This is a genomic window from Streptomyces sp. 142MFCol3.1 (assembly GCF_000424945.1).
GTDB classification, from domain to species: Bacteria; Actinomycetota; Actinomycetes; order Streptomycetales; family Streptomycetaceae; genus Streptomyces; species Streptomyces siamensis.
Genome location: NZ_AUKV01000009.1, coordinates 1 through 56,838, shown reverse-complemented (window position 1 = coordinate 56,838; position 56,838 = coordinate 1). Strand labels below are relative to the sequence as shown.

General features: G+C 70.4%; 48 protein-coding genes and 5 pseudogenes. 27 read left to right on the top strand and 26 right to left on the bottom strand.

Features of this window, described 5'->3' with window-relative positions; genetic code table 11:
• The first annotated feature begins 51 nt into the window (after positions 1–51).
• Positions 52–549: a lamin tail domain-containing protein gene (locus tag H305_RS0114585; RefSeq protein WP_028801036.1), complete on the top strand. Its 498-nt coding sequence runs from the start codon at positions 52–54 to the stop codon at positions 547–549.
• 231 nt (positions 550–780) lie between these two features.
• Here H305_RS0114585 and H305_RS0114580 read toward each other — a convergent pair whose 3' ends face one another.
• The 4 genes from H305_RS0114580 to H305_RS0114565 all read right to left on the bottom strand — a co-directional run bounded on the left by H305_RS0114580 (position 781) and on the right by H305_RS0114565 (position 3,186).
• Positions 781–1,392: a sigma-70 family RNA polymerase sigma factor gene (locus H305_RS0114580; protein ID WP_028801035.1), complete on the bottom strand. Its 612-nt coding sequence runs from the start codon at positions 1,390–1,392 to the stop codon at positions 781–783.
• Between the two features lie 152 nt (positions 1,393–1,544).
• Complete coding sequence (locus H305_RS0114575; protein ID WP_028801034.1) at positions 1,545–2,183, bottom strand: hypothetical protein; 639 nt, start codon at positions 2,181–2,183, stop codon at positions 1,545–1,547.
• A 280-nt stretch (positions 2,184–2,463) separates the two neighbouring features.
• The gene (locus H305_RS45880) at positions 2,464–2,730 is read right to left on the bottom strand and encodes a copper chaperone PCu(A)C (RefSeq protein WP_078629049.1); all 267 of its coding nucleotides are present in this window, start codon (positions 2,728–2,730) and stop codon (positions 2,464–2,466) included.
• Between the two features lie 24 nt (positions 2,731–2,754).
• Positions 2,755–3,186: a MarR family winged helix-turn-helix transcriptional regulator gene (locus tag H305_RS0114565; protein WP_078629066.1), complete on the bottom strand. Its 432-nt coding sequence runs from the start codon at positions 3,184–3,186 to the stop codon at positions 2,755–2,757.
• A 298-nt stretch (positions 3,187–3,484) separates the two neighbouring features.
• Between H305_RS0114565 and H305_RS0114560 the strand changes: the two genes are divergently transcribed.
• Complete coding sequence (locus H305_RS0114560) at positions 3,485–4,558, top strand: alkene reductase (RefSeq protein ID WP_028801032.1); 1,074 nt, start codon at positions 3,485–3,487, stop codon at positions 4,556–4,558.
• A 123-nt stretch (positions 4,559–4,681) separates the two neighbouring features.
• Here H305_RS0114560 and H305_RS54760 read toward each other — a convergent pair.
• Positions 4,682–4,901 (bottom strand): annotated as a pseudogene (locus H305_RS54760) (glutathione-dependent formaldehyde dehydrogenase); the annotation flags it as partial.
• 396 nt (positions 4,902–5,297) lie between these two features.
• Here H305_RS54760 and H305_RS0114555 point away from each other — a divergent pair.
• A complete protein-coding gene (locus H305_RS0114555) occupies positions 5,298–5,855 on the top strand; it encodes a type 1 glutamine amidotransferase domain-containing protein (protein WP_028801031.1) in 558 nt (185 codons plus the stop codon).
• 34 nt (positions 5,856–5,889) lie between these two features.
• Positions 5,890–6,900, top strand: a complete 1,011-nt coding sequence (locus H305_RS0114550) for an SDR family NAD(P)-dependent oxidoreductase (RefSeq protein ID WP_234020798.1) — start codon at positions 5,890–5,892, stop codon at positions 6,898–6,900.
• Positions 6,901–6,970: 70 nt separating this feature from the next.
• Here H305_RS0114550 and H305_RS0114545 read toward each other — a convergent pair whose 3' ends face one another.
• On the bottom strand, positions 6,971–8,509 hold the full coding sequence (locus tag H305_RS0114545) for a CYTH and CHAD domain-containing protein (RefSeq protein WP_028801029.1): 1,539 nt from the start codon (positions 8,507–8,509) through the stop codon (positions 6,971–6,973).
• 137 nt (positions 8,510–8,646) lie between these two features.
• Here H305_RS0114545 and H305_RS0114540 point away from each other — a divergent pair, with 137 nt between their 5' ends.
• Complete coding sequence (locus H305_RS0114540) at positions 8,647–9,249, top strand: TetR/AcrR family transcriptional regulator (RefSeq protein WP_028801028.1); 603 nt, start codon at positions 8,647–8,649, stop codon at positions 9,247–9,249.
• A gap of 294 nt (positions 9,250–9,543) precedes the next feature.
• On the opposite strand, the gene H305_RS45875 is transcribed toward H305_RS0114540, so the two are convergent.
• From H305_RS45875 to H305_RS53985, 5 genes are read right to left on the bottom strand one after another with little or no spacing between them, the layout of a single operon-like run.
• Positions 9,544–11,010, bottom strand: coding sequence for an ABC transporter permease (locus H305_RS45875; protein WP_158690527.1), 1,467 nt, complete (start codon positions 11,008–11,010; stop codon positions 9,544–9,546).
• Positions 10,941–12,101, bottom strand: coding sequence for a lysylphosphatidylglycerol synthase transmembrane domain-containing protein (locus tag H305_RS45870; protein WP_158690526.1), 1,161 nt, complete (start codon positions 12,099–12,101; stop codon positions 10,941–10,943). The genes H305_RS45875 and H305_RS45870 overlap by 70 nt, the downstream gene beginning before the upstream one ends.
• Positions 12,098–12,706 (bottom strand): hypothetical protein, encoded by a 609-nt coding sequence (locus H305_RS53395; protein ID WP_028801027.1) that lies wholly within the window; start codon positions 12,704–12,706, stop codon positions 12,098–12,100. Before H305_RS53395 ends, H305_RS45870 begins: the two co-directional genes overlap by 4 nt.
• Complete coding sequence (locus H305_RS45860; RefSeq protein WP_078629047.1) at positions 12,703–13,596, bottom strand: phosphatase PAP2 family protein; 894 nt, start codon at positions 13,594–13,596, stop codon at positions 12,703–12,705. The genes H305_RS53395 and H305_RS45860 overlap by 4 nt, the downstream gene beginning before the upstream one ends.
• Positions 13,597–13,605: 9 nt before the next feature.
• A complete protein-coding gene (locus H305_RS53985) occupies positions 13,606–14,004 on the bottom strand; it encodes a patatin-like phospholipase family protein (RefSeq protein ID WP_234020796.1) in 399 nt (132 codons plus the stop codon).
• 276 nt (positions 14,005–14,280) lie between these two features.
• Between H305_RS53985 and H305_RS0114510 the strand changes: the two genes are divergently transcribed.
• From H305_RS0114510 to H305_RS53980, 5 genes are all read left to right on the top strand, one after another.
• Entirely contained in the window at positions 14,281–15,009 is a 729-nt protein-coding gene (locus H305_RS0114510) for an SDR family oxidoreductase (protein WP_028801025.1), read from the top strand.
• A 547-nt stretch (positions 15,010–15,556) separates the two neighbouring features.
• Positions 15,557–16,828, top strand: coding sequence for an MFS transporter (locus H305_RS0114500; RefSeq protein ID WP_028801024.1), 1,272 nt, complete (start codon positions 15,557–15,559; stop codon positions 16,826–16,828).
• Between the two features lie 159 nt (positions 16,829–16,987).
• Positions 16,988–18,409 carry an MFS transporter gene (locus H305_RS0114495; RefSeq protein WP_420708067.1) on the top strand — a complete coding sequence of 474 codons (1,422 nt, stop codon included), beginning with the start codon at positions 16,988–16,990 and terminating at the stop codon, positions 18,407–18,409.
• 588 nt (positions 18,410–18,997) lie between these two features.
• Complete coding sequence (locus tag H305_RS0114490) at positions 18,998–19,354, top strand: PRC-barrel domain-containing protein (RefSeq protein WP_028801022.1); 357 nt, start codon at positions 18,998–19,000, stop codon at positions 19,352–19,354.
• A 26-nt stretch (positions 19,355–19,380) separates the two neighbouring features.
• Complete coding sequence (locus H305_RS53980; protein WP_199791400.1) at positions 19,381–19,554, top strand: hypothetical protein; 174 nt, start codon at positions 19,381–19,383, stop codon at positions 19,552–19,554.
• 457 nt (positions 19,555–20,011) lie between these two features.
• Here H305_RS53980 and H305_RS0114480 read toward each other — a convergent pair whose 3' ends face one another.
• Both H305_RS0114480 and H305_RS0114475 read right to left on the bottom strand, forming a co-directional pair.
• Entirely contained in the window at positions 20,012–23,245 is a 3,234-nt protein-coding gene (locus tag H305_RS0114480) for a serine protease (RefSeq protein ID WP_028801021.1), read from the bottom strand.
• Positions 23,242–23,574: a trypco2 family protein gene (locus H305_RS0114475; protein WP_028801020.1), complete on the bottom strand. Its 333-nt coding sequence runs from the start codon at positions 23,572–23,574 to the stop codon at positions 23,242–23,244. Before H305_RS0114475 ends, H305_RS0114480 begins: the two co-directional genes overlap by 4 nt.
• A 261-nt stretch (positions 23,575–23,835) precedes the next feature.
• Between H305_RS0114475 and H305_RS0114470 the strand changes: the two genes are divergently transcribed.
• From H305_RS0114470 to H305_RS45850, 4 genes are all read left to right on the top strand, one after another.
• Positions 23,836–24,159 (top strand): putative quinol monooxygenase, encoded by a 324-nt coding sequence (locus H305_RS0114470; RefSeq protein WP_028801019.1) that lies wholly within the window; start codon positions 23,836–23,838, stop codon positions 24,157–24,159.
• Between the two features lie 194 nt (positions 24,160–24,353).
• On the top strand, positions 24,354–24,845 hold the full coding sequence (locus tag H305_RS0114465; RefSeq protein ID WP_028801018.1) for a peptidylprolyl isomerase: 492 nt from the start codon (positions 24,354–24,356) through the stop codon (positions 24,843–24,845).
• A gap of 572 nt (positions 24,846–25,417) precedes the next feature.
• On the top strand, positions 25,418–26,065 hold the full coding sequence (locus tag H305_RS0114460; RefSeq protein WP_234020842.1) for a hypothetical protein: 648 nt from the start codon (positions 25,418–25,420) through the stop codon (positions 26,063–26,065).
• Between the two features lie 227 nt (positions 26,066–26,292).
• Positions 26,293–27,255, top strand: coding sequence for an XdhC family protein (locus H305_RS45850; protein WP_037763920.1), 963 nt, complete (start codon positions 26,293–26,295; stop codon positions 27,253–27,255).
• A 128-nt stretch (positions 27,256–27,383) separates the two neighbouring features.
• On the opposite strand, the gene H305_RS0114450 is transcribed toward H305_RS45850, so the two are convergent.
• From H305_RS0114450 to H305_RS45840, 3 genes are all read right to left on the bottom strand, one after another.
• Positions 27,384–28,007, bottom strand: coding sequence for a histidine phosphatase family protein (locus tag H305_RS0114450; protein WP_028801016.1), 624 nt, complete (start codon positions 28,005–28,007; stop codon positions 27,384–27,386).
• Between the two features lie 149 nt (positions 28,008–28,156).
• The gene (locus H305_RS45845; RefSeq protein ID WP_037763917.1) at positions 28,157–30,670 is read right to left on the bottom strand and encodes a non-ribosomal peptide synthetase; all 2,514 of its coding nucleotides are present in this window, start codon (positions 30,668–30,670) and stop codon (positions 28,157–28,159) included.
• 37 nt (positions 30,671–30,707) lie between these two features.
• Entirely contained in the window at positions 30,708–33,410 is a 2,703-nt protein-coding gene (locus tag H305_RS45840; protein WP_420708065.1) for a Pls/PosA family non-ribosomal peptide synthetase, read from the bottom strand.
• Positions 33,411–33,945: 535 nt separating this feature from the next.
• On the opposite strand from H305_RS45840, the gene sbnA reads away from it, so the two are divergent.
• Positions 33,946–34,932 carry a 2,3-diaminopropionate biosynthesis protein SbnA gene (sbnA, locus tag H305_RS0114435; protein ID WP_028801015.1) on the top strand — a complete coding sequence of 329 codons (987 nt, stop codon included), beginning with the start codon at positions 33,946–33,948 and terminating at the stop codon, positions 34,930–34,932.
• A gap of 155 nt (positions 34,933–35,087) precedes the next feature.
• Here sbnA and H305_RS54755 read toward each other — a convergent pair.
• Positions 35,088–35,351: pseudogene (locus H305_RS54755) on the bottom strand (IS5/IS1182 family transposase); the annotation flags it as partial.
• 218 nt (positions 35,352–35,569) lie between these two features.
• Here H305_RS54755 and H305_RS0114430 point away from each other — a divergent pair.
• The 6 genes and pseudogenes from H305_RS0114430 (at position 35,570) to H305_RS53975 (ending at position 39,703) form a co-directional block, all read left to right on the top strand.
• A complete protein-coding gene (locus tag H305_RS0114430; protein WP_028801014.1) occupies positions 35,570–36,460 on the top strand; it encodes a glycoside hydrolase family 19 protein in 891 nt (296 codons plus the stop codon).
• Positions 36,461–36,675: 215 nt separating this feature from the next.
• Positions 36,676–36,819: a hypothetical protein gene (locus H305_RS50590; RefSeq protein WP_234020790.1), complete on the top strand. Its 144-nt coding sequence runs from the start codon at positions 36,676–36,678 to the stop codon at positions 36,817–36,819.
• Positions 36,820–36,940: 121 nt separating this feature from the next.
• Positions 36,941–37,348 carry a YrdB family protein gene (locus tag H305_RS52375; RefSeq protein ID WP_051370582.1) on the top strand — a complete coding sequence of 136 codons (408 nt, stop codon included), beginning with the start codon at positions 36,941–36,943 and terminating at the stop codon, positions 37,346–37,348.
• Between the two features lie 149 nt (positions 37,349–37,497).
• Positions 37,498–38,007: an EamA family transporter gene (locus H305_RS50585; RefSeq protein ID WP_107440033.1), complete on the top strand. Its 510-nt coding sequence runs from the start codon at positions 37,498–37,500 to the stop codon at positions 38,005–38,007.
• A pseudogene (locus H305_RS0114410) lies at positions 37,976–38,176 on the top strand (hypothetical protein); the annotation flags it as partial. The gene H305_RS50585 and the pseudogene H305_RS0114410, both read left to right, overlap by 32 nt.
• Positions 38,177–38,374: 198 nt before the next feature.
• Positions 38,375–39,703 (top strand): lipocalin-like domain-containing protein, encoded by a 1,329-nt coding sequence (locus H305_RS53975; protein WP_051370581.1) that lies wholly within the window; start codon positions 38,375–38,377, stop codon positions 39,701–39,703.
• Positions 39,704–39,978: 275 nt separating this feature from the next.
• On the opposite strand, the gene H305_RS45820 is transcribed toward H305_RS53975, so the two are convergent.
• Complete coding sequence (locus tag H305_RS45820) at positions 39,979–40,785, bottom strand: hypothetical protein (protein WP_199791399.1); 807 nt, start codon at positions 40,783–40,785, stop codon at positions 39,979–39,981.
• 444 nt (positions 40,786–41,229) lie between these two features.
• Between H305_RS45820 and H305_RS49375 the strand changes: the two genes are divergently transcribed.
• Positions 41,230–41,889: a hypothetical protein gene (locus H305_RS49375; protein WP_028801012.1), complete on the top strand. Its 660-nt coding sequence runs from the start codon at positions 41,230–41,232 to the stop codon at positions 41,887–41,889.
• Between the two features lie 220 nt (positions 41,890–42,109).
• On the opposite strand, the pseudogene H305_RS56370 reads toward H305_RS49375, so the two are convergent.
• The 5 genes and pseudogenes from H305_RS56370 to H305_RS50580 form a co-directional block, all read right to left on the bottom strand.
• A pseudogene (locus tag H305_RS56370) lies at positions 42,110–42,295 on the bottom strand (cellulose binding domain-containing protein); the annotation flags it as partial.
• A gap of 247 nt (positions 42,296–42,542) precedes the next feature.
• Complete coding sequence (locus H305_RS0114385) at positions 42,543–43,841, bottom strand: MFS transporter (RefSeq protein ID WP_028801010.1); 1,299 nt, start codon at positions 43,839–43,841, stop codon at positions 42,543–42,545.
• Positions 43,842–43,949: 108 nt separating this feature from the next.
• On the bottom strand, positions 43,950–44,885 hold the full coding sequence (locus H305_RS0114380; protein ID WP_028801009.1) for a TauD/TfdA dioxygenase family protein: 936 nt from the start codon (positions 44,883–44,885) through the stop codon (positions 43,950–43,952).
• Positions 44,886–45,108: 223 nt separating this feature from the next.
• Entirely contained in the window at positions 45,109–45,711 is a 603-nt protein-coding gene (locus H305_RS0114375) for a TetR/AcrR family transcriptional regulator (protein ID WP_028801008.1), read from the bottom strand.
• A 151-nt stretch (positions 45,712–45,862) separates the two neighbouring features.
• Positions 45,863–46,483: pseudogene (locus H305_RS50580) on the bottom strand (AMP-binding enzyme); the annotation flags it as partial.
• Between the two features lie 100 nt (positions 46,484–46,583).
• Between H305_RS50580 and H305_RS0114370 the strand changes: the two are divergent.
• On the top strand, positions 46,584–47,192 hold the full coding sequence (locus H305_RS0114370; protein ID WP_028801007.1) for a TetR/AcrR family transcriptional regulator: 609 nt from the start codon (positions 46,584–46,586) through the stop codon (positions 47,190–47,192).
• Positions 47,193–47,216: 24 nt separating this feature from the next.
• Positions 47,217–48,872, top strand: a complete 1,656-nt coding sequence (locus H305_RS0114365) for an acyl-CoA dehydrogenase family protein (RefSeq protein WP_028801006.1) — start codon at positions 47,217–47,219, stop codon at positions 48,870–48,872.
• Here the strand turns inward: H305_RS0114365 and H305_RS56035 are convergent.
• From H305_RS56035 to H305_RS0114355, 3 genes are all read right to left on the bottom strand, one after another.
• Positions 48,841–49,008, bottom strand: coding sequence for a hypothetical protein (locus H305_RS56035; protein ID WP_324608098.1), 168 nt, complete (start codon positions 49,006–49,008; stop codon positions 48,841–48,843). The two genes, H305_RS0114365 and H305_RS56035, sit on opposite strands and share 32 nt — an antisense overlap.
• A gap of 250 nt (positions 49,009–49,258) precedes the next feature.
• Positions 49,259–49,696: a GNAT family N-acetyltransferase gene (locus H305_RS0114360; protein ID WP_028801005.1), complete on the bottom strand. Its 438-nt coding sequence runs from the start codon at positions 49,694–49,696 to the stop codon at positions 49,259–49,261.
• Positions 49,697–49,706: 10 nt separating this feature from the next.
• Positions 49,707–51,311 (bottom strand): hypothetical protein, encoded by a 1,605-nt coding sequence (locus tag H305_RS0114355; protein WP_028801004.1) that lies wholly within the window; start codon positions 51,309–51,311, stop codon positions 49,707–49,709.
• 81 nt (positions 51,312–51,392) lie between these two features.
• Between H305_RS0114355 and H305_RS0114350 the strand changes: the two genes are divergently transcribed.
• The 3 genes from H305_RS0114350 to rpsA all read left to right on the top strand — a co-directional run.
• Positions 51,393–52,856, top strand: a complete 1,464-nt coding sequence (locus H305_RS0114350) for a hypothetical protein (protein WP_028801003.1) — start codon at positions 51,393–51,395, stop codon at positions 52,854–52,856.
• Between the two features lie 218 nt (positions 52,857–53,074).
• Positions 53,075–54,094, top strand: a complete 1,020-nt coding sequence (locus H305_RS0114345; protein ID WP_028801002.1) for a hypothetical protein — start codon at positions 53,075–53,077, stop codon at positions 54,092–54,094.
• Positions 54,095–55,470: 1,376 nt separating this feature from the next.
• Positions 55,471–56,838, top strand: a 1,368-nt coding sequence (rpsA, locus tag H305_RS56365) for a 30S ribosomal protein S1 (RefSeq protein WP_028801001.1), incomplete at its 3' end; no start/stop codon positions are given.

The window sequence follows — 56,838 nt, the reverse complement described above, 5'->3', positions numbered from 1 at the left end:
AGTCGGATATGCTCCTGACGCTCCATTCGCACCACCGAGGGGGGAATCCTCATGTACATACGTCACGCTCTGGCTGCCGCCGCCGCTGCGGGCACGCTCACCGTCGCCGCTGCCGCCGTTCCGGCCCAGGCCACCGAGTACTCGTCCGCGCTGAAGATCAAGGGCGTCCAGTACGACGCGCCGGGCAGCGACTCCAACAGCTGCTCCACCGGCAACACCAAGGACGAGTACCTGACCATCAAGAACTACTCGTCCAGCACGACCGTCAACCTCAAGGGTTACGTCGTCAAGGACGCCGTCGGGAACCACTTCACCTTCCCGGCCAATCACTACCTCCAGCCGGGCGACTACGTGAAGCTGCGCGGCGGCCACGGCACCGACTCGGACACCAAGAACGTCGTCTACCGCCAGAACTGCAACTTCATCTGGAACAACGACAAGGACACCATCAACCTGGTCAAGTCCTCCGGCAGCAAGGCGGACGTCCACTCGTACACCAAGTCGGGCTCCGACCCCGACCGCAACGGCTACGTCACCTTCCACGGCTGACCCACCGCCGCCACACGCGCACGCGCGCCCCTGGGGGCCGGTCCAGAACAAACCGGGCCCCGAGGGCGGAGTGAACATGCCGTGTTTCCAAGCGAGTCGGCCATTTGGCGCGTACGACGCGGCAGCACGGTTCCCGGCACTCACAAGTCGCGCCTCGGCGAGATGCGCAGCACCGGGAGGGGGCGTCGGCGCCGATCCCTTGCGTACGGCACCGACACCCTCCGGCCGGCCTCAGGCCGCCTGCGGGACGGATTCCTCCGCGTCGTTCAGCAGATCCATCAGCGTGGCCCGGGCCCGCGCCACGCGGGAGCGGACCGTGCCGACGGGGCAGTCGCTGACCTGTGCCGTCTCCGCGTAGGGCAGGCCGACCAGTTGGGTGAGGACGAACGCCTCACGGCGTTCCCGCGGCAGCGCCGCGAGCAGGTCGAGCAGGGCGATGCCGTCGTCGAAGCCGGGCAGGTCCTGAGGCTGCGCGTTCTCGACGGCCCGTTGCCAGTCCGGTACGTCGGACAGGCGTGGGCGCGCGGCGGTGTACCGGTAGCTGTCGACCACCGCGCGGCGGGCGATGGACAGCAGCCAGGCACGGGCCGAGGTCCGGCCCTCGAAGCGGTGCAGGCTGCCGAGCGCGCGCAGGAACGTGTCCTGCGCGAGGTCGTCGACCGCCTGGGGGTCGCCGCAGAGGTGGGCCACAAAGCGCTGGACGTCGCGGTGCAGGGCGCGCACGAAACGGTCGACGGCGGCCCGGTCACCGCTTCGCGCGGCGAGCGCCCACGCGGTCGTCGACTCGTCCAGCGACATCGCCGTGTCGTGTTTCTCGCACGCGGGCAGGGCGGAAGCAATCACCTGGTGTCCTTCTCGGTCATCCGTGATCCGGACCAGGGCACGCGCGAGCGCGAGCGGTCCGGTGAAGGGGGGAGACGGCCGTACGGCACCTGCGTGGGCGTACGGCCGAGGCCCGAGGCGCTTCATGAGCGGCCTCGGGCTACCTGCTGTCGTCAGGCGACAGCGGCCCCCACGGGCGGACCCCGGGAAGTGATCGCGTGGGCGAGCAGGAGACGCCGCGCCCGGTCCGAGGAGCGGCGGCGTGCCCGGATGCGCCGACGCTCCGGGGTGAGGGGCAGGGCGAGCAGCAGCCGCAGCGGCGCCGCCAGCCATCCGGCCACAGCGCGCAGGATGCGGAACGCGGCGCGCTCGCCGTACGCCAGCCAGAGGCCGCACAGCAACGCGGCCAGCAGGTGGGCGGCGACCATGCCCAGCGACGCCGAGCCGGTCATGGAGGACTCCATGTGCCCCATGTCCATGCTGTCCATGGCTCGCATCTGCATCGACCCCGTCTGCATGGAGCCCATGTCGTGCCCCGGGGAACTCGCACCCCCGGTCGCCGACTGGGCGAACGAGAAGGCGGAGTGCAGCCCGGTCTGCGCGGCCACGACGGCGGCCACTGTCGACGGCAGCCCACGTTCACGGCCCGTCAGGCACCAGCTTGCGCCGCCGGTCACGAGCGCGCCGGCGGCCAGCACCCACGCCGGCACGTCGCTACCGGACATCATCACGTGGCCAAGGGCAGCGAGCAGCACACAGACGGCCGCGAACATCGCGGCCCGTACTGTGCGAGAACACCACCCTGCGGTCATGGCGCCTCATCCTCGCATCCGCGCTCCGGTCGTCATGCGGAGGTACGGAAACCGCCCCGGTGTCGTACTCAACACCCACGGCATGATCCAGTCCACAGCAACAGCCCGGAACCGAGCGGCCCTTCGGCCCGACTCCTGTCGGGGAAGAGAGCTTCGGCCATGGGCGCCGCGAGTCCACGCGTCGACCGCGGCCACCACCCGTACGATCTGCGCATGTGACACCACCGGCGCTCCCAGAGGCGGTTGGTCGCCGAAGGGCCGTGACGGGAAAGGCAATCGGTCACGATGTCGGGCGGATCACCACCGCGCTGGTACTGACCGCCCCGCCGTGCTCGAAGTGCAGGGTGAACGGCACGAGGTCGCCCTCGCTCCAGTCCCCCTCGGCGGCAAGCGTGACGGCCGGACCGCTCGGCGACATGGACAGCCCGCGGCCCGTGGGGACAGCGGCCGAGGCCACCTGCGCCCTGGTGGCGGACCCGCCGTCGGTCATGCGGTGGCTGCTGAGAGTGATCTGTTTGTTCGTGGCGGAGGAGGCCACCTCGACCAGCCGGTCGTCCTACCTGGACAGGATCTAGGCGAGGGGGCTGTGCTGTTCGGCGGCCCGGCTGAGGCTGTCCTCGATGCGGGCCAGCACACGGAGCATGGCGTCCTGTTCGTCCGCCCTCAGGTCGCCGGCGACGCTGTCCTCGAGCTCCGCCCAGACCTGTTCGACCTCCTTGCGCAGCGCGAGGCTGGCCGCCGTGGGTTCGATGATGGTGGCGCGCTTGTCCGTCTCGCAGGGCCGGCGGCGGACGAAGCCGGCGTGCTCCAGCCGCTTGACCGTGCGGGTCATGGTGGCGGCGTCGGAGCCGAGCAGGCGCACGAGGTCGGTCTGGCGCTGGGGGCCGAGGTCCCACAGCTGCATCATGACGAGTTCCTGCCCGGTGTGCAGGCCGACGCGGCGCAGGAGTTGCCCGGCGAGCATGCGGTGCAGACGGGCCACACGGAAGATCGCGTGCGTCATGGCTCCCGCCTGCACGGACGGTGGCAGCTGAGGCCGCACCACGTCAGCGGAGGGAGACCCGGTCGGCCCGGTGTCCGCTTCCTTCGGCACGTCGCTCCTGCCCTTCACGAGAATCTTGATCGAGCAAGAACAGCCTAGCGCGCCCGACCTCCGCACCTCGCGTGGCGCCTACCGACCTATCCAACGCACTTAGTGACGCAGGTCACATAACTTTCGGAATGGAGGAAGGCATTTACTTGTTCGGACAGGCATTGGCATCGCTGAGATGCCGAGCCACCGATCCGAACGGGAACTCTTCATGACCACAGCCTTCGCTCCCTACGATCTCGGGCGCACCCGCCTGCCGAACCGCATCGTGATGGCACCGATGACCCGCAGCCGCGCCTACGGTCCCGCGCAGAGCCCGACCGACCTGATGGCGACCTACTACGCACAGCGCGCGAGCGCCGGCCTGATCGTCACCGAGGGCACGCAGCCGTCGGTGGTCGGGCAGGGCTATCCGGACACCCCCGGCATCCACTCCGCCGAGCAGATCGCGGCCTGGCGCAAGGTCACCGACGCGGTGCACGCCAAGGGCGGCGTGATCTTCCTCCAGCTCATGCACACCGGCCGGGTCTGCCACCCGAGCCTGATGGGCCTCACCCCCGTCGGCCCCTCCGCGGTCACCGCGAAGGGGCAGGTCTACACGCACGACGGACCGCAGGACTTCGTCACCCCGCGCGAGCTGACCGATTCGGAAACCCAAGAGACCATTGCCGACTTCGCCTCCGCGGCACGGAACGCGATCGACGCGGGCTTCGACGGCGTGGAACTGCACGGCGCCAACGGCTACCTGATCCACCAGTTCCTCGCCCCGAACACGAACCGGCGCACCGACGCGTGGGGCGGCAGCCCCGAACGACGGATCCACTTCGCCGTCGAGACCGCGAAGGCGGTCGCCGGGGCCATCGGCGCGGACCGTGTCGGCTTCCGCATCTCCCCCGGCAACCCGCACAACGACATCGACGAGAGCGACCGCACGGACCTCGACGCCACGTACACCGCCCTCGTCGACGCCCTCGCACCCCTCGGCCTCGCCTACCTCCACCAGCTGGAGATCGCCGGCACACGCGACCTGCTCGTACGGCTGCGCAAGGCATGGCCCGGCACCTACATGCTCAACCCCTTCACCGGCACGGAGCCCACTGGCGCCGACGCCCTGAACTTCATCGAGGACGGCACGGCCGACCTGATCGCGTACGGCGCCCTGTTCCTGGCCAACCCCGACCTGCCCGCCCGCCTCGCCGCCGGCGGCCCCTTCAACACCCCCGACCGCGCCACGTCCTTCGGCGGCGACCACCGCGGCTACACGGACTACCCGACGCTTGCCTGACACAGAAGGGGGGTGCGGGAACCGCCTGCTCCCGCACCCCCACCAGCAAGAGTCCCTCCATGGGCTCGGTCCGCACCACGCCCTCCGAGCATTTTTGCCTGTTCGAGCAACTACAGGGAACTTGGCCTGCCCCATACGCAACTGGATCTGCTTGTCGAACATGGTCAGCGGCGGCGTGGGATCGACCGCGCCGCCGTACGCACCGGACATGGAGACTGTTCCGCCCCGGGCCGATCCCGGCGTGGGCGGCGCCCAGCCGGTCGCCGCGCGCCTTCTCCGTCAGCGGCTGGGCCACCCCGTCCGGGAGGTGCCCGACGAACCATTGCGCCGGCCTTGGCGAACCGGCACACCGGAGTTGTGCGCGCATCGTTCGGCCCTTCGGCTTGCGGTTCCAGCCCGATTCGCGCCGATGGGGCGAGGGCTGTGTGAGCCGGGTTCGTTCCGTGGGACTTGCCACGTGTGGGGCCGTTCATTGTGGTCACTCGTGCACCAGTGGGACCGGAGGCACATCATGCCCGGGCAGGCGTGATGTCGAAATGCCGTCTGCCCGACCCGGCTTTCCGCGGGCGGCGGGAGGCGATGGCACGACCGGAATGTGCCGCCTGCGCGCCCGCGTGCGAAAGCGCCGCGCCGGCGGACCGCTCGGCCGGTCATCGCGCGGCCCCCGACCCCATCGCGTACTGGGGAAACCTCTGCACACCGCCCTGCGCATCAGGCGAATCGGAAGGAGCGCAGCACCATGACCAACGAGCTCAGCGGCCGAAGGGTCGCCATCCTGGCCACCGACGGTGTGGAGCGCATGGAACTGGAGCAGCCGCGCGGTGCGCTGCACGGCGCTGGAGCCGAGACGGAGGTTCTTTCGCTGCACACCGGGGACATCAGCGCTCGGCAGTCGGACATCGACCCCGCCGGCAGCATCCCGGTGGACAAGAAGGTCGCGGAGGCGTCCGTGGCGGACTACGACGCTCTCGTACTCCCGGGCGGCACCATGAATCCCGACCAACTGCGCACGGACGACGAAGCCGTCGCGTTCGTCAGGGAGTTCATCCACAGCGGGAAGCCCGTGGCGACCATCTGTCACGGGCCGTGGACGCTCGTCGAGGCGGATGTGCTGCGCGGGCGCCGTCTGACCTCCTGGCCCAGTATCCGAACGGATCTGCGCAACGCGGGAGCCGAGGTCGTCGACGAGGAGGTCGTCGTCGATCGCGGTCTGATCTCCAGCCGAGGTCCGGACGATCTGCCCGCGTTCTGTGCGGCGATCGTCGAGGAGTTCGCTCGGATCCCGCAGGCCTCATGAACGACCCGACACCGCAGACATCGAGGTGATGAAGGTGGCTCGAACCTCACATGCGTCCGGACTCCTGGGGCTGTCCGCACTGGTCACGGGCGGCTCACGCGGGCTCGGGCTCCTGCTGTCCGCACGGCTGGCTCTGCGCGGCTGCCGCGTCACCCTGGTGGCCCGGGACGCGGACGAACTGCGGCGAGGCGCCGAGTGGATCGAGGAGCACACGGGCACACCCGTTTCCACCACCGTGTGCGACGTACGCGATCGGCCGTCCGTCGAGGCCACCGTCCGTCGGACTGCGGACCGGTGCGGCGGCCTGGACATCGTCGTCGCCAACGCCGGGGTGATCCAGGTGTCACCTACGGCGGCGATCGACGGTGAGGCTTTCGACGACGCCATGGCGACCATTTTCAAAGGCGCCCTCAACATCGCCCTGGCCTCGCTGCCTTCGCTGCGCAGCAGTGCCGCCGGCGGCCGACTCGGGCTCATCGGATCGGTCGGCGGCCTCTTCGCCGTACCCCACCTCCTCCCCTATTCGTGTGCGAAGGCCGCGGTGGGAGCCTTGGGTGAAGGGCTGCGCGCCGAGACCGCGGGCCAAGGGGTGAGCGTGACCACGATCCATCCCGGGCTGATGCGCACCGGATCACATCTGCAGGCAGAATTCGGCGGGGACTCCTCCAAGGAGTTCGCCTGGTTCTCGGCGCTCGCCGGCGCCCCTGTCATCTCCATGGACGCCGAGCGCGCGGCCGAACGGATCGTGCGTGCCCTCGAGCGACGGCGACCCCGACTGGTGCTCACCCCGGCGGCTCGCGCCGCCTCGTTCGCCCATGGCGTGGCCCCGGCGTCGTTCACCCGTCTCAACTCCCTGTTGGCCCGCGCCCTTCCGTCCGAGCCCGCCGAAGGTGCCACGTCCGACACGCACTTCACCCAGGGCCGCGACATCGACCGCCGTGCCGGCTCGCTGTCGGAAGCCGTACGCAAATGGGGAAGCGCCCTCAACGACCGGGCTGCCCGCCGCTACAACCAGCAGACGGCGGGCCCGCCCACCAGCGCGTGACTCCGCAGGCCCACCAGCGCGTGACCCCACAGATGGCCTTGCGACCTTGCGACGCACATGGCCATGCGACTCAGCGGCGAAGGCGCTTGCGCCGAGCCGCCGCGGGAACACGCGCCCACGCCTCGGGAAGCTCACGCTCCCGGGCGCCGGCCGCGACCCTCTCCTGGCCGTACAGCAGGCCCCAGGTGAAGCCGGCCTCGCCCGCCGCGTGCGCGGAGACGGCCAGAGCGCGCAGGGTGCCGCAGGCCACGACAGCGTCGTGCTGAGCTCCGCTCACCTGCTGCACGGCCTTGGCGCGCTTGCCGAGGCGCCGCACGGGCTTCCCCAGGGCCGGGTGTGCCGCCTCCGCGGCGTAGCGGACCCTCTTGGCAGCCTTGCGGGCGTGATGGATCGAGGCGTCACGCTCCGGTCCGGCGGGCATGTCGAGCGCCCGGTCCATGCGCTGGGCGAGCCGGTCGTACTCCTTCAGGAGCGCCTTGACCAGGACCTTCTTGGGCCTGCCTGTCGCCTTGGCGCGAAGCGGCGGGGCGTCGGCCAGACGCTTCAGCCGCTCCAGCAACTTCAGGTAGCGGGCCGAACCGAGCGCGTCGAGGGTGCGTCGACGGCCTTCGGCCCGCCGCGCGGCGTCCCAGGCCTGCAGGCGTGCGCCGACCGGGCCGAGGACCAGCTCCACCGGCAGCTCCTGGATCCCGGAGGTCAGCCGTTCCCGGAGTACCTCCTGGTCGCGTTCCGCGCCGAGCTCGCGCGCGAGCCACCGCAGATCCTTCCGGATCGGGTCGGTGATCTCGCGGTCGAGCACGGACCGGTAGGTACGCAGGCATCCGCGCAGGCGGCGGGCCGTGGTGCGCATCTTGTGCACCGCGTCGGGTGCGTCGCGGCGGACCGCGGGGTCCAGGTCCGTGAGGGCGCGGACCAGCCCGTCCACGTAGGTGAGTACGTGGTCGCCGGCGGATCCCGGAGTGATCCGGGCGCGTGCGTCCGGCGTGCGTCGCAGGAGGGGCGTGGTCTCCTCGATCGCCCGGAGCACCTTGGACGGGCTCGGGGCGCGGTCGACGCCGTTCTCGCGCAGCACCTGCTCGACGTCGTCCAGGAGCGCGGGGTCGCCGTCCTCGGCGAGTTCGATCTCCATCTCGTTCCAACTCGCATGCCCGTCGTCGTCGAGCAGCGAGTCGGCATTGACCGTGTCCATGCTCAGTTCTGCCAGGACGTCGCCCTCGGCATCGAGGAGGTGGCTCAGGGAGCGGGTGGAGCGGATGCGCACCACCGGCCGCAGGGCTGCGCCACGTGTGCGGGAGAGAGTGAGCTGCCGCAGTTCGTCGGGGACGTCCACCGATGACAACGGGGCCCGGATCTCCTCACGGCTGTCGCCCGACAGGGGAAGTTTCAGGTGCCACCCGGCATCCGTGCCGCCCGTCCGGCGCCGCAAGGACGCGCGGGAGCGGACGATCCGCAGATCGTCGGTGTCGTAGTAGACGGCGTCCAGCTCCTGCACGCCGCGCTCCGCGAGCGAGGCGACCCCGGCCACACGGGTCAGGCCGGACAGCCATCCGAGGTCGTCGGCCGCCGGCGTCAGGTATTTGCGTTCGGTTTCTCGCGTCGAATGGGCCATACAGACCGCGTTGGCGTATTCGCGAAGCTCAAACCCGTATGCGCCCCTCCCATCGAGGTGCTTCGACCGTCCCCTGTCCACCCGTCGGCACGCTAAGCTAACACGACCATTCGTTTTTTATCGCTTAGGATGGATCCATGCCCAAGGTCACCCCGCAGTACATGGAGGCCCGCCGCGCGCAGATCCTGGACGCGGCACGCCGTTGCTTCCTGCGGGACGGGTTCCATTCGACGTCCATGCAGGACCTCTTCGCGGAGTCCGGTCTCTCGGCAGGCGCGGTGTACCGGCACTTCGCCAGCAAGGAAGAGATGATCACGGCGATCGCCGAGGAGAACATGCGTGAGGTCGTGACGATGGTCCACAGCGTCGCCACGGATCGGTCCAGCAGCTCTGTCGGCGCGATGATGGCCGATGTCTTCGAGATGGTGAAGACCAAGACGGTCGAGCAGAACGTCGCCGGACTGGCAGTGCTGGCCTGGTCCGAGTCCCTGCGGAACCCCGCACTCGCCAGGCAGTTCAACGACCTGCTGGCCCGGATGCGTTCCGATCTCGCCGAGGTCGTCCGAGAGCACCAGGACAGCGGCGCCTTCCCGCGCGAGGCGACTGCCGAAGCGATCGCGGCCACTCTCATGTGCGCCCTGCCCGGCTACCTTCTCCAGTTGGCCATCGGTGGGTCCAAGGACGTGGAGGGAGTGCCCGACGCCTTGCGGGCTCTGTGGCCCGACGCGACCGCGTCCTGACCCTGGGCGGGCACCGTTGACCGGCCATCGGTCCCAGCAGGGGCCACCCCGTCGGATCAAGCCGTTCGGGGCGGCTCTTCAGCGTGCGTTCCGCTGTCATGACGGGACCGTCCAGCCGTGATGGCGGGACTCGGATACGGGCTTCGGGTGCACCACGACGACTCAAGCATGTCGTGGTGCACCCGTATCTGATGCTGCGTTGTGGGCCCGGGCGGGACCCCTTCCGCAGGCAGCGCCGACGCTCATTCACTGCCGGCGCGGCACGGCGTCAGACGGCTCCCGCCGCGGCGCGTCTCAGTGGTCGGCCGCGTGCCGGGCGTGCGAGTGTGCGGGGCTCACTTCCAGCGCCGGCGAGGGCGACTCGGAGTGCCGTTCGGGGGTCGGCCGCGAGGAGGGCGTCCCGGTTTCACTCGCGACCGGGGCTTCAGACCCCGCGACGTCGGTCCTGTCGGGGTGTTGCACAGGCGATCCGTCCGCGACGGTGGGAGTCCGACGACCGAGGGCTACGGCCGTCAGGCCGAGGACGCACCACAGGGCGAGAACGGTGATGTGGCCTTCGGAGCCGTTGCCGTCGAAGTACGCCGTGCTGCGCAGAAGATTCGCACCGGCACCCGGAGGCAGCCACTGGCCGATGGTGTCCACCGCCATGGGCAGCATTTCCGGTGCGGACGTGACACCGGAGAACGGGTTCCCGACGAAGACCATGAGCAACGCGGTGAGCCCGAGCCCCGCGGGACCGGCGAGCGTGATCAGGCCCGCACTGGTCGCGCTGATGGCGAGCATGGTGAGAGAGAGGGCCGCCCACGTGGCCACCTGCTCGTGCGGCAGCGCCCCGAGCATGCCCTGGGCGACCAAGTAGGCGGTGAAGCCGGCCGCCGCGCACGCGGCGACCAGTTCGACGACACGACGCCACCTGGGCATCCGGAGGCAGGACATCGTGAGGAACGACGCGATGAGAATGCTGCATATGGTGAGCGGCAGAACCGCCGAGTTGAACACCACTCCCCGGGGGTCGTCCGCAGAAGTCGGGACGACATCCACATCCGTCACGACGACCTTGGCCGCCGATTCGGCAACGGTCCTTCCGGCTTTGCCCCTTCCGGCCTCGCCCCTTCCGGCTTTGGACCTGACGGACGTCTCGTCGGCCACCGGGGCGTCCTTTGCTGCCGACTTGGCCGCCTGTGCGGCAAGTTGCCGACCGGACGTGTGGATCAGCTGGGCCACGGAGGTGCTCGCCGCGGAGGCCTCCAGCACGGTGAGACTGCCGGGGGTGATGACGAAGGCGCCGTAGACCTCCCGGCTCTTGATCGCGGAGCGCGCCGATGCCTCGTCGGCGTAGAGATGGAAGTCGAATCCGCCCGGCTTGCTGCGGGCCATGCCTTCGACCACTTTCTGGCTGGCCGCGCTCGTACCCACGATCCCCACCGGCAGATCACGCGGCGCGATGCGCGACGCGGGCCACGCGTACGCCATCACGGCCAGCGAGACCACCAGCGGCAGCGCCACGATCACGATGACGGCCCGTCGCAAGGACAGCAATCGCACCAACGGGTTCTTCACGATCATGCCTCCAAAGGCGAATAATTGTTCTTTTTGCCGGGCCGGCTCGGCTCGGCGATCAGGGAAACATAAGACGAATGTTCGTTTTTCTGCATGCCCGCCTGTGCCTACTGGGGCGGATTCCGACCCGGCTATCTCCTCCAGCAGGCCAGGCTCGCTGCCGGGCTCGTCGACGAAGCCGTCGGCAGGGCGCAGGCGCACGGCCCCTGGCCACGGGCCGACCGCCGGCGCTGCCGCAGCAGAAGCACCCATCCCGCGACGCCCACCAGCCCGGGAGTGATCGTCCGATAGAGGAGATCGGCGGCCGTGGCGGTACTGCTGGCCACCCCGCCGTGGTGCAGAGCGAGGACCAGGGCCGCGTCGAGGGCACCGATCCCTGCGGGCAGCAGCGGCATGGCCGAGGCGGCGGCGACGCCGGCCGTGTAGGCCAGCACGACCGTGCCCAACGCCGGCCGCGCGCCCACCGCGTGGCACACGGCGAGCAGACACAGGCAGTCGCCCGCCCAGTTGAGCAGGGCGAAACCGAAGCCCCCCACCCAGAATCGGGCCGGCGGGTGCATCGCCGCCAGTTCGTCGACCAGTCGGTCGGCCGACGCCTTGCCCGCCGAGCCGCGTCGCAGTCTGCGCCACAGCCGGAGAAGGGCGTTGACGGGCCGGCGCAACACCGCGGCGTGGTGGATCAGAACCAGTGCGGCGCTCGTGAGCGCGCAGATACCCCCGACGTGGACGGCGACCCGGACGAGTTGCGAGCCGTCCCCCGTAAGGGTGTTGCCCGCCCCGGCGAGCACGACGAGTGCGACCGTGCTCAGAACACCGGTGGCCGCATGAGTGAATCCGATCTGCGGCACGCTGGCGCCCCAGGAGCGCATGCGGCGCGTCCGGTAGGTGATCGCAACCAGGCTTCCGCCGGGCAGGGTGGCGCCAAGGGCGTTCCCGCCGAACACCGTGGCGACGGCGGAGCCGAGCGCGACACGCAGACCGCCGGTTCCCAGTGCCAGTCGTTGCAGGCGGGCGAACGCCATCATGGAAGCCATCTCGGCGCCGAGGGCCAACAGGAGCCACATCGGCCGGACATGGGCCAACTGGCCCGCCGCACGGCGCGCGTAGGGCGCCACCAGCACCGATTCCGTACCGAGCACGACCACCATGACGCCCGCGGTCAGCACGGTCCGTCGGCGGAAGCGCACCGGAGGGATGAACTCGCCCGTCCGGCAGGCATGTCCGTCCGGCCCGACCGCTTCCGCGCCTGGATCCCGTTCGCCATCCACCCCGGCCTGTCGCGAGTTGCTCATCGCTGCATCGGCCACTCGGGTATCAGGTGGGCCGGACCTTCCAGGTGCACCCGGCATCGCGTGTCTTCCGGGAGGAGCAGCCCCCACAAGCCGGCCGAGAACCGCACGTCGACATCGACGGCTGCGACTCGTCCGGCTCCCTTCTCCGTGACGGAGAGGAACGAGCCACCGATGTTCAGCCGGACCAGCTCGGCGGCGTCGGTGATGCCGTTGAGGGTGAGAATGGCGATCGGGGCCGGGCGGGTGCCGGTCCGGTCGGAGCGGTCGTTGCGAAAGACCCGCAATTCTCCCCTGGAACCGGCGAGTTGCTGTCCCAGGTCCGGTCGGCGCCACCAGGACGGCCGCGAGCGGCCGGCCTCGTCGGCGTCGGCCGTCCGAAAGCGCAGGAGCCCCCCGGTCGGCCCCCCGGAGTCATGACCGATGAGGAAGGCCTCCACCAGTTGCAGCGGCAGATGAGTGGGGCCCTGGCCGCGCCGCCGACTGCGCAGCCAACTGCCGGGCGCACGGCTGCCGTTGCCGGGTCGCGCGCCGGGGGGCCGGGACCCGATGCTCGGGGTGTCCCCGTCGTCCGGGGGTGGCGACTGGGGTGGAACGAAATGGGTCATGTTGAGTCACCTGGGGCACGCTTCGCGGGGGGACTTGTGCGGTGCGCTCTGGAGAGGGCGTCGGCGTTGCGCGGGCCACTCGTGGCCGGACGGGTCTGGGACGCCCGCCCGACGGCAGGTCCGCCGAAGGGATTGATGCGGCCTGCGAGCGTACCGAAGACGAGGATGAGGAGGGCTCCCGCCGCGGCGTCCGCGAGGTAGTGGTTGCCCGTCGCGACGACGACCAGCGTCGTAAGGAAGGGGTAGGCGAGACCGAGCCCTCTCAGCGACCCGCGGCGGGCGTGCCGGAAGAGGAGCCAGCCCGACCACACGGCCCAGCCGACGTGCAGGGACGGCATGGCCGCGTACTGGTTGACGAGGCCGCCCAGCCCGTCCGGCGCGCTGGTCTGCCCGCTCCACCACCCCCACTGCTCGACATCGGCCACGGTGTCGTGGATCCCGGCCCGGGGAAGCAGCCGGGGCGGCGTGGCCGGGAAGCGCCAGAATCCGATGAGCGCGCTCAAGGTGACCGTGGCGAGCCAGGTGCGGGCTCTGCGGTAGTGCTCGGGATGCCTGCGGTAGAGCCAGATCAGTACGGCGGGCGTGACGATGTAGTGCAGAGTGGCGTAGAAGTACGCGGCGAGCACTGCCAGGACAGGAATGCGGTGCAGTACCTCGTTGAGTGACTGCTCCGGCGCCAGATGCACGGCGTCTTCCCAGCGCTGGACGCTCCGGCCGTTGCGGTCCGCGGTGGTGGTCCAGCCCCGCTGCAGCCCCCGGGTGATCTCGTAGACCGCGTAGAGCAGCCCCAGCAGCAGCAACTCCGCCCACCATCGTGGCAGCGCACGTCCGCCCGGTGTTCGTGTGGGATTGGAGGCCAGAGGGCGCGCGGGGAAGGCTAGGTCGACCATCGGACGTCCTCACACCGCGGCCGCGGGCTGCCGGGTGAGCGAGCCCTCGGCCGGCCGGCAGCCGGCCTCGACCAGCAGCGGGGTGTCGCGGAGGCCGATGCCGCTCGCCACGCGGGTGGTGGCCCCGGACAGCCGGATCACCGACCCGCGGACCGCGGCGAGGTCCCGCGAGTCTCGCTCGACGCCGTCGAGTGCGCCGGCCGAGGAGCCCACGACAAGATCGGGCCTGATCCCCGCCCGCGTGAGCGCCCGCAACGCACCGACCTGCGCTGCGCACAGGCTGCCTCCGCCCTGGAGCGCGAGCGCCACGGTGCCGGACGGCAGCGGGCCGGGCACGGCCGGCGCCCCGGCGCCCCCTGGAACCTGGTACGTGGTCATCGCCGACCTACCGGTCTGTGCGGGACCCATGTCGCCTCCTCCTTTCCGAGAACGATCATTCGTTTTTGCGTTCCTCATCCTGCGACATCGATCATCGCGACGTCAAGACGAACATTCGTTTTGCTTAACCGGCACCCGTCCCACCGCGCAGCACCGTCAGACCATGAACACCGCCACGGCAGCCCCACCTGAAGCCAGGCGTCAGAGGCGGCGCGCCCCTCACCGATCAGCACGCCGCCTCTGGCCGCGCCCACTCGATGCCCCGTATGCCATATTGCAGACATATCCTTCGACGAAAGGTGTGTCATGAAGGTCGCGGTCATCGGCGGTACGGGGCTCATCGGATCGCAGGTCGTCAAGGTCCTGAACGCCGCCGGGCACAAGGCGGTACCGCACTCGAAGTCCACCGGAATCGACGTACTCACCGGCCAGGGGCTGGACGAGGCGGTGGCCGGAGCCGACGTCGTCGTCAACCTGACCAACTCCCCGACCTTCGACGAAGCCTCCGCGGCCTTCTTCCAGACCTCGATGGACAACCTCCTGGCCGCGGCCCGGAAGGGCGGCGTCGGCCACTTCGTCATCCTCTCGATCGTCGGCGTGGACCAGGTGCCGGCGCTGGACTACTACCGGGCCAAGACGCTCCAGGAGCAGATCCTCACGGCCGGACCGATCCCCTACTCGATCGTCCGCGCGACACAGTTCATGGAGTTCATGGACGCCGTCCTGTCCTGGACCTCCGACGACGACACCGTCCGGCTGCCCGCCACACCCATTCAGCCGATCGCGGCCAAGGACGTGGCCGAGGCGGTGGCGGAAGTCGCCGCGGGCGCCCCCCTGAACGGCGTGCGCAACATCGGCGGCCCCGAGATCTTCCACCTCGACGAACTGGGCCGGATCACCCTGTCCCGCAAGGGCGACAAGCGCACCGTCGTCACCGACCCCACCGCCGGCATGTTCGCGGCCGTCGAGGGCGACGTCCTCACCGACAAGGACGCCCGCGTCGCCCCCACCCGCTACAGCGACTGGCTTTCCTGAGACGCCGGCTCCCACGCAGGCCCGCGGACACGGCGGGCGGACGGGCGGCAGACGGTGCGAGCGCCGATCCGCCTTCGGCCATGAGCGCTGCAGCGCACGCGGAGTCGCACACGAGGACTGGGAGGCGCGTCAGCGGGCCGCTTTTGCGCACTGCGAGTGCTTCGGCGCGCCCGCCGCCCTGTCCTGCTGCATCCTGCATCGACCGTGACCTGGGGCGGCCCCAGGGGTCCGACGTCGGCATGTATCTGCAGACCGTCATGCTGCTGCTCCGCGCCGAAGGGCCGCACAGCTGCCCGCAGACGGCATGGTCGGCGTGCCGCGAGACCGTCGCGGAGGCCTGTCACCCCCCCCCGACGACCTCATGCTCTTCCGCGGCATGTCCATCGGGTACGAGGACGGCACCGGGCGCCACACCCGGACCTGCCGGGCGCCGCTCGACGAGACCGTCACGTTCGTCGAGCCATAGCCCGGCCGCGGAGCTGAAGTCGCGGCATCGGATCGCAGTTCCCTGACAAAGGATGTCAGGGAAGCTCCGGACACTCGTGGCATGATCCTTCGTCACCGCCCCTGCCGGCCCGAACGGCCGCTCGTGGCCGCCGCGTTCACCACCGCCCTGGGCAACAACGTCCAGCTCATCGTCGGCGCGCTGCTCATGATCAGGCAGCAGCAGACCATGATGGCCGTGGGCTGGCTCTTCATCGCCGTCGCCGGTCCGCAGGCGGTGTTGTCCCCCTTGTGCGGACGGCTGGCGGACCGCTTCGACCGGCGGGCCCTGTGGATCGGCTGCGATGTCACCAGTGCGGTGCTGGCCCTCGCGCTCCCACTGTGGCTGGCCTGCGGTGGTGCACCGGGCGCCGGGATCTACAGCGTCAATCTCGGGCTTTCCGTGGTCAGCGCCCTGCACTTTCCGGCCAGTTCCGCGCTGATCAAGGAACGGGTCCCGGCCGACCGGCTGGGCCGGTTCAACGCCCGCTACGAGATGGGAACTCAGGCGGGGATGCTGTTGTCGGCGACGCTGGGAGGGCTTGGCGTCCAGGCGTTCGGGGCCGAGCCGCTGCTGCTGCTCAACTCCGGAACCTTCGTGGTCTCCGCGCTCTGCGTCCTCTCGATGGGCGGCCGTCCGGACCGGGAGACGGCAACCGGTGCCGCAGAGCACGCGCGTGTCCCGGCAGGGCCGCACGGGCCGCTGCGCGTACGGCGCTTCATCCTGCTCTACGCCCAGGGCAGCGTGGTCGTCACGGTCTTCAACGCACTGCTGCCCACGGCCGTGATCGGCGAACTCCACCTGGGTGCGGCGGCGTTCGGTGTCGTGGACGCCCTCGGGTGCCTCGGCTTCCTGGCGGCCACCGTCGGATACCGGATCGCCAGTAGACGCCACGCGGACCTGCGCATCGCCTTGGTGGGCTTTGTCCTGTGCCACGCGGGCCTCGTGCTGCAGAGCCGGTTCGGGCTCGCCGGCTATCTCATCGGGGTGCCGCTCGGCGCGTTCTTCTTCGGGCAGGCGCGGATCGCCTCCCGCACCATGTTGATGGCCTCGGCCGACGACGCCTCGGTGGGCAGAGCCTTCGGGCTCGCGAACGGAAGCAGCCTGGCGGCGACGGTCGGCGTGATGGTCCTCGTCGCGACGGTCACCGACCGCAGCGACACACGCTACGGCTTCAGCCTCCTCGCGGCGCTCGCGATGCCGGCGACCCTCTCGGCCGGCCTCCTCCTGCGGACGTCGGCCCGAAAGAGCACCCCCGCCGGTCGTCCGGACGCGCCCACCACCGTCCCGTACTCCACTTCCTTGGGGGCCGGAGCCTCGGAGTCCGCTCCATGACACAGGGCGGAGCCCCCGCGACAGCGGTGGACGGGCGGCGCCTGCCGAGAGCGCCTGCCGACACCGTGCCGGAAGAGCCGTAGGTCGTCGACTGGCCGTCGTGGCCGCCCTAGCATGCTGACCTGGTCAGATGTCCGCGGACAGGACGGAGTCGGCGACGTGCCCTTCGCGGCATCGGTCAGTGGCGGCGAGCCCGGGCCCCCTGGACCCGATGCCACGGCCGCACAGCGCTCCACGGCACCGCTGCTGGCGGTGTGCGCCGGATACTTCATGGTCATCCTGGACGTCACCATCATCAACGTGGCGGTGCCCGTGGTGGGCCGGGAACTGTCGGCCTCGCTCACCGGCATCCAATGGATCACGGACGGGTACACCCTGGTCTTCGCCGGGTTCCTGATGTCCGGCGGCGCGCTCGGCGACCGGCTGGGCAACCGGCGCGTTTTCTGTGCGGGCGTGGCGGTCTTCACGCTGGCCTCGGCCGCGTGCGCCTCCGCGCCGGGCACCGCCTTCCTCGTCGTGGCGCGTCTCGTGGAGGGACTCGGCGCGGCACTGATCGTCCCCGGCTCCCTCGCCCTGCTCCAGCAGGCGTACCCGGCGCCGGTGGCACGCTCGCGCGCCTTCGGGCTGTGGGGATCGATGGCTGGTGTCGCGGCCTCCGCCGGACCACTGCTGGGCGGACTGCTGGTGACCACGGCGGGCTGGCGGTGGGTCTTCCTCATCAACCTGCCCGTCGGCATGATCTGCCTGATCCTGACGCTGCGTCATGTCGCGCCGTCCCCCCGGCGCGCCGACCGGGCCCTGGACTGGCCGGCCCAGTGTGCCGTGGTGGCTGCGGTGGCCCTGCTGACCGCGGCACTGAACGAGGCCGGGCGGCGCGGCTGGTCGGATCCCGTTGTCCTCGTCGCGCTCGGGCTGACCGTGCCGGCCGGGGCGGTGTTCGTGGCGCGCGAGTGGCTCGCAAGGCGCCCCGCCCTTCCGCTGCGCCTGCTGCGCTCACGCACCATGAGCGGCGCCGCCGCCATCGGTCTGCTGTTCAACCTCGGCTTCTACGGCATGGTGTTCACGGCCAGCCTGTACTTCCAGCACCAGCGTGGCTTCAGCGCTCTGGAAACCGGACTGGCGCTGTTCCCGGCGGTGGCGATGACCATGTTCGCCTCCGTGCTGTCCGGCCGTCTGTCCCGCCGTACCGGCGATCGCCCGTTGGTGATCACCGGAATGCTCCTGGGCGCCCTGGGCCTGGCCGGCTGGGCCGCGGCCGGGGTCGATCCCGCATACACGCTGCTGGTGGTCCCGATGATGGCCGCCGGGTTCGGCACGTCCTTCGCGCTCACCGGATCCACCGCCACCGTGATGGGCTCGGCGCCGGCGGCGTACGCGGGAGCCGCCTCCGGGCTGTTCAACACCACCCGCCAGATCGGCAGCGCCACCGGCGTGGCACTCGGAGGCAGCCTGCTGGCCACCAGCAGCGACTACGGGTCCGGGCTGCGCGTCAGCATGGGCATCGGTGTCCTCGCCTACCTGACGGCCGCCGCGCTCGCCTGGCGCTGCGTGCCGGCCAAGGGGGACGCGGGCGGGGAGTGACCGTGAGCCGACTCGCGCTGTCCCGACCGGGGCGGGGCCGAACGGCCGACCTGCTCCGGGCCCGGGCTCCGGGCTCCGGACCAGGGCGGAGTCCCCCCGTGTCCGGTGCCTCGCGGTCTACGACATGTCCTGGGCGTGTCAGTCCGGCGGGTTCGGCCAGTTCGAAGTCCAGGGTTTCGCGATGTGTTCGAGTCGGCGGGCGGCACTGCTGTGGTGCGGGTGGAGGGCGTCGGCGGCACACCAGGCTCGCCCTCGCGGTCTGGCGACTGCCGGACGAGTGAGAGCGGACCGCCCTGATTCGCCACCTGGCCGGCCACGGCCAGGGCGCTCGGTCGATGGGGACTCGTCCTCTCCCCTGGTCCTCATCGCCCTCGGACTGCTCATCCTCGCCGAAGGCTGCGCCTTCGGACTGCAAGGCAGCGGGACGCTCCGTGGCCGATACGCCGACATACCAAGATGCCGACACCCGCCCCGCTCGATCCGGTGCCCCGGTGAGTTGTTGGCGGCATTTGACCGTTTCTGAGCAACCATAGCCACTGAGCGCTTCAGAAAAGCGTTCAGGGGTACTCCAGTCTGCGGAGGTTCACGATGTTCGAGGCAGCCGACATCCGCGAGTGGCGCGGTCATGAGGTGAGGGATCCGGGTGGTCACAAGATCGGGGTCCTGGAATCGGTGTATGTCGACACCGCGACGGACAAGCCGTTCTTCGCCACGGTGACCGTCGGCCTGCCCACGCGCCGCCGACTCGTGTTCGTGCCGCTCCCCGGCGCGACCGTCGGCCCGGGCTATCTGACGGTCACCTATGCCAAGGACCTGGTCAGGAAGGCCCCCGCGATCGACACCGACGGCGAGCTGCCCGCACCCGACGAACCGAAGGTCTTCGCGCACTACGAACTCGACTACGCACCGGGCACCGGCGGCGAGCGCCGCCTCGCCCGCCGCTGAGCCGCCGGAACCCGCCAGGAGAGCTGATGAGCTGGTTTCTTTTCCTGATTCTCGTGGCCGTCGTCCTCGGTATCATCGGATTCGCCGTGCACGGCCTCTTCTACCTGCTGATCATCGGCGCCGTCGTCCTGCTCGCCGACCTCGTCTACGCCGCCATGCGCATCCGGCGCGGCGGTCGAAAGCACCGCATCGCGCGCTGAGGCGCCGTCCGCTCCGAGGGGTGAACGGGCCACTGCGGTCCTGTCCGCCCCCTCGGAGCGGACGGCGCCTCAGAGCGGACGGCGCCTCAGAGCGGACGGCGCCTCGGAACGTGATCATGACCTTCAGTCCCTCGCGCTGGTCCATCGCCCGGCAGCCCTCCGGTGTCGATGACGGTGACCGGGCCGCCCGGCTCGACGCGGGCCTGGTGGGCGGCGCGGTAGCCGATTCCGTAGACGTCGGCAGCGACGGCAGCGACGGCAGCAGCGAGTCGTCGACGCCCGCGGGCAGCTTCACCAGCGCGCCCTGTGCCTGCGGCACGCGAATGGCCGGCGGGCGGTCGGAGGCTCTGGCGTGGTGCCCGCTCGGGATGCTCACGCTGATCTCGGGCGGGAGTCTGCAGCGAGCGGCTCGCGAACCACCTGAACGGTGCCCTGGCCAGTCGTACCCGGCTTCCGCTCACTCCCACCTGATCCGCTCTTTCGAGAAGGCGTCGATGCCCCGTATCCGTGCGTCGTCGCGTGAGATGCCTCCCAGGCGGACGACGAGTCCCGGCAGGCGTGCCACGCTCGAGAGGTCCACCGCCGGGCAGGCCACCGAGGGGGCGGTGAGGACGAGTTCGGTCAGGGCGGGGAAGGCGTTCGGCAGGGTGTGCAGGTCGAAGTGTTCCGGGCCCTCCGGCAGTTGGAGCGCCAGGTGGGTGACTCCGTCGTGTACCAGGGCGGCCGGGATCGTGTAGGAACGTTCCGACTGGACGATGAGGTGGGTCAGGGTGGGCAGGCTCGTCAGTTCGGTGAGTGCCTCCACCGCGCCGGCGAAGAGCCCCAGCCAGGTCAGTCCTGTCCAGCCCGCCGTGTGGTCCGCCCAGTCGGTGGGCAGCGCCGCGAGGGTCAGTTCCGTGACGTGCGGGATGGCGGGCAGGGCGTAGCGCATCTTGTCCCGGCTCCGGCCCGTTCTGATCCAGAAGCCGGGTGTGCGAAAGACCTGATGCAATGCGGGGAGCGACGTGCCCAGGCTCAGGGTGGACAGCGTCGTCGCGCGGGACAGCGGCGCGAGGGAGACGTCGTCGGCCAGCACGTTTCCCGTGACCCGAAGGTGCTGAACCCGGTGGTCGAGGGCGAATCCGGCGATGTCCTCCACGGAGCCGGCCCGCGAAACGGTGAGTCTGTCGACGTGTCCCACCACCCTTGCGTGGGTGAGCCGTTCGGCGGTGTCGATCGCCAAGGCCTCGACGTCCAGGCCGGCGAGTACGTCGTCCGCGAACTCGGCGCCGGGAAACTGGTCCCAGGCGGCGGCCAGTTGCGCCGACAGCACTTGGCGCTGGTCCCGCGGAATGTGTTTCAGGAACTGGAGCGACTCGGGGCCCGCGACCTCGCTGGCCAGGTAGACGGCGTGCAGGCACAGCAGGCCGTCCTGCCAGTCGAAGTCGCGCTGCAGAGCTGCCAGCAGATCGGGGCCCACGGCCGTGTACGGGCTGAAGTCGAAGGTCTTCGTCCCGGACTTCTTGGCCACGGTCCGGAAGGACTTGGCCACTCCGGTGATGAGGGATCGCCGGTCGTCCTCGTCCATCTGCACGGCGTAGGGGATGCAGGCCGCTGCCGCCATGCGCATCCGGGCCCGCTGCCGCCCACCGGCGACCCGCCGGAGCTTTCGGCGGAACTGCGCGACGAATTCACGGGTGTCCGCGAGGTTGCACTGGCTCATCGCGAAGTGCAGGACGTCGTCCCAGGTCTCCTCCCCGGCATGCCCGGCCAATTGCCCGAAGGCGCGCTGCGCCACCATGTCGGTCGCGGCGAGATAGTCCTGGAAGGTGCGGTGGCTGAAGCGCAGGCTTTCTTCGGCCGGTGCGACGAGGAGTCCGCTGCGTTGCTGCAGGGCCCTGCGGATCTCTTCGGGACTGTGCGCGCCGGCCTCACGGCCCAGGCTGCCCAGTCGTTGCCCGACCTTCTCGTCGAAGCGGTCCTGGGTGATCTCCCGCTCCCCCTCGGTCGTGAGGTAGCCGGCCACCCAGGACAGGATCGCACGTCGCTGGTCCACGTCCAGGTGCGGCAGCGGGTCGGGCACCTCGCGATCCGCGTCACGCAGGCCCAGCATCATGTCGATGGTGCGGGCGTACAACTCCTGGCGGAATCGCGGAAGCCTGGATCCGTGGACTTCGTGCAGCTTGCAGAGCACGGCGCACAGCAGGGGGGTCGCGGCGAGTGCGGCCAGGTCCGGTGACGCGTTGATGAGTTTGTTCAGTCCCGTCTCCAGGACCGACAGCCGCGTGGTGCGCCGCTCCCGTTCCTCGTCGCCCAGCCAGGACGACCTCGCGCCGAGCTTGGCCGCCTGGTGCCATTTGCGGATGAGCTCGGCTCGCTGGGTCTCGTTGAGTTCGAGGAGCCTCAGCTCGACGAACCCGAGTTCCTTCGGCGGGCTCCATTGGACGAGGGCTTCGGGTCTGCCGGTGACGATGATGCGTACGGACGGGAATTCCCTCAGCAGGTCCACGATCCAGCGGAGTACCCCGTCACGGTGGGCTTCCAGCACCTCGTCCAGACCGTCGACGAGCAGCAGGGCCCGGTCGTCGTCCAGGAGCCGACGGACCCAGCCGTCCGGTGGCCGGGTTCCTGTGGCGATGCGGTTGAAGTCCAGGAAGCGGTCGGGCTCCGGGGGAACCCCGTCGAGGCCCTCCTCCTGCTTCCAGCGGGGCGCGTACATGTCGCGCAGCCTGATGAGGAACGGGACCCGGGCGTTGAACGATTCGAGGGGGCCTCTGCACGACTGGCGTGCCATCGACACGGCCAGCCATTCGAGGAGGGTGGACTTGCCCGCGCCCGGATCGCCCCGCAGCAGCATTCGGGCGTTCTTGGGTATGAGGTGTTCCACCGGCCTGGACTGATCGGTCGACGACAGCCCGAGGGAGCGCAGTCCCGCGTGCAGACTGACGTAGGCGTGCTCGATACCGATGTCGTCCGCCAGTCCGCGCAGGCCCAGGCCGAAGAGCTCGATGTGCCCGTAACGGCGTACCACCTCGCGCCGGTAGACGTCGAGGTAGGCGGCGTCACGGGCGTCCGTCTCGGTGATGGCTCGCGTGACGCGGAACACCCGGTCCGCGAAGGGCACGGCCTCGAAGAAGCCTCCGATCGGTGCGGCTTCCAGCCTGGCGTGTCCCCAGCCTGCGGCATCGCGCACGACGACGCCGACCAGCCAGCGTCCGGCGTGGAAGACGGGAGCGCCTGACATTCCGCCCCAGGGGTGTGCGCCCTGCGGCGGGTGGCCGACGAGTTGCAAGGAGAGGTATCCGTGTCCTTCGGCGCTGTTCGGGGCAATGCGGAAGTCCGCCTCCAGCGGGGCCACTCCGGCGGCCGTCCGCGTCATCACCGCGGGCAGGCCGAGGGCCGAGCAGTCGTCGAAGTGCGCGTCCGCGGCCAGCTCGCTCATCTCGACTTCGGACAGATCTCCTGGCCCGGCGATCTCCTCGGCGGTGAGCAACAGGGCGATGTCGCGCTCGACACGGACCACTTCCGCCCGGGCGGTACGCAGACCGACCATGCGGCACACGCGCAGGTCGTCGTCCGCCACGTCCTTGACGACATGCCCCGCCGTCAGGACGACCCGGCTGTTCAGGAGATACCCGCTGCCGAGCACCCGGTCGTCCCCCGTGGTCACGGCCACGAGATGCGCGCGCCGGGGATGCCGCGCCACGGTCACCGCACGATGCGATGGCCGGCGTCGGCAGTGCCGATCTCGGGGCTGACTCCGGTGGACGCAGACAGGGGTTCGAGGTTGAGCGTGACCCGATGCGTGTGTGCCGTCGACCACCGGCCCTCGGTGTCCGCGGTGACGACCCACGCTTTGACACCGCCCTTGACGCTCTGGTCCCGGGTCAGTGCGACGGTGAATTCGAGCTCGATCGGCCCGATCCGAAAACGGATGTCGGAATCGGGGTCGGCACCGGCTGCTTCGGTGATCTGGGTGCGCAGCGCTCGCACGGCAGAGACCAGGTCGATGGGTGGGCTGTCGTCGGGCTGGCGCGACATGAGCGACCAAATCTCCTGTCTGTGGGCGGAGTTGTCGACTTCCATCATCCTGCACCGGCTGGTCTGTGCACAGACGGTGGGGAAATCCGCTCGCCTCTCAGGAGCAGCCGCAGACGATCCCCTCTCGCGCAGAGACGAACCCGGCCGCCTGCTCCTCGGCCCGGTCGACTGCACGGTGCCCCGCACTCGGCGTAGGTTTTCCCCGGCGTTCACCGGCGGCCGGCGCCGGAGGACGACTCACCACGTACGCAAGGAGCTCTTATGATCTTCATCACCGCCAAATTCCGTGTCCGCCCCGAAGACGCGGACAGGTGGCCGGAGATCGTCGCCGATTTCACGGCAGCCACCCGCGCCGAACCCGGCTGCCAGTTCTTCGACTGGTCCAGGAGCGTCGAGGATCCGACGGAGTACGTGCTGGTCGAGGCGTTCCGCGACGACGAGGCCGGCGCGGCCCACGTCCAGTCCGACCATTTCAAGGCCGCGCAGCAGACCCTGCCGCCCCACCTGGCCGCGACACCGCGCATTGTGAACATGAACATCCCGCAGGACGACTGGTCGCTGCTCGGCGAGATGGCCGTCGACTGACATTCCCAGAGGCGAAGTGCGATCCGCGGGGCCGCGAGGACGGTACCCGAGACGCGGGCGAATCCGGCACTCCGTCCCGGCCGGCCGGGTCTCAGCCCGGGTGACCTGGACGGCGCGTGATCGTGCCGCTTACGCACCCGGCGCCCCGGCCTCATATGCTCGGGGCATCCATTCGATTCCACAGGAGCAGAGCAATGAGCCAGAACGTCTTTTTCGAGGTCACCGCTGACGGCGAGCCGCTCGGCCGTATCGAGTTCAAGCTCTTCGACGACGTCGTCCCGAAGACCGCGCAGAACTTCCGTGAGCTGGCCACCGGCGAGCACGGCTACGGCTACAAGGGCTCCCCGTTCCACCGGGTCATCCCCGACTTCATGCTCCAGGGCGGTGACTTCACCAACCAGAACGGCACCGGCGGCAAGAGCATCTACGGCGAGAAGTTCGCCGACGAGAACTTCAAGCTCAAGCACACCAAGCCGGGCCTGCTGTCCATGGCCAACGCCGGCCCGAACACCAACGGCTCGCAGTTCTTCGTCACCACCATCGTCACCAGCTGGCTGGACGGCAAGCACGTCGTGTTCGGCGAGGTCGTCGAGGGCATGGACGTGGTGAAGGCGATCGAGGCGCTCGGCAGCCGTTCCGGCACCACCTCCAAGAAAATCATCGTCTCCGACTGCGGCACTGTCTGAGGACCTGCTGCTCCGGTGAGGCAGGCAGCCGGGCCCTCGCGCCCCTGCGCCTCCTGACGTCGGCCTCCGCCGCTCCGTCGTGGGGCGGCACGGACACAGCCGCATCGGCCCCGCCACCAGGTCCTGACCGGGTGGCGGGGCCGGCCGATGTCGCGAACCGCTCCCCGACGCGACGTCACACGGCCTTCGGGCCGCGCCCGGACGCAGGCTGACGGACGGCGGCCCGACCGGTGGAGCTGCCCTGCCCGAGGGCGGGAATCGACCGGCGTTTCCCGCACTGAATTGCACTCTCCGGTGGGTCTTTCGGCTTCATGCAGTGGTGATCACAACGACGGCGCACCCGCTGCACAGCCGAAGGGGACACCACCATGAACAGACGTCGACAGCCCCGCCTGGCGAGACGCGCTCGCCGCGTCGTGACGGGCAGAGCGCCCGGCGGAGGACGCAAACCACTTGAGCAGGGCCTCCAGGCGGTCCATGATTCACCGTTCGTGACGACACCGAAGCAGACGACAGCGAAGCAGCAGCTGGTCCGGGCGGCCGCCCGCAACAACGCCGAGTGGTGCGCGGCGATGAGCCGATCGCACGGTCTGACAAGCGAGTTCGGGCAGCACACCTGGACCGCTCCGGCCCGCACGCCGCTGTACTACCCCGACGCGGTGACGCTGCTTCCGGACGCCGACCCGGCCGCGTTGACCGACCGGATCGACACCGACGCGCCCGGCGCCTCCGTCAAGGACAGCTTCGCCTGCCTCGATCTGACAGGGGCCGGCTTCCACGTCCTGTTCGAGGCGCAGTGGATCCACCGCCCTGCCGGTGCATCCGCCGTCACGTCGGATCTCGTATGGGAGGTGGCGGACACCCCGGACACGCTGCGCGCCTGGGCCCGGGCGTGGGATCGAGGCGAGGGGAACGCCGGCCTCTTCCGGCCCGAACTGCTCGCCGATCCGGCCACGTCCGTGCTCGCCGGACGCTCGGCCGACGGCCGCGTGGTCGCCGGAGCCGTCGCGAGCCGCAGCGACCGGGTCGTCGGTGTCTCCAACGTCTTCGCGGTGGACGGCGGCCCTGACAGGGCCTGGCCGGGCGTTCTGGGCGCGGTGCACCACCTGTTTCCCACCCTGCCGGTGGTCGGCTACGAGCACGGCGACGATCTTGCGTCCGCCGTGCGACACGGCTTCGAACCGATCGGCCCGCTGCGGGTCTGGCTGCACGGCGGGTGACCTGCTCCAGGCGCGGCCCGACCGCCCGTCCCTCGCCCCCCTCCCTCGTGCCGCTGTCCGTCGCGTGCGGCGCGGGCGTCCACCCGTCGCGAGGCTCGGGCCGAGGCGCAGGCTCGTGGCGGCAGGGTTCGCTGCGGCCCCGGGGCCTTACTAGAATCCTGGGCACGGCGCCCCGCCCACCAGGCGACTTCGCGGCGCCGACGCCCGGCACGAGGAAGGCCGCGACCATGCGTGAACTGGCCGACACTGCGCGTCAGTGGGCGACCCAAGGACGGACGGGCGTCCTTGCCCGTCCCCTCGCCGAGCAGGGCTTCGGCCCCAGGCACCCCGCGGACGCGCTCCTGATCGACGAGGACGGCCGGTGCCACGGCACGCTCTACCGCGGCGCGTTCGACGAGTACTTGGCGGCGGAAGCCACCGCCCTCCCCGCGGGGCACACCGCGAGCGTGCGTACGGTGTCCGTCCACGACGAGGGTGTGAAGCAGGCCGGTCTGACGTGTGGTGGACAGGCCGAGATCCTGCTGCAACCCCTCGACGCCGTTCCCGCCCGGTGGTGGGACCTGCTGGCCGAGGGTGCCGACGCGGCGCTCATCACCCAAGTGGACGACAGCCGGGCCATGGCCGCCAGCACGGTGACAACACCCGAGGCCCCCGGCACGGCCGACACGGACGGCCCCGCGCCGGCAGTGGATCGCGCACGGGAGCTTCTCGCCCGCCGCAGGGCCGGCCGCGACACGCATTACGCCGACGAAGGGCTCGTCCTCATCGAGACCTTCCCGGCCGTACCCCATCTCGTCGTCGTCGGAGGGGGCGAGCTCGCCGACCTGCTGGTCACGCAGGCGCGCCTGCTGGGCTGGGACGCCACGGTGGAGGCCGGCGCGCGGGAGAGCGTCGGCCTGCTTGCCGAGCGCCCGGCCGCCGCCTGCCTGGTCGTCCTCAGCCATGAACCGGATGTCGATGTCCCGGTCCTGTCCGCGGCGCTCACCACGGGCGTTCCGTACGTGGGTGCGCTGGGCTCACGCCGCACCCAGGCCCGCCGTGCCGCGGAGCTGACCAAGGCCGGCCTCGGCACGGAGCACCTCGACCGCATCCACGGACCGATCGGTCTCGACCTGGGTGCCCGCACCCCGGCCGAGACCGCTCTGGCCATCTGCGCCGAGGTGCTGGCCACGCTGGACGGACGGGTGTGAGGCACGGATCGTGCGCACGGGCAAAGACCGAGATACGCGAACCTGTCGGCAGAGGTCACACGGTCGCCGACGACCCCGTGCACGCCGCGCGAGCTCGTCGCGTCAGACGTGGGTCTCCGCAGGGAAGGTCAGACGTGGGTCTCGGCGGGGAAACCGGTCCACCTGAGCTCGGCGGGCAGATGACGCATGTCGTTGGAGACGAGCAGGGAGGCGGGCCGGTCCGCCGCGTAGCGGATGACGGTCAGCGCGGCGTTGGCGTGGTTGATGCCGAGCCAGCGCCACTTGGGCGCATACATGGCCTCCCGGACGATCCAGGCGATGAGGAAGTTGTGGGTCACGACCAGTTCGTGCCGGGGCTCGTCGCCGTCCACCGGCCCGGTGAACCGGTCGAGCGCCTGACGAGCCAGTACAGGCCCACGCTCGCGCTCGTCGGCGGTGGCGCCTTCGAGGAAGCGGAGGAAGAAGTCGGCCTGCTCCGGCGGGAGTTCGTCCCTGCCGGGCAGGTAGGGGACGTAGTCGCCCGCGATCTCGGAGGGATGCAGCGAGACGTCGCTCAGCTCATCGCCGAGGAGCCGTGCCGTCTCCTGCGCCCGCGCCAGGGGGCCATGATGAACCGCGGCGAGGGGAACGTCCCGCAGCCGCCGGCCGAGCAGGGTGGCCTGCTTGCGGCCCGCTTCCGTCAACCCGCTCTCCTCCGAGGACGCCTGGCCGTGACGGACGAGGTAGAGGTACCGGGTGGCCGTGCCGCTCATCGAATGCTCCTCGTGCTGCCGGCGATCTTGTAGCCGGACAGACGTTGCGCGCACGGCTCCGGTTGCCTCGAGTGTGACCGCCGCAGAAGTTCACCGGCAGACGGAGGCGAGTCGGACGCGGTCGCGGAGACCTGGGCACGGCAGCGTGATCAGGGACAGGCCACGGCTTGGGATGCCCGGCGTGGGCTGCGCTCGTCCACCACGGCGGCGAGGTCCATGAGGACCGGGTGTGCGGTGACGTCCTTGTGCGACACCACACGGTCCAGGGCGATGGCCAGCTTCACCGCGGAGAGGGAGGTGCCGCCGCGGTCGAAGAAGTGGTCGCGGCGTCCGATCCGCTCGTGCGGGACGCGTAGGGCCTGCGCCCAGGCTGCCGCCAGCCGCCGCTCGGTCGGTGTGGCAGGTGACTCCTGGTCCTCGTCGGTGGCGGCGAGGTCCGCGGCGAGCGCCACGAGCGCCTTCTTGTCGATCTTGCTGTTGGGTGTCAGGGGAAGGGCGTGGCGCCAGTGAAAGGCCGCGGGGATCATGTAGGCGGGCAGTGAGTCACCCATCCGGTCGATCACGGTCCCGGTGTCGAGAGGCTTCGGGCCGGAGTAGAAGGCGACCAAGTGCTTGCTCTGGTCGGCGCGTTCGGTCACCACCACCGCGCCGTCGCGCACACCGGGGACGCGGAGCAGCGCGTTCTCGATCTCGCCGATCTCGATCCGGAATCCGCGGATCTTGACCTGGGCGTCGCGGCGGCCGAGGAACTCCAGCTTCCCCGAAGGGTGCCAGCGGCCGTAATCGCCGCCGAGGTAGAGTCTGGTGTCCGCCCGGTACGGATCGGCCAGGTAGGCCGCCCGTGTGCGTTCGGGGTCGTTGATGTAGCCGCGGCCGACGCAGACCCCGGAGAACGCGATCAGGCCCGGGGCGCCCAGGGGTACCGGCATCAGGTGTTCGTCGACGACGTGGACCCGCACGTTGTTCACCGGGGGACCGAGCAGGATGCGGTCCGGCGCCTCACGCATGACCTCGTGGTTCGTGTCGTCCGAGGTCTCGGTGAGCCCGTATGCGTTGACCAGTGCGACCCCGGGCTGGGCGGTGAACCAGCGTTCGGCGAGCTCCTGCTTCAGCGCCTCTCCGGTGACCGACACGTATCGCAGGCCGGGCAGCGTACGGGGGCGCTGTTCGAGCTCGGTCAGAACCGCTTCGAGGTAGGACGGCACGACCTGGAGGACGGTGACCTCGCCGTCGGCGACGATGTCGAGGAAGCGGGGGACGTCGAGGACGGCGTCCTGTCCGACCAGCAGGGTCCGGCCGCCGACGAGCAGTGCCGAGATCAGCTGCCACAGGGAGATGTCGAAGCACTGCGGTGCGGTCTGGGCCACCACCTGCCCTTCGCCGATCTCGAGGTCGTCGATCTTGGCGTAGAGGTGGTTGAGCATGCCCGCGTGTTCGCACATCGCGCCTTTCGGCTCGCCGGTCGAGCCGGAGGTGAAGTAGACGTAGGCGAGTTGGTCGGGCCATACGGGGAGGCCTGGATCGTTGTCTCCGTGGTCTTCTTCGTAAGCCGCCGCGGCCAGGACCCGGTCGACCCCAGGCATGGTGTCGAGTGCCCGGTCGAGCGTGGTGGTGCTTCCGGGTTCGGTCAGCACCAGGCGGCATCGGGCGCGGGAGAGCGTGGCGGCGATGCGTTCAGCGGGGAAGTGCGGCTCGACGGGAAGGTAGACGCCTCCGGCCTTGAAGACGGCGATCACCGAGGCGAGCCAGTCCAGGTTGCGTTCGGTCACCACCGCGACGACGCCTTCCCTGGTCAGCCCGCGGGCCACCAGGGCGCGTGCCAGCCGGTTCGCGCGAGTGTTGAGCTCCTTGTAGGTCCACTGCCGGTCGCCGTGCACGGCTGCGACGGCATCCGGATGCTCGCGCACCCGCTGCTCGAACAGCTCGTGCACCGCCGCGTCGGGCAACTCCCGCTCCGGTCCGGCCAGTCCGTCGAGCTGGTACCGCAGTTCTTGGCCGGACAGCAGGCACTGGTGTGCGTGTCGGGCGTCGGGGTCGGCGACCAGAAGCGCGAGCGCGGTCAGGTGATAGCCGGCGATGCGGGCGGCGCAGGCGGCGTCAAGCACTTCGGTGCGGTAGCGCAGACGCAGGACCTGGCCGCCGTCGTGGGGGCCGACGCCCACCCGGAGGACGGTGTCCTCGGTGAGGTCACCGTCGATCGCGGTCGGATCGAGAATGGTCTGGAACAGCGGTCCGGTCAGGCCCAGTTCGTCCCGCAGCGCATCGATGTACTCGGTCGCGTCCTGGTGGTGGGACAGCACGTCCGCGACGATGTGCTGGGCGTGGTGCAGCAGTTCGCGCCAGCTCGCGGGGCCGGTGCTGAGCCGACACGGCACCGGGCCTCTTCCCGCGGCGACGTAGCCGGTGGTGATCTCCCGCTCGCCGGACAGTGCCGTGAGCACCTTGGCGTGCGCTGCCAGCAGGAGCGCACTGAGCGGCACCGCCGAATCGCTCGCCAGCCTGCGCAGTCCACTCATGGTGGCTTCGGGTACCGATGTCTCGTACTCCCCCACTCCGGTCCGCGGTTCGAGGGCCCCGCGAGGGAGGGGGGTGAGGTTCCCGGACGTCAGAACCCTGCGCCAGTAGTCGCGGTCGGCCTGGGTGTGGTTCACCTGCGTTGTCATCAAAGTCTCCGTCAGTTCGCTTTCACTGGGCGCGGGTTCAGTCGCTGCGGCCCGGGGTGGCACGGGGGGTGTCGGCTCCTCGGCGGTCCTCGGGACGGAGGCGGCCGTCCGGCATCTCCCGGGCGGGATTGCCTCCCCACCGAGCGTGGGCGGGGACTTCCTCGCCCTTCATGAGGAAGGAGTCGGGAGCGAGCACGGCGCCGTCGTCGACCGTCACGCCGTAGTGGACGAATGCTCCGACCCCCAACGTGCAGCCCCTGCCGAGGGCGCTGCGATCGGACTTGAAGGCGCCGTCCTCCTGCGAGTGGCACTGGATCACCGTCCCGGCGTTCAGCGTGCTGTCGTCGCCGACGGTGACGAGGGTGCGTTCCGGGAAGAAGCAGCCGTCGTCGAAGACCCGCTTGCCGATCCGGGCACCCAGCAACCGCCAGATCACGTTCTTGAAGGGGGTGCCGTTGAAGGCGTCGATGTAGTGGACCGAGGCCATCTTCCAGAAGCGTTCATGGCGCCAGAAGGAGGGCTCGTAGATCGAGCAGTACAGCGGCTTCTGGTCCTTGAATCCGGTGGAAGCCCGTTCGATCAGGGCGAAGTGGACGACGGTGAACACGAGGACGACGACGCCGGCCAGCCCGATGGCCGGCGCACCGAGCACGGGGTAGAGGTCGGCCGCGCCCATGGTGATGAGCGTGATCACGAAGAAGTGCAGGAGGCGCGCCAGCAGGTACAGGCCGGCGGTCGCGGCGTTGTGCCTGTTCTTGGCGGCCAGGCGGCGGTGCAGCTCGTCGCCGGTCTGCAGGTGGCCGAACCGGTTGTCACGCAGCACCGTGCGTGGGATCTCGAAGCTGGGCGAGCCCAACAGGCCCACGCCCTCTCGCACCGGTCCGTCGATGGGGACCATGACCTTCGTGGCGAGGAGGCAGTTGTCGCCGGTCTTGCCCAGCGACGGGTAGGTGATGCGGTTTCCGAGGAAGTTGCGGGGTCCGATGGATGTGCGGGACACGCGGAAGGACGTGTTCGAGAGATCGACGTTCATGATCGACAGTCCGTCGGCGATCATGGTGCCGGTGCCGACGGAGCTCAGATAGGGGTTGTCGTGCCGTACTTCGGTGCCGAAGTTCGACCCGGTCTGCTCCACGTGGGAGAGGTCGTATCCGAGGTAGCGCAGGTAGTGGACGATGGCGGAACTGTCACCGAAGAGCGTGGTGAAGAGCCTCCTGTTGGTGATCAGCTCGATCGCCCGCTGGATGCCGTAGTGGAATCCGTACAACGGATAGACCGTGCCCGGCCTGATGGCGCGGTTGAGCAGGCGCGGCACGACGGCCACGGCGACGAGACCGGCCAGCAGGGAACCAAAGAAGACGATCAGGGACACGGCCAGGGCGTAGGTGTAGAACTCCGGGCTGGTGAAACCGGTTTGCTGAGATGCGAGGAGTTCGCGCAGTTGCGGGGCGCCGGCGAACAGGAGGCTCAGGCCGCCGAGCGCGAGGGGCAGGTACACCGTCAGCAGAGTCAGGAGCTGCAGGACTCCGTAGGTGGTCCTCTTCGTCGTGGGGCAGTCGGTGGGGTCGACCGTCCGGTAGTCCACGTCGGTGGGCTCCGCCGGCGAGCCGTGCCGGCGCTCACCGGCGGGCACCGCCTGGCCGGAGTGCAGGGAGGAGGCGTGGCCCAGCTGAGAGCCGTCGCCCATCGACGTCTCGATGTCGAGCACGGTGTGCTCGCTGACGAGCACCTCGCTGCCGATGCGGACCGGGCCGGTCTGGATCTCGCCGGCGTGAGCGCGGTAGCAGGACAGGAGCACGTCCTTGCGGATGACGGTGCCGTCCCCGACGGTGAGCAGGTCGGTGCAGACGGGTGTCGACCGGGTGAGGATCGTGACGCCCTTGCCGATGCGCGCGCCGAGAGCCCTGAGGTAGAGCACGTAGAGCGGCGAGCCGACGAAGAGGCGCAGGGGGCTGGTGCGGATCAGGGTCTTGACGATCCAGAAACGCAGATAGGCGATGCCCCACAGAGGGAATGCGCCGGATCGCCACCGGCCGACGAGCGTCCACTTGGCCGCGATCGGGACGGCGCACAGGCCCAGGAAGGTCAGGACGGCGAAGAGGACCGACCGCAGATAGACGTCGGGCAGACCCGACCCCGCGGAGATCCACTCGTATCCCTCGGCGGCCACGAGCGCGGCGAGGCAGGAGTGGCCCAGGAAGAACAGGAACTGCAGTGCTCCGCAGAGGACATAGCGCCGTGTGACGGCCGCTCCCCTCGTCTCGGGCGACGCGGGGGCGGCGGCCGGCGGCCGCGGCGGTGTCGACGGCTCCGTATCCCCGGCCGACGCCTCCGAATCCCAGGCCGACGTCTCCATATCCACGGGCGACGTCTGCCCGGGATCCACGGTCGACGCCTGCGCGGGTGGGACCGAGGCAGGGATGGGGGCTGCCACCGCGTCGGCCGACGCGGTGGCCAGGCTCCGGAGGGTGGGGTGCCGGTAGATGTCCTTCATCGACACCGTCGGCAGGTCCGCCCGTTTCCGGACGCGTGCGCAGAACTGGGCCATGACCAGGGAGTCGGCTCCCAGGTCGTTAAAGAAGTGGCTGTCGGCCGGCACCTGCTCGACGCGCAGGACGCCCGCGAGCACCTCGGCCAGCAGCCCCGCGGTGGCGGCGACCGGGCCGGTGTCCCCTCTGCCCTGGACGGTCGCGACACCGGCCGGATCGGCCGTCAAGACCTCGACGGATTTCCCTGACACATGAGCTCCCTGGGGATCTTTCGGCGAATGCCGATCGGTTGGCGCGGAATCGTCATGCCCGCCTTTCCAGTAGGCCCGGCCGGGCGACTTCTGTCCCGCCCCTGAATGTCGGATCTTGACAGGCGGTATCGCCCTTGATACCGCGAGGTAAACGGCGGCCACCTGCACGCATTTCCTACGCTCCGTGCACGCGGCGCGATTCTCCGTGCGCACGGTGACCAATTGCCGCCGAACACCGCAGGCAGTGACTTCTCTGCCGGGGAGACCGTCGCCGAATGAGATGAAACCTGCCGCATGGGTGCCGACGCGGCTTCGGCCACCGGCTCCGTTCGCCTTCCTCCGATGGCCGGCCGCTTCCCGTACGCATAAACGCATCGGACGTCAAGCCCCGAATTTCTGTGACGTGACCGGAAAACCAGGGCGAGGCGTACTGGAGGGGTCCCGCTGAGACGAAACTCGCCACCTGATTCTTCCCTGGCCGAGACGCAATCAATGGCCAGGAGAGGCTCCCCCACGCACAACCGAGGAGATACCCATGCCCGTCATATCCGTTCCCCAGGATTTCAACGAGGACGACCTCTACGTAGATCTTGACGGACTGGTCGGGCACCCGCTGTTCCTCAAGTGCGAGGGCTTCAACTTCGCCGGCTCGATCAAACTCAAGGCCGCCTCCGAAATGGTCGAGGCCGCCGAACGCGACGGTCTGCTGACGCCGGACTCCGTCCTGGTCGAGTCCTCCTCGGGCAATCTCGGCGTGGCGCTGAGCATGATCGCGGCCAGCAGGGGCTACCGGTTCGTCTGCGTGACCGACCCCCGCTGCAACCTGTCGACCAGGCTGACGATGGAGGCACTGGGGGCAGAGGTCCATGTCATCACCGAGCCCGACCCCGTCACCGGCTTTCTCGGCGCCCGCATCGACCACGTGCACGCGCTGTGCGCCTCCGACGAACGCCATCTGTGGCTCAACCAGTACGCCAATCCCGGCAACGGTCTGGCGCACTACCGCCGGACCGCCCCCGCCATCGCCCGACAGTTCCCCGACCTGGACGTGCTGTTCGTCGGTGCCGGAACGACCGGCACGCTGATGGGCTGCGCGCGCTACTTCCGCGAGTGGCACCGGCCCGTGCGCATCGTGGCCGTCGACAGCGTCGGCTCGGTGACGTTCGGAGACACCCCTGCCCGGCGGCTGATCCCGGGCCTGGGCACGAGCCGGCGCCCCGAACTGCTCGACGAGTCCTTCGTCGACGACGTGGTTCACGTGTCGGAGCCCGACACCATCCGGGCCTGTCATCGGCTGGCCGGGCGCGGTTTCCTGTTCGGGGGTTCCACCGGCACGGTGGTCAGTGGCGCAACGGAGTGGCTCGCCCGGCAGGAGGGACGGAAGCTGACCGCGGTGGCCATCGCCCCCGATCTGGGTGAGCGATACCTGGAGACCGTCTACCAGACCGACTGGGTCCGGCACCTGTACGGCGAGGACGCCCTGGACTCGCAGGTGCCGACGACCACCTCCCGGGCAGCGTGACGCCCGCCCGCTCCACTCGACGCCCGCCCCTCCCGCACTGGCCAAGGGAGTCCCGGCAGCACACCTGAAGGACCTCGGCGAACAGCACCGCGCCGACGCCGACACGGACTCACGTCCATGGCCGACAGCACCCAACGACCCTCGGGCCCAAGGCGCAAGCCTGCGGTGACGGCTGCGGATGCGAGGAAGCGTTCTGCCTTGCGCTCGTAGCGTCGGCGCAGGCGACGGCATCCGGAGATCCAGGGCACGGTTCTTTCGGCAACGCAGCGATGGCGGATGCCGCGCTTGCGTAGCCGTCGGCGCAGGTGATCGTAGTCGTAGGCTTTGTCGCCGTGCAGCTTGGCCGGGGGCCGGGGATCACGCCGTGCGCGGAAGGCCGGGACACCAGGTGTCGCCACGGTCAACGCCCGCTGTGCATGTGCGACTTCGTCAACACCCCTCCAGCTCAAGCCAGTTCCCTGCCAACGTTGTCAGATCTGACTGGTCTACACCCTTGACTGGTACAGACCAAAGCGGTTGAGTGTGGCTCCACACCCCCCACCGCGGCCGCCCCGGACGCCGTGACCGGTCCTTCGGCACGTGCGCACAAGGCTCTGCCTTGCGTCCGGTGCGGCCTGGCCGCAAAGGATCTGATTCCGTGTCGAAGCGACGCCTCTCCGCGCTCATGGCCGCCCTCGTCGTCGGAACCGCCGCGCCGGTGCTGCTGCCGGCCGCGAGCGCTTCTGCCGCGTCCTGTTCGAGCTACCCGAACTGGGTGGCCGGCAAGTCGTACGTCACCGGCAACGTCGTCCGGTACACCGACGGCAAGGCCTACATAGCCGAGCACGACAACCCGGGATACGACCCCACCATCAGCACCTGGTACTGGGAGCCCTACGCCTGCGACAGCGGCCCCACGAACCCGTCCGACGGCTTCGTCGTCAGCGAAGCGCAGTTCAACCAGATGTTCCCGAACCGGAATTCGTTCTACACCTACAGTGGCCTCAAGGCCGCGCTGAGTTCGTACCCCGGCTTCGCCAACACCGGCAGCGACACGGTCAAGAAGCAGGAGGCCGCGGCCTTCCTCGCCAACGTCAGCCACGAGACCGGTGGTTTGGTGTACGTGGTGGAGCAGAACACCGCCAACTACCCGCACTACTGCGACTGGAGCCAGCCCTACGGCTGCCCCGCGGGCCAGTCCGCCTATTACGGACGCGGCCCCATCCAGCTCAGCTGGAACTTCAACTACAAGGCGGCGGGCGACGCACTGGGCATCGACCTGCTCCACAACCCCAACCTCGTGCAGACCGACGCCTCCGTCGCCTGGAAGACCGGGCTCTGGTACTGGAACACGCAGTCGGGCCCCGGCACGATGACGCCGCACAACGCGATGGTCAACAGCGCCGGCTTCGGGCAGACGATCCGCAGCATCAACGGTTCCCTGGAGTGCGACGGCAAGAACCCGGCGCAGGTACAGAGCCGGGTGGACGCCTACCAACGGTTCGTGCAGATCCTGGGCACCTCGGCGGGCGCCAACCTGTACTGCTGATCAACACCGTGGGGGCGACCGGGCCGCCCCCACGGCAGGCGGCGCACCTACGCTGCGACCTTCGAGGTAACGGCGCATGTCGCGAAGCAGGGTCGGCGGAATCGGCTCGTGGCTTCGTCTGCCGTGACCTACCTGCCGAGTGATCGCGCATCCGGCCCCACCCGCCGCTCCTCGACTACGAGGACGAGCAGTTCTGTCCCGGCCGGCCGCGCCAGATGTTCGAGAAACTGACGGCGCCCGAGGACTACGTAGAGCTGACCGCCGCCACCGGTGCGCAGTTGCACTGCTCCTCGATGGCCCCGCGGCAGCACTGCGAGGTCGTCTTCGACTGGCTGGAGGGCAAGCTGTCCGGCAGTTGACGCCCGCGCCCTCGCCGCGATGCGGATCGCGCGGGCCGGCGCCGTGAGCTTCGGACAGGGCCGGACGGAACGTGCGTCTGTTCTAATGGCGCCCTCAGTCCCTGACGAAGGTGGGCAGTCGGTGACCCTTCCCGTTTCCCTGCGCGTGGTGAACGAAGGCCTTGCGTTCCTGCTTGAGCTTCTGGCGCTCGGGGCTCTCGCATGGTGGGGGTGGCAGAGCACGGGCGAGATCTGGCGGATCCTGCCGGCTGTCGCCGCTCCCGCGTCGGCCGCGCTGCTCTGGGGAATGTTCGCTGCCCCTCGGGCACGGTTCAAGGTCTCTGCGCCCACCGTGCTGGTGGTCAAGGCCGTGGTGTTCGGTTCCGCGACCGCATCACTCTGGGTGGTCCGGGGGCAGGTCTGGGCGGTCACGTTCGCCGTGGTGGTCCTGGCGAACACGGCCCTGCTGACGATGGACAGGTCCGCGACCGCGCGCCGCCTAGGCCAACCACCTCTTCCGGATGGCGAGTTCGGCGGTCATCGAACATAGGGCGGCGCACGCCCCACCCCGTACGGGACAAGCGTGGCCGTTGTGCGTCCCGACATTGGTCAGGACGCCGACGGCCGTGATCCGGCCCCGAGCCTGAGGCGGGGCTGAACGTCGTCGGGGTGCTCGCCGGTCTCGGCGGTACGGCCACCATGGCCGGCGGGATCGTCCTGACCAAGCGGTGGGGCCGTCCCGCCGGGGTCGGTCCGACGGCCCTGGCCGGCTGGCAACTGACGGCCGGCGGGCTACTGCTCCTCCCCCTCACCTTCGCGGTCGAGGGCGTGCCGGAGCGGATCGACGCCGGAGCGGCCGGCGGCTACGTGTGGCTCGGCAGCATGGGTGGGCTGATCGCGTACGCCCTGTGGTTCCGCGGGATCGGGAAGCTGCCGGTCGGTGCGTCCGCACCGTTGGTGCTGCTGTCACCGCTGGTCGCGACCGTCATAGGGATCGTGTCGGGCGAATCGCTCAGCCTGCCGCAGGCCTTCGGTCTCGTTCTCGCCCTGGCCGCGATGCTCGCCGCACAGCTCGATCCCCCGAGCATGAACGGCCTGTACGGCCGCGTCACGCGCCACGCATGCGCAGCCCCGCACAAGGAAGAGCACCGGATCCGAGCAGAAGACCGGATTCGGGATGAGTCCGCCGGCCCTGCTCGACCCCGGTGAGGGGACCGGCCGCTACCGACGGGGCACCGGCACGCTGCTGACCGGTGCCGACGGCCGGTCGTGGATCAGCGCCGAGGACCTCGGCGTCGCCGTGGTCGACGAACGCGAGACACCGGTGCGCGAACGCCGCATCACGGCCGGCCACCACGACGCGCTCCCGTCGGCCTGAGGCCGTTCGTCACCCGCGGCGCGGAGAGCGAGTTCATCGCATGCCACGGGTTCGGCGACGGCTCTCACCCGTTCGGGTCCCTCCTGGATGCCCGCGCCTCCCCCGCGGCGTCGACTGAAGGCAGGCCGTCGGTCGAGAGCGGGCCGGGGAGCGGCCTGTACGGCAGCGCCGCGTACACCGGAATGCGAGGAAGATCCCATGGCTCATGAGACCGCCCGTCCGTCCCGTCGCACGTTCCTGGCGAGGGCGGCGACCGCGGGGGCGCTCGCTGCCGTGCCGGGTCTGTCTGCGTCGGCGTGCACCCGGGACCGGCAGACACAGGCAGCGGCGGCCACACCGAGTGGTACCGGGCCGGAAGGTGCGCTGACGTCCAACGGATACGGACACACCGCTGCCGACTTCGCGCGCTCGGGACTCAAGCGCGACAGCGTCCAGGACTGGGAGGACGGTTTCCGCACCGCCGCGGACAACGACGACCCGAACGTCTTCGAGTGGTGGTACTCCGACTTCACCGGGGACGACGGCACCGTAGTGTCCTTCACCCTCAGCACCCGCGTCGACGACGGCTTCGTACCCGAGCCGGGCGAGGCCGGCCGCAAACCCAAGTCCAGCGTCATCGTCACCGATCCCGACGGCGCCAGCCACGGAGGATCCCACGCCTACGGATGGGACGAGTTCAGCAGCTCGAAGGACCATTGCAACGTGCGCCTGGGCCCGTTCACCTTCACCGGCGATCTGAAGACGTACCACATGAAGGGCCAGTCGGGCGACGTGGCCGTCGACCTGACCCTGACCAGTACGGTGGCCCCCTTCCGCCCCGGCACGGGCATCATCTACTTCGGCGACACGGAGAACTACTTCGGCTGGCTGTGCGTGGTGCCGTCCGGGACCGCCACCGGCACGGTCACCGTCAACGGAGAGAAGCGGTCGTTCACCGGGCTCGGCTACCACGACCGCAACTGGGGCAACCGGCCCTTCCCCTACTCCGTCGAGCAATGGCGCTGGGGCCGCGGATCCGTCGGCCCGTACGCGGTGATCGGCGCCGATCTCCATCTCCGCAAGGAGTACGGTTCCGCCGTCGTCCCCGTCTTCCTCGTCGACGACACCAAGTCCGGCGAGCGCCTGGTCGGCGCCTTCGACCCGCAGAAGGTCACGGCCCAGGAGTCCGACCCCGTGGCGCACCCCGACTCCGCCTACCCCGACGACTACTTCAGCACGGTCCACTGGACCTACAAGAACGGCAGGGACCAGGCCGACTTCACCTTCACCGACACCGATCAGCTCATCGTCGCCCGGCAGTACCTCACCGACCCCACCCCGGCGCAGAGGACCGCTCTCAAGAAGCTCGGCATCGACGAGATCTGGTACACCCGCTACGCCGCCCGCAACGATCTCACCCTCTCCCTCGCCGACCTCCACGCCGCGGGCACGGGAACAGGGACCCTCGAAGCGGCCCAGTTCGGGCTGCGCACCGCACCGCCGAAGAACGCCACGTCCAGCGCTTCGCCCACGAGGTCGGCGTCCTGACGAGGAGGCGCGGTCTCGTCCCGTGACGTCCTCGGGCAGGCGTGCGGCTAAGACACCTGGCGCGTCGTTTGGCGGATCATTCTCACATCTCAACCGGCCACGCCAGGTCGGGAGTTCACCAACAAGGACGGCAGGGTCCGCAAAGCGGATGCCGAAGCTACGCCGGCGCCTCGTCGCGTGGGTGGCACCCGGTACAACACCTGCTGGGCGGCGACGCTCTCGGATCAACCAGCCGCGCGCACATCGAGCTTCCGCCACCGGCCGCTCCGCATCCCTCAGCCGGTCGCCCTCGCGCCCGGTCCGCCCGACGGCAGGGCAGGTGGTGGGGGCGGGGGCGGTGACGACGGTCCCGGCGAGGACGGAGTCTCGTCGTCCAGGTCGCCGCGGACCGCACCGATCGCGAAGGCCAGCATGGAGACGCAGAGGAGCAGGGCAACCGACCCCCAGATCGCCAACATCGCCCACATGGGCCAGCTGTTGGCCCCCTGGGCCCAGAGCGTCAGGATGGCTGCGCCGCCCATGCCCACGCCGTGCCACCGTACGATCCTGGCCGCTGTCGCCCGACGCCTGTTGTCCCGCGCGAAGAGCCCGCACGCCGCTCCGACCAGGGCGGTCAGACCGAACGAGAGGCAGGCGAGCGCACCGCCGAGGCGGTCTTCGGGCCACCCCACGGGTCCTTCGGACGTCTGCTGCCGCCGTCCGTCCGCGTCCCGTACCTCGACGACCTGCCCGTGCCAGATCAGACCGACGACCTTGTCGTCCGGCTTCATCTCCGACACCACCGGATCGGCCTTCCGGAACGTCACGCGCCACGGCTTGCCGGAGGGCAGCTCCAAATGCGCTTCGGGCGACGCTCGTTCACCGCGGTGCGTGACGGCCGTCCGAACGGTGAACTTCTGCTTCCACAGGCATCCCGACGCTTGTACCGGCACGGAGGTGCAAGCCGGGGCTGCACGGAACTCCCGTTCCCGCGCCAGCGCTCCGCGGATCTCCAGGGCCGTCCCCACCCCTACGGCGAGCGTCACCAATGCGATCAAGAGCCACATCACGTTCCGCGCCGGCTTGTTGTCCCCCGCTCCCACCGTGTCTCCTCTGCCGTCTCGCGCACCCCCGCACGTGCATTCGAGCACGATTGTAGGAGCGGACGACCAGGCCGACTGCCTCGGTGACGTCAAGATCGCGCAAGCATTCCCGCCGGCGACCGGTCACCCCGGCGCCGACCCGCGCTGTCGAGAAACCTGTGTTTCGGCCCGCGCGAGCGGATCTCGCACGGCCCTCCGGTGCCCCGGTCCGGAGACCGGGGCACCGGCGCCGCGGCGGCCGCTTTCCTTACGCCGCGACGATGCCCGCCACGCCTGACCCGGCGGCGCGGGCAGCCCTGCTCCGCCGACCTCTGCGGCAACCCGGTCCCGCCCCGCCGCGCCTTGCGCGTCCGGGGCCGGAACCGACATGCCGCTCCATGACGGGCCAGCCCAGCCTGCCGCATGGACCGGGCTCGTCGGGTCCGTTCTCCCGACGCGTCAGCGATGCGTAAGAAGTCCGCCGTGCACTGGCTGTCCCGTCTCCCCTGCCCCCTCCCCGGCCACATCTTCAGCTCCCGGGCGACCGGCGATGTGCGCGAGGCACTGCGGACGCAGTCCCGGCGCGACTGGGAGACCTTCCTCGAACTGCGGGCGCGGGAGCTGCGCGCCGGCGGGCAGCTCGTGGTCCTCGGCGGCGCGTCCGCGGACGACGGGTCCAGCGCCGCCGAGGGGCTGATGGACGCCGCCGACGGCGTCCTCGGCGACCTGGTGCGGCAGAAGGAACTCATGCCGGACGAGTACGCGCGGATGACCGTCCCCACCTGGAACCGCACCGAGGAGGAGTTCCTCGCTCCGCTGCGCACGGGGCCCGTGTCGGACGCCTTCCGGGTCGAGGAGCACACCCTCGTCGCGCTCCCCGACGATCTGCTGGAGCGGTTCGCGCGCGGCGGTGACGCCCAGGAGTTCGCGGACGAGGTGACGGTGTTCTTCCAAGCCGCCTTCCTGCCCTCCTTGTTCAGCTCGCTGGCCCCCGGCCGCAGCGACGCCGAGGTCGACGCGCTGACGGCGGCGTTCGCCACAGGTCTGCGCGACCGTGCGGCGGCGGAACCCGAGGCGGTCGAGACACATTGGCACTTCGTCGCCCTGCGCCTGACGCGCCGGTGACGGCGGCTTCGGTCGGCCGCCCTGGCCTCAGGCGGCGGTGCCGGCGGCGTCCGCCCGAGAGCGGCGACAGCTCGGGGCGTCCTGGAACCGAGTCGTTGCTCCGCGGGCCACGCGAGTACGTGCGGTGCAGTGCCGGGAGGGGTCCGCCCGAGCGGGACGAGGAAGTAGGGCGGACCCCGGCACCGGGACACCCGGACGGGCGATCGGCCCGACGGGCTTGCTACTTGGCCGTGCAGGCGGAGCCGTTCAGGCTGAACTGCCCGGGCTTGGCGAACGAGCCGTCGTAGGTGCCCTGGAACCCGAAGGTCTGTCTGCCACCCGCCGGGATACGCGAGTTGTACGCCAGGCCGGATGCCGTGACTGCTCCGGCGGCCGAAGAGACCGTGGTGTCCCAGGCGTTGGCGATCTGCTTGGCGCGGGCCACGTCGGCGACCGCTTCCGGTGCTCCGGCGGCGATCGGTGGAAGCATCCGCTCCAGCAGGGCGATCCGTTCCGGCAGCGGGGTCGCGGTCCAGGTGGCGGCGTGGTCGCGCGGATCGGCGACAGCGAGGGCGAGGGCGCTGCGGTCGAGGGCGGGTACGGGGCTCAAGGGTCAACTCCACTGCGGTGACGGGTGCGTGGGCCGCTGTGGTGTGCGGCCCGGTGGGGTCGGGTCAGCTGCAGAGACGGGCCATGTCGCGGGCCGGGTCGATCAGCAGGAAGGAGGCGGTGGCTCCGGCGGCCAGGAGCAGGCCGGACAGCAGTACTGCGCTCTGGTAGCCACCGCTGCCCTGGGTGTCGACCAGGGCGCCGACGGCAATGGGCGCGGCAAGACCCGCCGCAGTCACCACCGCGTTCATCGTGCCCAGGGCTCCGCCGCTCCTGGCCGGCGGGGCGAGTTCGGTGACGGTGGTCGCGGCGATCGTCGCGTACGATCCGCCGAGGCCGAAGCCGAGGGCGACCAGGACGGTCTTCGCGGCCGCAGCGTCGACGAGCGGCAGAGCCAGGCAGCAGGCGGCGCCCAGGGCGAGCAGCCAACCGCCGACCCATCCGCGGGCGCGGCGGGTGCTGACGCCTCGCCGCATGAGGTGGCCGGTGATGCCGGCTTGGGCCAGCAGCGCGACGGCGCCGATCGTCCAGGGGGCCACGACGACGATGCCGACCTCGTGAGCCGAGTAGCCGAGGGCGTTGCGCAGGTAGGACGGCAGCCAGACGAGCATCAGGGCGACGGCCCAGTAGCTGGTGAAGTAGGCGAGGGTGGCTCCGATCCAGGTACGGCTTGCGAAGATCCTCCGGTACGGGGGTGCGGTTCGGGTCGACGGGCACGCGGCGGTGTCCTGGGGCGCTGTGCGGTGGCGGCCGTCCGCGCCGAGCGTCGCCCAGGCCGCGACCCACACCAGGCCGGCTGCCGCGAGGATCCACAGAGCCGCCCGCCAGCCGTGGTGCTGGATCACCCAGGACAGACCGGGAGCCGAGACGATCACGCCGAGCGTGACGCCGAGGGTGATCAGCGCGCCGGGCAGGTTGCGCCGGTGGTCGGGGAACCAGGCCAGCGTGGCCTGCTGGGCGACGGGGAAGGCCGGGCCTTCCGCGGCCCCCAGGAAGACGCGTGAGACGACCAGCACCGTGAGTCCGCCGCCGATCGCGGCGGGGACCTGGGCCACGGACCACAGGACGGCCATCACCAGGAGGAGGACTTTGGGCGACACCCGGTCGGCGGCCAGTCCGACGACGACCGCGGCGATGGAGAAGAGCAGGAAGAACGCGCTGCTGGCGAGGCCGAACTGCGTGGCATTCAGGCGGAGGTCCGCACGGATCTCGTCGGCGGCGAGGCCGAGGACGGACTTGTCCGCGAAGTTGACCATCATGAAGACCATGAGCAGCGCGGTGACCGTCCAGGCTCGGACGCCGCTGCGGCCGGTGGCCCTGGTGGTCCCGGCGGTGGGTGGGGGCACGGTGGGTACGGCGGTCATGGGTGCTCCTGAGAAAGAGGGCTGACGGCCGTACGCGCGGGCCGTGGGAGACGATGAGCCGGGCCCGCACCAGCCGGGGACGCCGGGGCTGTGCGGGCCGGACCCGGTTCAGGACAGCCGGACCCCGGCGATGGCGATCCGCTCCATCACGCGGCGCTGCGGGAAGTAGTCGTTGATCGCGTAGTGCTGGGTCGCGATGTTGTCCCAGACGGCGATCGAGTCGGGCTCCCAGTGGAAGCGGACCTGGTACTCGGGGATGCGCGCCTGGAGCACCAGGATGTCGAGCAGCTCGCGGCTCTCGGCGTCGGAGAGCCCCTTGATGCGGGTGGTGAACGGTTCGTTGACGTAGAGCGTCCTGCGACCGCTGCGCGGGTGGCGGACCGCGATCGGGTGCTCGACCTGCGGCCACTGCCGGCGGAAGGCGTTCTTCTGCTCCTCGTTCATGAGGGCACCCCAGCTGGGCTCCCAGTCGTGGACTGCGGTGAGGTGCTCGATCCGCGCCTTCGTCTCGTCGGGGAGGTTGTCGTAGGCCGCTCCCATGTCGGCCCACATGGTGTCGCCGCCCGCGCCGGGCACCTCCACCGCGCGCAGGACGGAGCCGAGCGCGGGGTTGACCATGAAGGAGTGGTCGCTGTGCCAGATGTTCTTGTTGCCCGCCGCCTTGGCGTCCTTGGCGAGCCGGGAGACACCCGCGGTAGCGGTCTTCGGGAAGAAGGGGTTCGGTTCCGGCGGGCCCCAGATGCCGGACAGCGCGAGCTGATGGCCGGCGGTGAAGCCGGTCTGGTTCCGGAAGAAGATCACCTTCCACTCCAGCAGCGCCCGCCTCAGTTCCTCGGCGAGATCGTCGGTGATCGGCCGGGTCAGGTCGACCCCACCGAGCACGGCGCCGAAGTGCGGGGTCATCGGGCTGATCTCGATCAGCCGGTAGGCGGACGGCTCCGCTCCGGGTGCGAGCCGTTCGAGGACACGGCTCCCGTAGTGCATGAGGGGCTTGTCCAGGACCGGCTTGGGGTTGCTCACGGACTGGGTCGCGAGGTGGTGCATGGGGTTCCTCCCGGCAGCGAATCACCGATTACGTAACCGGCAGTATCGATATTGCGTCGCGGCGGGGCAAGAGGTCGGGCCAGGTTGTTTTCCAGCTGGTCCGACGGGCGGCGGGTTTCTTTTCGGGCATGCCGGAGGGCGCGTCGGCGCCCCAGCGCGCCACGCGCTCAAGGAGGTGACGAGGGGACGTCAGCCCATGGTCACTTGGGTCGTCACCCTGTGGTCACGGCGTGGCGGCGACCGCCCGGCCGATCAGATCCGCCACGGACTCGACGAGCGCCTCGTCCGGCAGGCGCTGTTCACCGACCAGCCGGAAGACCAGCGAGGCCGCCACGAGCGTAGCCGCGGCCGGCACGTCGACGTCGGGACGCACGTCGCCGCGCGCGACTCCGCGCTCCAGCAGATGCCGGGTCTCGCTCATCACCCGTGCCGTGTACGCACGATAGGCGGCGGGTTCCGCGCCCGCCTCGGCGGCGGAGCCGATCACACCGGCGAGCAGACGGCCGACACCGGGCTGCCGGTACGCCTTCATGCGGGCCGTCAGCACGGCGCGCAGCTCGGCCCGGAAGTCGCCCATGTCGGGCACGGTCAGCGGCCCGATCCTGGACTCGGCGGCCGCGATGACGAGGTCCTGTTTCGTGGGCCAGCGCCGGTACATGGCCGGCTTGCTCACCCCTGCACGGGCCGCGACGGCGTCCATGGTCAGCGCACCCATGCCGCTCTCCGCCACCAACTCGACGACGGCGTCCAGCACGGCTCGGGTGACGTGTTCCTGCCGGGGCCGTCCCGGCCCTCTGCGCGCCTGCTGCACCTGTTCCTCGGCCATGCCGTGACCATACGCGGGGCCCGGGCCGAGCCGCCCGCGGGGTGTGGCACGGTCCGGGTCCGGCCCGACGTGCTTCCACGCGCTCAGTCCGGCCCGGAGCACATCGGTCCGGGTCCGGCCCGACGCGCTTCCACGCGCTCAGTCCGGCCCAGAGCACATGCTCGGTGACCTGCCCCGAGGGTGTACGGGGCAGGTCCGGCCGCGGGACGAGTTCGCGCCGGATCTTGTAGCGGGGCGATCCGCGTCTCCAGCCGCTCGCGTATCCCCGCCAGGTCCAGCTCCGCGCGCGCCACGGCGAGGACGACGGCCGCGACGGCCTCGCCCCGACTGCGGGTGCGGGCGCCCGACGACGGCGACGTCGAGGACGTCCGGGTGAGCGCGCAGCGCACCCTCCACTTCCTGGGAGGCGACGTTCTCGCCACCGGTGATGACCACGTCTTTCACCCGGTCGACGACGGTGACGAAGCCGTCCTCGTCCACCCGGCCCAGGTCGCCGCTGCGGTACCAGTCCCCGGCGATCACCTCGGCCGTCGCCGGCTCGACGTCGAGGTATCCGACCACGCGGGTTTCGGAGCGCAGCCGGATCTCGCCGGTCCGCCCCGACCGACGTCGCCGCCGTCCGGCCCGACGACCCTCAGATCAACGCCGGGCATGCCCCACGCCCGATCGAGCCCGCCTTGTCCACCCGTTCGCCCGGCGACGGCGACGACCCCACCGGCCCCATGTCGCTCATCCCGGACACCTGGTGAAAGTCGTCGGAACCGTACGGACGGCGCTGTCCAGCAGGGCACCGAGGTGCATCACGTTCTCCTGACGGGCCTGGCCGGGAACCGGCCGTAGCGGGAAACTCTGAATGATGGTTCACTTCTTGCATGCCCTACCGCAAGACACCCGCGGAAGTCCGACGGCTCGAAGCCGCCCGGGACCACCTCGTGGCCTGCGCCACCGCGGTCGTCGCCGAGGTGGGCTGGTCGCAGGCGTCGGTGACCGCTGTCGCCGACTCGGCCGGGATCGCGGCAGGCTCGGTCTACCAACACTTCCCGTCCAAGTCGGCCCTCGCCGTCGAGGTGTTCCGGCGCGCGGCCGGACACGAGGTGGAGGTGCTGGGGCAAGTGCTCGACGGACCCGGCACCGCCGTGGAACGGCTCGCCCACGGCGTGGAGGTCTTCGCCCGTCGCGCGCTGGAGAACCGCGGACTCGCCTACGCCCTGCTCGCCGCGCCGGCCGAACCCGCGGTCGGCGCCGAGCGCCTCGACTTCCGCCGCCGCTACCGCGCCCTGTTCGCGGAAGTGGTCCGCGACGGCATGACGGCGGGACTGCTGCCCGCCCAGAACGGCGAGATCACCGCCGCCGCACTCACCGGCGCGATCGGCGAGGTGCTCGTCGACCCGCTCGGCGCACCCGACGAAGACGCCACCGTCGAGCTCCTCGCGGAGCTCAGGGCCATGGCCTTGCGCTGCGCGGGCGCCCCCTCCGTCTGACCCGACCCGCTCCCAGGAGGCCCGATGTCCACACCCGCACCGCGCAGCCACCCTGCCGCCGTGACGCACGAAGTGACCAACCAGCCGCCCCCGTTGGCCGGACACGACGTCGCCGACGACCCGGTGCTGATCGAGGGCGTGCGCCGCGAGGGTGCCGCCTGGTACCTGGACGACCTGCACCGGCTCGGCCGCCGCACGGGCAGCGAGGAGGTGCGGCGCTGGGCGGAGGAGGCCAACCGGTACGAGCCGGTGCTGCGCACCCACGACCGCTACGGCCACCGCGTCGACGAGGTCGACTTCCACCCCTCGTACCACGCGCTGATGGACGTGGCGATCGGTGAGGGGCTCGGCGGCAGCGCCTGGGCCGACGAGCGCGAGGGCGCGCACGTGGCGCGCGCCGCCGGGTTCATGGTGTGGAGCAGCGCCGAGGCCGGACACGGCTGCCCCGTGTCCATGACGTACGCGGCGGTCCCGGCGCTGCGCCACACCCCCGACCTCGCCAAGACGTACGAGCCGCTGCTCACCAGCCGTGTCTACGACCCCGGTCTGCGCACCCCCGCCGACAAGCGCGGCCTGCTCGCCGGAATGGGCATGACGGAGAAGCAGGGCGGCACCGATGTGCGCGCCAACACGACCACGGCCGCCGAACAGCCCGACGGGACCTGGCGGTTGCGCGGGCACAAGTGGTTCACCAGCGCGCCGATGAACGACCTGTTCCTCGTCCTCGCGCAGGCACCGGGCGGACTGTCCTGCTTCCTCGTCCCACGTGTCCTGCCCGACGGCAGCCGCAACACCTTCCGCATCCAACGGCTGAAGGACAAGCTCGGCAACCGCTCCAACGCCAGCAGCGAGCCCGAGTTCGACGACACCGTGGCCTGGCTCGTCGGGGACGAGGGCAAGGGTGTGCGCACCATCATCGACATGGTCACCATGACCCGGCTCGACTGTGTGCTCGGCTCCGCCTCCGGGACCCGCGCCGCGCTCGCCCAGGCCGCCCACCACGCGCGCCACCGCACGGTGTTCGGCGCCAGGCTCGTGGACCAGCCCCTGATGCGCAACGTACTGGCCGACCTGGGCCTGGAGTCGGAGGCCGCGACCACGCTCGCGCTGCGGCTGGCCGGGGCCACCGACCGGGCCCAGCGCGGCGACGCCCAGGAGCGTGCCTTCCTGCGCCTTGCCACGGCAGTCGGCAAGTACTGGGTGTGCAAGCGTCAGCCCGCCGCAGTCGCCGAAGCCCTGGAATGCCTCGGGGGCAACGGATATGACGAGGCCTCAGGCATGCCGCGCCTCTACCGCGAGGCCCCGCTCAACGGCATCTGGGAAGGTTCCGGCAATGTCAACGCCCTCGACATGCTGCGTGCTCTGGCCCGGGAGCCCGAGTCGCTGGAGGCGTTCCGTGCCGAGATCGAGGCGGCGGCCGGTGCCGATCACCGACTCGACTCCGCCTGGCGGGAGTTGCGGGGCGACCTCGTCCTGACCGAGGACGCTCCGCTGCGCGCCCGCCGTGTCATCGAGCGGGCGGCCCTGGTGCTCCAGGGCTCGCTGCTGGTCCGGCACGCGCCGGCCGCGGTCGCCGACGCGTTCTGCGCGTCGCGTCTGTCCGGGGACCGGGGCCTCGCCTTCGGAACGCTGCCGCCCGGCACGGATTTCACGGGACTGCTGGAACGGCTCCCCGTCTGACGGATCCGGCGGGGCGCCGTCGGCCGCGCCCCGCTCTGCGCACGGTGCGGGTGTCCGAGCGCAAGGACGACTCGCAGCCCTTGGCGGCGATCCACTTGGCGTTCGGGGCGACACCGATGCCGTGCCCGCCGACCATCGTGCCCGTCGGGTGGGTGCCGTGGCCGGTGTTCTCGCACGAGACGCCGCCGGTGCCGCACTGGCCGGTCGGGGCGCAGAGTTGTAGTCGTGCGTGAAAGTGCCGTTACAGGGAGCGCGGGCGCCAGGAGGAGGCCGTTACTCGCTCATTACGGGACTCGGAGCTCACCCGCCGCTCCCCCGCGCGCCGTTGGAGGGGCACGGTCGAAAGCCCTGCGACAACCCGCCTCGCACCATGTCCTCCGCGCCGCCTACGACTGCACGACGAAGCGATAGACCTTGGAGTCGCGCCCCTGGAATCCCAGACGCTCGTACAGTCGGTTCGCCGCCCCGCGCGACGGACGCGAGGTCAGGTCGACCGTCCGCGCCCCGGCCGCCTCGGCCAGGCGCAGTGCCTCCGCCGTCAAGGCCGCTCCGACGCCGTGCCCTCGGGCCGTCTCGTCGACCACGACATCCTCGATCCGGCACCGCAGGCCCGACGGCAACGGAAACGTGATCAGGGTGAGCATGCCGACCACCTGGCCCTGGATCCGGGCCGTCAGCAGCGTGTTGGCGTCGCTGCGCAGCAGCCCTGTCACCGACTCCCGGTCGGGCTCCTTCGCCGTGCTCGAAAGCTGCGGCAACAGGCGAGCGACCGCCCCGACCACCTCGTCGGTCGCCTCACGGACGACCTGCACCTCAACGCTCATGATCGGGACCCTATCGAAGGCTCGGCCGAGGGGTTCCGAAGTTCGGCCCGTCGTCCAGCAGGGCGCGCAGAGCCACGAGAAACTGCTCCCTGGCGCGCTCGACATCGTCCTGGCGGGCGTCGCCACCGTCTCGGAGCTCCTGCAGAGCGCGGGCCGTCGCCAGCACGGGGCGCCAGGGTGGGTCGTCCGCGTCGTCGGCGGGTGCGGCGGAGCTCCGGGCGGCGAGTCGTGCAAGTCGTTCGCACCGGTGGACGACCGTCCGCAGGTTCTCGTCGAGGACGCGGTCGAAGCGCACGTCGGAGAGGCGGCCCAGGGCATGGGTCAACTGTGGTCGCAGGCTTTCGAGTTCCGTCCGGACGGCGGTCGGCCGCGGAGCCCTTGTCGCGGGGCACGGTGGCGTGGCGTCTTCGGCCGGGGGCGCGGGAGACGGCCGCGGTGGCGAGGGGACCGGCTTGGCCACGCATTCGAAGGCGGCGCAGGCGCGGGCGGCCAGTTCCAGGAACCAGCGTCGTTCGCGCCCGGTGGTGCGACGCGTGACGAACATCAGGGCCGAGGCCTGAAGAGCCAGCAGGTACTGGGGGCGCCAGTCGGTCAGGGAGTAGCGCCTGCGGTGGCGCCACTCGTCCGGGGCGGAGCGGGTCTGCCGCACCATCGTGTGCAGGCCGGCGGGCAGCAGGTCCTCGTTCGGGTCGGGTGGCGCGTCCGCGACGAGGAGTTCGACCAGGTCGTCGAGGGCGCGATCGCCCAGCTCGGGGAGGTAGTCGCAGACCAGGCACAGCGTCAGGTGGGCCGGGTCCCGTGCCAGCAGGCCCTGTTGCTGGAAGCGTGACAGGTCGACGAGGCGATGGGCGTCGGGGACGAGTGCGGGGATCGTCTCCACCATGATGTTGCCGGGGTGCAGGTCGTAGTGGGCGCGCCCCAGGGCGACGGTGGGCGGCTTCAGCCCGGCCAGCGGAGAGTTCTCGAACCACAGGGGGTTCGGCAGGGACGCGGAACGGCCCGGCAGCGTGATGCGTGGGCGCTGCGCGTCAGCGCCCAGGAGGCCGGTCGCCGTGCGTGCCAGTCCGCTGTCGGGGGCCGCCCGGTGGCCGAGTGCCCGGCGCAGGAATTCCAGGGCCGTCATGGAGTGATCGGCACCGGCATCCGGGTTCCATTCGCTGAGCACCGATCGGATGACGGCGGCGGCGACGCAGGCACGCTCCGTGGAGGAGGTGAGCCGGCTGAGCGGCGTCAGTTCGTGATCACCGCGGTCGTCGAGGGCGATGCCGAGGAACATCAGCCAGGTGTCCGCCACCGCCAGCGGCGGGTAGACCTGCCGGACGAGCCGGCGTTCCGGGAAGTCGAACGTACGCGCCCCCTTGTCGAACGACGGGCCCGACTTCCACGCGATCTCCAGGTCGTGCGGTTCGGTGACGGCACCTTCGTCCGGAGCGCAGAGCTTGATCAGCAGCTTGTGCTCCGGATGGTCCGCGTCCCCGTCGTGGTGGAAGACGGCCAGCCGTGCTCCGCTGCCGCCGTCCGGCAGCGATTCCACGAAGTCCAGCGTGGGCCCGCCGCGTTGCCACTGCTCCAGTGCGGCCGCCGCGTCCTCACCGAAACAGGTGCATCCGCTCATCGGCCCAGTCTGTCCGAACCGGTCCCGCGGCGGCGCGGGTTGTGGTGATATGCCCTGGGAAACATATCGGGGGAACCGGCAATGGCGCGACGTGACGACATGGCCCGGCTGCAGCGTGCGGCGGCGGCCGGAAGGCCCATCAGGGCAAGCAGACTGGAGGCCGCGGTGGTCGGCCACGACCCGGCATCCGGTCCGTTCCGGATGCGGGGTGCGCGCGTCGTCGGACCGGTGGATCTGACACACCGGCAGCTCGCTTTCGGACTGGAGTTCGTGGAGTGCCGCTTCACCGACCCGCTTGATCTGCGTGGCCTTTCGGCGGGGTCACTGGATCTCGGCGCGTCGCACCTTCCGGCACTGGTGGCCGACGGCCTGGCGGTCGAGGGCGACGTACGGCTGGCCGGGTGCCGCATCGGCGCGGAGCCCGGCAGGCCCGTGCCGCTGGGTGCCGAGCCGCGCCCCGTCCGCGACGGCGTGCGGGCGCCGCGCCGGGTCGCGGAGGCGTCCGCCGAGGCGCCGCTGCGGCTCGCGGACGCAAGGATCGCCGGCAATCTGGTGGCCGAGGAGCTGGCTCTCTTCTCCACCGGCCCCTGGTCCTGTTTCGCTCCTCGGCTGCGGGTCGACGGCGCCGTGCAGGGGCAGTCGCTGATCGCCACCGGAGCGCTGTATCTGCGCGACGCCAGGGTCGCTCACGCCCTCGGCCTGAACGGCGCGCGGGTCGGTGGCCTGGACGCCACCGGGCTGGCCTGCGGCCGCGGGTTCTACGCGGACTGGGGTTTCCACACGAGCGGTCAGGTCCTGCTGCGCGGAGCGACCGTCGAGGCGGTGGTCACCTTCCACGACGCCACCCTCGCCGGTCCGCACGCGGGGCTCGTCCTCGGCCGACTGACGACTCCGCGGCTGCGTCTCGATCTGCGCAGCGCCCCCGAGGGACGGATCGTCCTGCGCGACGCCCACGTGGGCGCTCTCGTCGACGATCCGTCCGCGTGGCCCCGCCCGGGCGACCTCGACATCGAGGGGCTCGTCTACAAGCGCCTCGGGTCCACCTCTCCCTTGGACGTGAAGGGCCGACTCGGCTGGCTGGCCCTCGACCAGGAGGCGGGGGTCGGTGTCTTCGAACAGCTGGCGCTCTCCTACCAGTCCTCCGGGGACGAGCGAGCGGCGCGGACCGTGCGGCATGCGCGGGAGCGGCACCTGCGGCGCGGGGACCGGCTCACCGGCCGGATCTGGGGCACCGTGCAGGACGTCCTGTTCGGCTACGGATACGCCCCGCGGCGGGCGCTGCTGTGGCTGCTGGCCCTGGTCGCGGCGGGCTCGTCCTGGTTCTCGGTGCGCACGCCCGCCCCGGTGGGCGGATCGGGCCAGCGGGCCTTCGATCCGGTGCTGTACTGCGTGGACCTCCTGGTGCCCGTCGTCTCGCTGGGCTACCGCTCCGCCTTCGACCCCGCGGGCTGGGACAAGGCCGTCGCCGTCTTCCTGATCGTGTCCGGCTGGCTGCTGGCGACCGCCGTGATCTCGGGCGCCAGCCGCGCCCTGGGGCGCGTGTGAGCGACAGTAGGCGTGCGTGAGGGACGTTCACGCCCCGTTGTGCGCCTGCCTCGCCACCATGCGCCTTCACTCCTTCTGCGCGGGTCGGAGCGGAACCAGTGGGGCACGAGGCAGCGTTGTGGGTGACATACATCCAAGGCGCCTACGGAAAGCGGGTGCACGAACAGTTGAGGTTTCCGGCCCACGGCCGACCGTATGCGAACGGACCTGAGGGACTCATGAACGAAGACGAGTACTGGGTCGATCTGTGTCAGCACGATGCCGTGCTGGGCGGCGGCTTCTTCATCACCCGTTTCTTCGTCATGACACTCCTCGAGTGCGTGCAGTCGCTCGACGGCGGCTCCACGCTGGTCCTGGAGCTGGCCGGCGAAGAACCGGTGGAGCTGGAGGGACGCGTCGTCGACCTCCAGCCGGAGGCCGGCCTCGCGCTGATCCTGGTGGTGGCCCCGCCGAGCCAGGTTCTGCCCACCCCGCGTATGGATCATGTCGTCAAGGGTGACGACTGGCTGGCTCCCTACACTCCCCCGCGCGTGCGGCGCCCGTTGCGCGGCACGGTGGACGGCGTCGTGCACGACCACGCGCAGGACGCCCCGTGCCGTACGACTCTGCAACTGGTGCTTGACGGACCGGCGAAGGACTACAGCGCGTTCGGCGGCGGGCCCGTCGAAAGAGCGACCGAGGACACCGAGCAGACGCTGGTCGGCGTCCTCATGGGGTCCGGTTCCCCACGCTCGGCCGCACCCAGCGCGCCGGACGGAATGATCGCCACGGCGATCGACAGCGCGATGGAAGCGTTCCCCGGGCTGTCCGCCCTGAGTCTGGCGCAATGGCTGACCGGCACCGGCCTCCCGCCGGCCCACCCGGCCACGGCTGCCCCATCCGAGGAAGCGGTCGTGGTGCCCGGCGCCGGGCAGGCGCACGGCGCGCAGACGCGCGCCGGAACACACCCTCAATCCTCTCCAGTTTGCACCGATGGGGGTTCCAGTACAGCCACTTTGGACATATCCCCCAAGGCAGAGGTCACCCCGTGGTCTCCTCAGGACATCAGGGACCCGGCGGTGGCCCAGCTTTGTGCCCGGACGGAGGACTCACTCAAATTTCTCGACCACCTGGGCGACAGCGGGCTGGTCGACCCACTGGACCTGGACGCGTTCCGTCTACGGTTGCTCGACGACCTCACGGAGGCGTTGGGCGCACACGGGTCACTCGGCGGCGACAAGGGGGGTGAGGAGGCATGATCGACTCGTATGAAGAGGCTGTCGCGTGTGCTGAGGCGGCACTGCGTGATGCCCGCCGAGTCACAGTGCCCGACGCGCTGAGGACGTTCACGGCCCGCTGGGCCGAGGGGAAGTTCCCCGCCTACGGCGACGACGACCTGGCATCCGTGATGCGGCTGGCCTGGCTGCTGTACCAGATGGGGGTGAACGACGCCTCGTACGCCCTGGTGAAGCAGCTCGTGACGCACCCGCCCCAGGGACGTCCACCGGGCGGAGATCCCAACCGGTGCGCGGTGTTGCTCACCTGTCTCGGCCGCCCGGACGAGGCGCAGCAACTCCTGGCAGGCGATCAGACGGACGCGGTCCTACCCGCTCGCGGGATCGAGCAGGACGCCACTGCCGGCTTCGAAGACCCTTCCACGGCGCAGCAGGAGGACAGCGCTCGGCCCGCGAGGCCACCGGCTCCGCGAACCGGCGGCGCCGGCCGGCCGGGCTGGTCCCGGATCCGGGCCCTGGTCAACCTCGCCGCCATAAGCGCCCGTACGCAGCCGACGCAGGCGGCACACTGGCTGACCCAGGCCGAGGGCCACCTCGACGCCGCGTCCGGCACGCCACCGGTCGAGATCCGCCAGCTCCTGGCCGGAGTACGGGTCAGCCTCGCCCGTCGTGAGAAGCCCCAGGACGTCGACGACACACCCATGACCGAGTTGCGCGACGCGTCCCTGGCCGCCCTCGCGGCCCTCGACGGCCGCGACCCGCAGGGCTATCTGATCGTGGCCCAACTCGCCCTCGCCTACTTCGAGTCGGCTCGTGACGCGCAGTCCAGCGACCGGCTCGAACATGCCGCGGGAGTCCTGGAGGCAGCCAGCCAGCGTCTGTCCGCCATGCTCGGTGCCGACCACCCCCGCGCCCTGGTGGTGCAGGGCAAGCTGGCCGCCGTGCAGGTCGAGTGCGCGCGGGCCGCCCGGTCGACGGCACGCCTGGACCGGGCGACCACACAGCTGGCCTTCATCAGCACACGCCTGTCCCGCCGCCTCGGCGCCTGCCACCCGCAGTCCCTCGCCGCGACCGGGAACCTCGCGGTGGCCCGCCTCGAATGCGTGCGCACGACCACCGAACACACCCGGTCGGCACAGATCTTCCAGGACCTGGGATGGCAATGCCGTGACGTCACCGACCTGGTCGGCGCCGACCATCCCGTCGCACGCCTGGTCACGGCCTCCTACACGGTGTGCAGAAACCTCCTCGACCGAGGCGGTGACAGCTGGCACTGCGCCCCGTCGTCATACCGGTCGCACCGCCGGCACAGCGCGTCCGGCACCATGTCCGTGCACGCTTCAGCGTCCTGGCATGCGGCCTCGCACAGCCGTCCGGAGGCGGCGCGGCCTGCCGCGCCCGTGACCGTGCAGCCGGAGCAGGCCACCGCGCCGGCCGTCGCGGTCAACGACATCGGTGACGAGGAAGCCTTCCTCGCCGCGATCGACGAGACGATCAAGTACTTCAACGACGGCGACATCGTCGACGGCGTCATCGTGAAGGTCGACCGGGACGAGGTCCTGCTCGACATCGGTTACAAGACCGAAGGTGTCATCCCGAGCCGTGAGCTCTCGATCAAGCACGACGTCGACCCGAACGAGGTCGTGGCCGTCGGCGACGAGATCGAGGCCCTGGTCCTCCAGAAGGAGGACAAGGAAGGCCGCCTGATCCTCTCGAAGAAGCGCGCTCAGTACGAGCGTGCCTGGGGCACCATCGAGAAGATCAAGGAAGAGGACGGCATCGTCACCGGTACCGTCATCGAGGTCGTCAAGGGTGGTCTCATCCTCGACATCGGCCTCCGTGGCTTCCTGCCGGCTTCCCTCGTCGAGATGCGCCGTGTCCGCGACCTCCAGCCCTACGTGGGCAAGGAGCTCGAGGCGAAGATCATCGAGCTGGACAAGAACCGCAACAACGTGGTCCTGTCCCGCCGTGCCTGGCTGGAGCAGACCCAGTCCGAGGTCCGCCAGACGTTCCTCACGACCCTGCAGAAGGGTCAGGTCCGTTCCGGCGTCGTCTCCTCGATCGTCAACTTCGGTGCCTTCGTGGACCTGGGTGGCGTCGACGGTCTGGTCCACGTCTCCGAGCTGTCCTGGAAGCACATCGACCACCCGTCCGAGGTGGTCGAGGTCGGCCAGGAGGTCACCGTCGAGGTCCTCGACGTCGACATGGACCGCGAGCGTGTCTCCCTGTCGCTGAAGGCGACGCAGGAAGACCCGTGGCAGCAGTTCGCCCGCACCCACCAGATCGGCCAGGTCGTGCCCGGCAAGGTCACGAAGCTGGTTCCGTTCGGTGCGTTCGTCCGTGTGGACGAGGGCATCGAGGGTCTGGTGCACATCTCCGAGCTGGCCGAGCGCCACGTGGAGATCCCGGAGCAGGTCGTCCAGGTCAACGACGAGATCTTCGTCAAGGTCATCGACATCGACCTCGAGCGTCGTCGCATCAGCCTCTCGCTGAAGCAGGCCAACGAGTCCTTCGGTGCCGACCCGGCCTCGGTCGAGTTCGACCCGACCCTGTACGGCATGGCCGCGTCCTACGACGACCAGGGCAACTACATCTACCCCGAGGGCTTCGACCCCGAGACCAACGACTGGCTCGAGGGCTACGAGAAGCAGCGCGAGGAGTGGGAGCGCCAGTACGCCGAGGCGCAGCAGCGCTTCGAGCAGCACCAGGCGCAGGTCATCAAGTCCCGCGAGGCCGACGCCCAGGCGGCGGCCGAGGGCGGCGACGCG

Excerpts from the sequence above, each read along its gene's own strand:
- H305_RS0114585 (WP_028801036.1), top strand. The coding sequence starts at position 52 with ATGTACATACGTCACGCTCTGGCTGCCGCCGCCGCTGCGGGCACGCTC.
- H305_RS0114575 (WP_028801034.1), bottom strand. The coding sequence starts at position 2,183 with ATGACCGCAGGGTGGTGTTCTCGCACAGTACGGGCCGCGATGTTCGCG.
- H305_RS0114565 (WP_078629066.1), bottom strand. The coding sequence starts at position 3,186 with ATGACGCACGCGATCTTCCGTGTGGCCCGTCTGCACCGCATGCTCGCC.
- H305_RS0114560 (WP_028801032.1), top strand. The coding sequence starts at position 3,485 with ATGACCACAGCCTTCGCTCCCTACGATCTCGGGCGCACCCGCCTGCCG.
- H305_RS0114555 (WP_028801031.1), top strand. The coding sequence starts at position 5,298 with ATGACCAACGAGCTCAGCGGCCGAAGGGTCGCCATCCTGGCCACCGAC.
- H305_RS0114545 (WP_028801029.1), bottom strand. The coding sequence starts at position 8,509 with ATGGCCCATTCGACGCGAGAAACCGAACGCAAATACCTGACGCCGGCG.
- H305_RS0114540 (WP_028801028.1), top strand. The coding sequence starts at position 8,647 with ATGCCCAAGGTCACCCCGCAGTACATGGAGGCCCGCCGCGCGCAGATC.
- H305_RS45870 (WP_158690526.1), bottom strand. The coding sequence starts at position 12,101 with ATGAGCAACTCGCGACAGGCCGGGGTGGATGGCGAACGGGATCCAGGC.
- H305_RS53395 (WP_028801027.1), bottom strand. The coding sequence starts at position 12,706 with ATGACCCATTTCGTTCCACCCCAGTCGCCACCCCCGGACGACGGGGAC.
- H305_RS45860 (WP_078629047.1), bottom strand. The coding sequence starts at position 13,596 with ATGGTCGACCTAGCCTTCCCCGCGCGCCCTCTGGCCTCCAATCCCACA.
- H305_RS53985 (WP_234020796.1), bottom strand. The coding sequence starts at position 14,004 with ATGGGTCCCGCACAGACCGGTAGGTCGGCGATGACCACGTACCAGGTT.
- H305_RS0114510 (WP_028801025.1), top strand. The coding sequence starts at position 14,281 with ATGAAGGTCGCGGTCATCGGCGGTACGGGGCTCATCGGATCGCAGGTC.
- H305_RS0114500 (WP_028801024.1), top strand. The coding sequence starts at position 15,557 with ATGATCCTTCGTCACCGCCCCTGCCGGCCCGAACGGCCGCTCGTGGCC.
- H305_RS0114490 (WP_028801022.1), top strand. The coding sequence starts at position 18,998 with ATGTTCGAGGCAGCCGACATCCGCGAGTGGCGCGGTCATGAGGTGAGG.
- H305_RS53980 (WP_199791400.1), top strand. The coding sequence starts at position 19,381 with ATGAGCTGGTTTCTTTTCCTGATTCTCGTGGCCGTCGTCCTCGGTATC.
- H305_RS0114475 (WP_028801020.1), bottom strand. The coding sequence starts at position 23,574 with ATGTCGCGCCAGCCCGACGACAGCCCACCCATCGACCTGGTCTCTGCC.
- H305_RS0114470 (WP_028801019.1), top strand. The coding sequence starts at position 23,836 with ATGATCTTCATCACCGCCAAATTCCGTGTCCGCCCCGAAGACGCGGAC.
- H305_RS0114465 (WP_028801018.1), top strand. The coding sequence starts at position 24,354 with ATGAGCCAGAACGTCTTTTTCGAGGTCACCGCTGACGGCGAGCCGCTC.
- H305_RS0114460 (WP_234020842.1), top strand. The coding sequence starts at position 25,418 with ATGAGCCGATCGCACGGTCTGACAAGCGAGTTCGGGCAGCACACCTGG.
- H305_RS45850 (WP_037763920.1), top strand. The coding sequence starts at position 26,293 with ATGCGTGAACTGGCCGACACTGCGCGTCAGTGGGCGACCCAAGGACGG.
- H305_RS0114450 (WP_028801016.1), bottom strand. The coding sequence starts at position 28,007 with ATGAGCGGCACGGCCACCCGGTACCTCTACCTCGTCCGTCACGGCCAG.
- H305_RS45845 (WP_037763917.1), bottom strand. The coding sequence starts at position 30,670 with ATGACAACGCAGGTGAACCACACCCAGGCCGACCGCGACTACTGGCGC.
- sbnA (WP_028801015.1), top strand. The coding sequence starts at position 33,946 with ATGCCCGTCATATCCGTTCCCCAGGATTTCAACGAGGACGACCTCTAC.
- H305_RS50590 (WP_234020790.1), top strand. The coding sequence starts at position 36,676 with ATGTTCGAGAAACTGACGGCGCCCGAGGACTACGTAGAGCTGACCGCC.
- H305_RS50585 (WP_107440033.1), top strand. The coding sequence starts at position 37,498 with ATGGCCGGCGGGATCGTCCTGACCAAGCGGTGGGGCCGTCCCGCCGGG.
- H305_RS53975 (WP_051370581.1), top strand. The coding sequence starts at position 38,375 with ATGGCTCATGAGACCGCCCGTCCGTCCCGTCGCACGTTCCTGGCGAGG.
- H305_RS49375 (WP_028801012.1), top strand. The coding sequence starts at position 41,230 with ATGCGTAAGAAGTCCGCCGTGCACTGGCTGTCCCGTCTCCCCTGCCCC.
- H305_RS0114385 (WP_028801010.1), bottom strand. The coding sequence starts at position 43,841 with ATGACCGCCGTACCCACCGTGCCCCCACCCACCGCCGGGACCACCAGG.
- H305_RS0114380 (WP_028801009.1), bottom strand. The coding sequence starts at position 44,885 with ATGCACCACCTCGCGACCCAGTCCGTGAGCAACCCCAAGCCGGTCCTG.
- H305_RS0114375 (WP_028801008.1), bottom strand. The coding sequence starts at position 45,711 with ATGGCCGAGGAACAGGTGCAGCAGGCGCGCAGAGGGCCGGGACGGCCC.
- H305_RS0114370 (WP_028801007.1), top strand. The coding sequence starts at position 46,584 with ATGCCCTACCGCAAGACACCCGCGGAAGTCCGACGGCTCGAAGCCGCC.
- H305_RS0114365 (WP_028801006.1), top strand. The coding sequence starts at position 47,217 with ATGTCCACACCCGCACCGCGCAGCCACCCTGCCGCCGTGACGCACGAA.
- H305_RS56035 (WP_324608098.1), bottom strand. The coding sequence starts at position 49,008 with ATGGTCGGCGGGCACGGCATCGGTGTCGCCCCGAACGCCAAGTGGATC.
- H305_RS0114360 (WP_028801005.1), bottom strand. The coding sequence starts at position 49,696 with ATGAGCGTTGAGGTGCAGGTCGTCCGTGAGGCGACCGACGAGGTGGTC.
- H305_RS0114355 (WP_028801004.1), bottom strand. The coding sequence starts at position 51,311 with ATGAGCGGATGCACCTGTTTCGGTGAGGACGCGGCGGCCGCACTGGAG.
- H305_RS0114350 (WP_028801003.1), top strand. The coding sequence starts at position 51,393 with ATGGCGCGACGTGACGACATGGCCCGGCTGCAGCGTGCGGCGGCGGCC.
- H305_RS0114345 (WP_028801002.1), top strand. The coding sequence starts at position 53,075 with ATGAACGAAGACGAGTACTGGGTCGATCTGTGTCAGCACGATGCCGTG.